The 56,709-nt window shown below is 40.5% G+C and carries 65 protein-coding genes and 1 riboswitch (2 of these 66 only partly in view); of the genes, 23 read left to right on the top strand and 42 right to left on the bottom strand.

Annotated elements, in window-relative coordinates; translation table 11 throughout:
* From AC0VYO_RS17155 to AC0VYO_RS17165, 3 genes are all read right to left on the bottom strand, one after another.
* Positions 1-338: the 5' portion of a YugN-like family protein gene (locus AC0VYO_RS17155; protein WP_475367874.1), read on the bottom strand. The gene continues 73 nt to the left of window position 1, outside the view; the window shows 338 of its 411 coding nt (coding positions 1-338); the start codon lies at positions 336-338; its stop codon lies beyond the left edge, outside the window.
* A gap of 183 nt (positions 339-521) precedes the next feature.
* Positions 522-1,883 carry a glucose-6-phosphate isomerase gene (locus tag AC0VYO_RS17160; protein WP_283153759.1) on the bottom strand — a complete coding sequence of 454 codons (1,362 nt, stop codon included), beginning with the start codon at positions 1,881-1,883 and terminating at the stop codon, positions 522-524.
* 386 nt (positions 1,884-2,269) lie between these two features.
* Positions 2,270-3,433, bottom strand: a complete 1,164-nt coding sequence (locus tag AC0VYO_RS17165) for an iron-containing alcohol dehydrogenase (RefSeq protein WP_404683130.1) — start codon at positions 3,431-3,433, stop codon at positions 2,270-2,272.
* A gap of 309 nt (positions 3,434-3,742) precedes the next feature.
* Between AC0VYO_RS17165 and AC0VYO_RS17170 the strand changes: the two genes are divergently transcribed.
* Complete coding sequence (locus AC0VYO_RS17170; RefSeq protein WP_194219039.1) at positions 3,743-3,973, top strand: DUF378 domain-containing protein; 231 nt, start codon at positions 3,743-3,745, stop codon at positions 3,971-3,973.
* Positions 3,974-4,013: 40 nt separating this feature from the next.
* Here the strand turns inward: AC0VYO_RS17170 and yugI are convergent, their stop codons facing one another.
* The gene (gene yugI, locus AC0VYO_RS17175) at positions 4,014-4,430 is read right to left on the bottom strand and encodes a S1 domain-containing post-transcriptional regulator GSP13 (protein ID WP_098444801.1); all 417 of its coding nucleotides are present in this window, start codon (positions 4,428-4,430) and stop codon (positions 4,014-4,016) included.
* Positions 4,431-4,742: 312 nt separating this feature from the next.
* On the opposite strand from yugI, the gene AC0VYO_RS17180 reads away from it, so the two are divergent.
* Both AC0VYO_RS17180 and AC0VYO_RS17185 read left to right on the top strand, forming a co-directional pair.
* A complete protein-coding gene (locus AC0VYO_RS17180) occupies positions 4,743-6,083 on the top strand; it encodes a sodium-dependent transporter (protein ID WP_475367875.1) in 1,341 nt (446 codons plus the stop codon).
* A gap of 202 nt (positions 6,084-6,285) precedes the next feature.
* On the top strand, positions 6,286-7,113 hold the full coding sequence (locus AC0VYO_RS17185; RefSeq protein WP_475365715.1) for an alpha/beta fold hydrolase: 828 nt from the start codon (positions 6,286-6,288) through the stop codon (positions 7,111-7,113).
* A gap of 24 nt (positions 7,114-7,137) precedes the next feature.
* Here the strand turns inward: AC0VYO_RS17185 and AC0VYO_RS17190 are convergent, their stop codons facing one another.
* The gene (locus AC0VYO_RS17190; protein WP_475367876.1) at positions 7,138-7,494 is read right to left on the bottom strand and encodes a hypothetical protein; all 357 of its coding nucleotides are present in this window, start codon (positions 7,492-7,494) and stop codon (positions 7,138-7,140) included.
* 387 nt (positions 7,495-7,881) lie between these two features.
* On the opposite strand from AC0VYO_RS17190, the gene AC0VYO_RS17195 reads away from it, so the two are divergent.
* From AC0VYO_RS17195 to modB, 6 genes are all read left to right on the top strand, one after another.
* Entirely contained in the window at positions 7,882-8,601 is a 720-nt protein-coding gene (locus AC0VYO_RS17195) for a LiaF domain-containing protein (RefSeq protein WP_475367877.1), read from the top strand.
* A gap of 17 nt (positions 8,602-8,618) precedes the next feature.
* A complete protein-coding gene (locus tag AC0VYO_RS17200; RefSeq protein WP_475367878.1) occupies positions 8,619-9,665 on the top strand; it encodes a HAMP domain-containing sensor histidine kinase in 1,047 nt (348 codons plus the stop codon).
* Positions 9,652-10,290, top strand: a complete 639-nt coding sequence (locus AC0VYO_RS17205; protein WP_430241730.1) for a response regulator — start codon at positions 9,652-9,654, stop codon at positions 10,288-10,290. Before AC0VYO_RS17200 ends, AC0VYO_RS17205 begins: the two co-directional genes overlap by 14 nt.
* A gap of 94 nt (positions 10,291-10,384) precedes the next feature.
* Complete coding sequence (locus AC0VYO_RS17210) at positions 10,385-11,266, top strand: vanadium-dependent haloperoxidase (RefSeq protein WP_475365718.1); 882 nt, start codon at positions 10,385-10,387, stop codon at positions 11,264-11,266.
* 139 nt (positions 11,267-11,405) lie between these two features.
* A complete protein-coding gene (modA, locus tag AC0VYO_RS17215; protein ID WP_475367879.1) occupies positions 11,406-12,164 on the top strand; it encodes a molybdate ABC transporter substrate-binding protein in 759 nt (252 codons plus the stop codon).
* On the top strand, positions 12,157-12,816 hold the full coding sequence (modB, locus tag AC0VYO_RS17220; RefSeq protein WP_475367880.1) for a molybdate ABC transporter permease subunit: 660 nt from the start codon (positions 12,157-12,159) through the stop codon (positions 12,814-12,816). Before modA ends, modB begins: the two co-directional genes overlap by 8 nt.
* Before the next feature lie 22 nt (positions 12,817-12,838).
* Here the strand turns inward: modB and AC0VYO_RS17225 are convergent, their stop codons facing one another.
* On the bottom strand, positions 12,839-13,558 hold the full coding sequence (locus AC0VYO_RS17225) for a hypothetical protein (protein WP_475367881.1): 720 nt from the start codon (positions 13,556-13,558) through the stop codon (positions 12,839-12,841).
* A 168-nt stretch (positions 13,559-13,726) separates the two neighbouring features.
* Between AC0VYO_RS17225 and AC0VYO_RS17230 the strand changes: the two genes are divergently transcribed.
* Together AC0VYO_RS17230 and AC0VYO_RS17235 are read left to right on the top strand one after the other, a co-directional pair.
* Entirely contained in the window at positions 13,727-14,311 is a 585-nt protein-coding gene (locus AC0VYO_RS17230) for a YiiX/YebB-like N1pC/P60 family cysteine hydrolase (protein ID WP_475367882.1), read from the top strand.
* 154 nt (positions 14,312-14,465) lie between these two features.
* Positions 14,466-15,854 (top strand): N-acetylmuramoyl-L-alanine amidase, encoded by a 1,389-nt coding sequence (locus tag AC0VYO_RS17235; RefSeq protein ID WP_475367883.1) that lies wholly within the window; start codon positions 14,466-14,468, stop codon positions 15,852-15,854.
* Between the two features lie 46 nt (positions 15,855-15,900).
* Here AC0VYO_RS17235 and AC0VYO_RS17240 read toward each other — a convergent pair whose 3' ends face one another.
* The 3 genes from AC0VYO_RS17240 to AC0VYO_RS17250 all read right to left on the bottom strand — a co-directional run bounded on the left by AC0VYO_RS17240 (position 15,901) and on the right by AC0VYO_RS17250 (position 18,926).
* Entirely contained in the window at positions 15,901-16,638 is a 738-nt protein-coding gene (locus AC0VYO_RS17240) for an STAS domain-containing protein (RefSeq protein ID WP_430241742.1), read from the bottom strand.
* Between the two features lie 246 nt (positions 16,639-16,884).
* The gene (locus tag AC0VYO_RS17245) at positions 16,885-17,481 is read right to left on the bottom strand and encodes a sulfite oxidase-like oxidoreductase (RefSeq protein WP_475367884.1); all 597 of its coding nucleotides are present in this window, start codon (positions 17,479-17,481) and stop codon (positions 16,885-16,887) included.
* Between the two features lie 122 nt (positions 17,482-17,603).
* Entirely contained in the window at positions 17,604-18,926 is a 1,323-nt protein-coding gene (locus AC0VYO_RS17250; protein ID WP_475367885.1) for a Na+/H+ antiporter family protein, read from the bottom strand.
* Positions 18,927-19,285: 359 nt separating this feature from the next.
* On the opposite strand from AC0VYO_RS17250, the gene AC0VYO_RS17255 reads away from it, so the two are divergent.
* Together AC0VYO_RS17255 and AC0VYO_RS17260 are read left to right on the top strand one after the other, a co-directional pair.
* Entirely contained in the window at positions 19,286-19,768 is a 483-nt protein-coding gene (locus AC0VYO_RS17255) for a divergent PAP2 family protein (RefSeq protein ID WP_194219610.1), read from the top strand.
* Positions 19,769-19,784: 16 nt separating this feature from the next.
* Positions 19,785-20,594 carry a cobalamin-binding protein gene (locus tag AC0VYO_RS17260; RefSeq protein WP_430241749.1) on the top strand — a complete coding sequence of 270 codons (810 nt, stop codon included), beginning with the start codon at positions 19,785-19,787 and terminating at the stop codon, positions 20,592-20,594.
* Positions 20,595-20,640: 46 nt separating this feature from the next.
* On the opposite strand, the gene AC0VYO_RS17265 is transcribed toward AC0VYO_RS17260, so the two are convergent.
* The 5 genes from AC0VYO_RS17265 to AC0VYO_RS17285 all read right to left on the bottom strand — a co-directional run bounded on the left by AC0VYO_RS17265 (position 20,641) and on the right by AC0VYO_RS17285 (position 24,176).
* Positions 20,641-21,228, bottom strand: coding sequence for a 3D domain-containing protein (locus AC0VYO_RS17265; RefSeq protein WP_475367510.1), 588 nt, complete (start codon positions 21,226-21,228; stop codon positions 20,641-20,643).
* A gap of 123 nt (positions 21,229-21,351) precedes the next feature.
* The gene (locus AC0VYO_RS17270) at positions 21,352-21,669 is read right to left on the bottom strand and encodes a YuiB family protein (protein ID WP_194219021.1); all 318 of its coding nucleotides are present in this window, start codon (positions 21,667-21,669) and stop codon (positions 21,352-21,354) included.
* Between the two features lie 249 nt (positions 21,670-21,918).
* A complete protein-coding gene (locus AC0VYO_RS17275) occupies positions 21,919-22,059 on the bottom strand; it encodes a YuiA family protein (protein ID WP_194219020.1) in 141 nt (46 codons plus the stop codon).
* 217 nt (positions 22,060-22,276) lie between these two features.
* Complete coding sequence (locus AC0VYO_RS17280; RefSeq protein ID WP_475367886.1) at positions 22,277-22,759, bottom strand: NUDIX hydrolase; 483 nt, start codon at positions 22,757-22,759, stop codon at positions 22,277-22,279.
* 214 nt (positions 22,760-22,973) lie between these two features.
* Positions 22,974-24,176 carry an NAD(P)/FAD-dependent oxidoreductase gene (locus AC0VYO_RS17285; RefSeq protein ID WP_475367887.1) on the bottom strand — a complete coding sequence of 401 codons (1,203 nt, stop codon included), beginning with the start codon at positions 24,174-24,176 and terminating at the stop codon, positions 22,974-22,976.
* A 371-nt stretch (positions 24,177-24,547) separates the two neighbouring features.
* Here AC0VYO_RS17285 and AC0VYO_RS17290 point away from each other — a divergent pair, with 371 nt between their 5' ends.
* Both AC0VYO_RS17290 and AC0VYO_RS17295 read left to right on the top strand, forming a co-directional pair.
* Entirely contained in the window at positions 24,548-25,555 is a 1,008-nt protein-coding gene (locus tag AC0VYO_RS17290) for an NAD(P)/FAD-dependent oxidoreductase (RefSeq protein ID WP_430241753.1), read from the top strand.
* A 24-nt stretch (positions 25,556-25,579) separates the two neighbouring features.
* On the top strand, positions 25,580-25,708 hold the full coding sequence (locus AC0VYO_RS17295; RefSeq protein WP_475367888.1) for a hypothetical protein: 129 nt from the start codon (positions 25,580-25,582) through the stop codon (positions 25,706-25,708).
* A 49-nt stretch (positions 25,709-25,757) separates the two neighbouring features.
* Here the strand turns inward: AC0VYO_RS17295 and AC0VYO_RS17300 are convergent, their stop codons facing one another.
* Positions 25,758-25,949 carry a hypothetical protein gene (locus AC0VYO_RS17300; protein WP_475367889.1) on the bottom strand — a complete coding sequence of 64 codons (192 nt, stop codon included), beginning with the start codon at positions 25,947-25,949 and terminating at the stop codon, positions 25,758-25,760.
* A gap of 190 nt (positions 25,950-26,139) precedes the next feature.
* Here AC0VYO_RS17300 and AC0VYO_RS17305 point away from each other — a divergent pair, with 190 nt between their 5' ends.
* Positions 26,140-26,961 carry an SDR family oxidoreductase gene (locus AC0VYO_RS17305; RefSeq protein ID WP_475367890.1) on the top strand — a complete coding sequence of 274 codons (822 nt, stop codon included), beginning with the start codon at positions 26,140-26,142 and terminating at the stop codon, positions 26,959-26,961.
* A 55-nt stretch (positions 26,962-27,016) separates the two neighbouring features.
* Here AC0VYO_RS17305 and AC0VYO_RS17310 read toward each other — a convergent pair whose 3' ends face one another.
* The 14 genes from AC0VYO_RS17310 to AC0VYO_RS17375 form a co-directional block, all read right to left on the bottom strand.
* The gene (locus tag AC0VYO_RS17310) at positions 27,017-27,985 is read right to left on the bottom strand and encodes a sugar phosphate isomerase/epimerase family protein (protein ID WP_475367891.1); all 969 of its coding nucleotides are present in this window, start codon (positions 27,983-27,985) and stop codon (positions 27,017-27,019) included.
* Positions 27,986-28,006: 21 nt separating this feature from the next.
* Complete coding sequence (locus AC0VYO_RS17315) at positions 28,007-29,047, bottom strand: Gfo/Idh/MocA family protein (RefSeq protein WP_475367892.1); 1,041 nt, start codon at positions 29,045-29,047, stop codon at positions 28,007-28,009.
* A gap of 4 nt (positions 29,048-29,051) precedes the next feature.
* Entirely contained in the window at positions 29,052-30,080 is a 1,029-nt protein-coding gene (locus AC0VYO_RS17320; RefSeq protein WP_475367893.1) for a Gfo/Idh/MocA family protein, read from the bottom strand.
* A gap of 24 nt (positions 30,081-30,104) precedes the next feature.
* Positions 30,105-30,824, bottom strand: coding sequence for a ThuA domain-containing protein (locus AC0VYO_RS17325; RefSeq protein WP_430241764.1), 720 nt, complete (start codon positions 30,822-30,824; stop codon positions 30,105-30,107).
* Between the two features lie 22 nt (positions 30,825-30,846).
* On the bottom strand, positions 30,847-31,674 hold the full coding sequence (locus AC0VYO_RS17330) for a carbohydrate ABC transporter permease (RefSeq protein WP_098444829.1): 828 nt from the start codon (positions 31,672-31,674) through the stop codon (positions 30,847-30,849).
* A gap of 36 nt (positions 31,675-31,710) precedes the next feature.
* Positions 31,711-33,057, bottom strand: coding sequence for a carbohydrate ABC transporter permease (locus AC0VYO_RS17335; protein WP_430241766.1), 1,347 nt, complete (start codon positions 33,055-33,057; stop codon positions 31,711-31,713).
* A 150-nt stretch (positions 33,058-33,207) separates the two neighbouring features.
* Positions 33,208-34,521, bottom strand: a complete 1,314-nt coding sequence (locus tag AC0VYO_RS17340) for an ABC transporter substrate-binding protein (protein WP_226615069.1) — start codon at positions 34,519-34,521, stop codon at positions 33,208-33,210.
* Between the two features lie 90 nt (positions 34,522-34,611).
* Positions 34,612-35,601 carry a LacI family DNA-binding transcriptional regulator gene (locus tag AC0VYO_RS17345; RefSeq protein WP_430241768.1) on the bottom strand — a complete coding sequence of 330 codons (990 nt, stop codon included), beginning with the start codon at positions 35,599-35,601 and terminating at the stop codon, positions 34,612-34,614.
* 104 nt (positions 35,602-35,705) lie between these two features.
* Entirely contained in the window at positions 35,706-36,482 is a 777-nt protein-coding gene (locus tag AC0VYO_RS17350; RefSeq protein ID WP_475367894.1) for a sugar phosphate isomerase/epimerase family protein, read from the bottom strand.
* A 367-nt stretch (positions 36,483-36,849) separates the two neighbouring features.
* Complete coding sequence (locus AC0VYO_RS17355) at positions 36,850-37,206, bottom strand: HesB/IscA family protein (protein WP_283153732.1); 357 nt, start codon at positions 37,204-37,206, stop codon at positions 36,850-36,852.
* Positions 37,207-37,533: 327 nt separating this feature from the next.
* Entirely contained in the window at positions 37,534-38,394 is an 861-nt protein-coding gene (gene dapF / locus AC0VYO_RS17360) for a diaminopimelate epimerase (RefSeq protein ID WP_430241772.1), read from the bottom strand.
* 21 nt (positions 38,395-38,415) lie between these two features.
* Complete coding sequence (locus tag AC0VYO_RS17365) at positions 38,416-38,655, bottom strand: hypothetical protein (protein WP_226615075.1); 240 nt, start codon at positions 38,653-38,655, stop codon at positions 38,416-38,418.
* Between the two features lie 136 nt (positions 38,656-38,791).
* On the bottom strand, positions 38,792-40,015 hold the full coding sequence (locus AC0VYO_RS17370) for a NupC/NupG family nucleoside CNT transporter (protein ID WP_404683161.1): 1,224 nt from the start codon (positions 40,013-40,015) through the stop codon (positions 38,792-38,794).
* Between the two features lie 236 nt (positions 40,016-40,251).
* Positions 40,252-40,476: a DUF1450 domain-containing protein gene (locus AC0VYO_RS17375; protein ID WP_475365729.1), complete on the bottom strand. Its 225-nt coding sequence runs from the start codon at positions 40,474-40,476 to the stop codon at positions 40,252-40,254.
* A 217-nt stretch (positions 40,477-40,693) separates the two neighbouring features.
* Here AC0VYO_RS17375 and AC0VYO_RS17380 point away from each other — a divergent pair, with 217 nt between their 5' ends.
* A complete protein-coding gene (locus AC0VYO_RS17380; RefSeq protein ID WP_283153730.1) occupies positions 40,694-41,758 on the top strand; it encodes an NAD(P)/FAD-dependent oxidoreductase in 1,065 nt (354 codons plus the stop codon).
* Positions 41,759-41,839: 81 nt separating this feature from the next.
* Here AC0VYO_RS17380 and AC0VYO_RS17385 read toward each other — a convergent pair whose 3' ends face one another.
* A complete protein-coding gene (locus tag AC0VYO_RS17385; protein WP_194218999.1) occupies positions 41,840-42,148 on the bottom strand; it encodes a DUF1462 family protein in 309 nt (102 codons plus the stop codon).
* Positions 42,149-42,359: 211 nt separating this feature from the next.
* Here AC0VYO_RS17385 and AC0VYO_RS17390 point away from each other — a divergent pair, with 211 nt between their 5' ends.
* Entirely contained in the window at positions 42,360-42,584 is a 225-nt protein-coding gene (locus AC0VYO_RS17390; RefSeq protein WP_194218998.1) for a NifU family protein, read from the top strand.
* 44 nt (positions 42,585-42,628) lie between these two features.
* Here the strand turns inward: AC0VYO_RS17390 and AC0VYO_RS17395 are convergent, their stop codons facing one another.
* Positions 42,629-43,630: a protein kinase family protein gene (locus AC0VYO_RS17395; RefSeq protein WP_430241778.1), complete on the bottom strand. Its 1,002-nt coding sequence runs from the start codon at positions 43,628-43,630 to the stop codon at positions 42,629-42,631.
* 167 nt (positions 43,631-43,797) lie between these two features.
* On the opposite strand from AC0VYO_RS17395, the gene AC0VYO_RS17400 reads away from it, so the two are divergent.
* Positions 43,798-44,295 carry a phosphatidylglycerophosphatase A family protein gene (locus AC0VYO_RS17400; RefSeq protein WP_194218996.1) on the top strand — a complete coding sequence of 166 codons (498 nt, stop codon included), beginning with the start codon at positions 43,798-43,800 and terminating at the stop codon, positions 44,293-44,295.
* A 31-nt stretch (positions 44,296-44,326) separates the two neighbouring features.
* On the opposite strand, the gene AC0VYO_RS17405 is transcribed toward AC0VYO_RS17400, so the two are convergent.
* Both AC0VYO_RS17405 and AC0VYO_RS17410 read right to left on the bottom strand, forming a co-directional pair.
* Positions 44,327-45,091 (bottom strand): TIGR01457 family HAD-type hydrolase, encoded by a 765-nt coding sequence (locus AC0VYO_RS17405; protein ID WP_475367895.1) that lies wholly within the window; start codon positions 45,089-45,091, stop codon positions 44,327-44,329.
* Positions 45,092-45,257: 166 nt separating this feature from the next.
* The gene (locus AC0VYO_RS17410) at positions 45,258-45,704 is read right to left on the bottom strand and encodes a DUF86 domain-containing protein (protein WP_194219608.1); all 447 of its coding nucleotides are present in this window, start codon (positions 45,702-45,704) and stop codon (positions 45,258-45,260) included.
* Between the two features lie 180 nt (positions 45,705-45,884).
* Between AC0VYO_RS17410 and AC0VYO_RS17415 the strand changes: the two genes are divergently transcribed.
* Positions 45,885-46,157 carry a DUF3055 domain-containing protein gene (locus AC0VYO_RS17415; protein WP_098444844.1) on the top strand — a complete coding sequence of 91 codons (273 nt, stop codon included), beginning with the start codon at positions 45,885-45,887 and terminating at the stop codon, positions 46,155-46,157.
* A 49-nt stretch (positions 46,158-46,206) separates the two neighbouring features.
* Entirely contained in the window at positions 46,207-46,476 is a 270-nt protein-coding gene (locus AC0VYO_RS17420) for a hypothetical protein (RefSeq protein ID WP_226615082.1), read from the top strand.
* Positions 46,477-46,487: 11 nt separating this feature from the next.
* Here the strand turns inward: AC0VYO_RS17420 and AC0VYO_RS17425 are convergent, their stop codons facing one another.
* Positions 46,488-46,793 (bottom strand): YutD family protein, encoded by a 306-nt coding sequence (locus tag AC0VYO_RS17425; protein WP_194218993.1) that lies wholly within the window; start codon positions 46,791-46,793, stop codon positions 46,488-46,490.
* Positions 46,794-46,919: 126 nt separating this feature from the next.
* Here AC0VYO_RS17425 and AC0VYO_RS17430 point away from each other — a divergent pair, with 126 nt between their 5' ends.
* Positions 46,920-47,579: a YhcN/YlaJ family sporulation lipoprotein gene (locus AC0VYO_RS17430; RefSeq protein WP_430241783.1), complete on the top strand. Its 660-nt coding sequence runs from the start codon at positions 46,920-46,922 to the stop codon at positions 47,577-47,579.
* A gap of 51 nt (positions 47,580-47,630) precedes the next feature.
* On the opposite strand, the gene lipA is transcribed toward AC0VYO_RS17430, so the two are convergent.
* The gene (gene lipA / locus AC0VYO_RS17435; RefSeq protein ID WP_194218991.1) at positions 47,631-48,518 is read right to left on the bottom strand and encodes a lipoyl synthase; all 888 of its coding nucleotides are present in this window, start codon (positions 48,516-48,518) and stop codon (positions 47,631-47,633) included.
* A gap of 183 nt (positions 48,519-48,701) precedes the next feature.
* On the opposite strand from lipA, the gene AC0VYO_RS17440 reads away from it, so the two are divergent.
* Positions 48,702-49,688 (top strand): M23 family metallopeptidase, encoded by a 987-nt coding sequence (locus AC0VYO_RS17440; RefSeq protein ID WP_430241785.1) that lies wholly within the window; start codon positions 48,702-48,704, stop codon positions 49,686-49,688.
* Between the two features lie 42 nt (positions 49,689-49,730).
* Here the strand turns inward: AC0VYO_RS17440 and AC0VYO_RS17445 are convergent, their stop codons facing one another.
* From AC0VYO_RS17445 to AC0VYO_RS17475, 7 genes are all read right to left on the bottom strand, one after another.
* Positions 49,731-49,835, bottom strand: coding sequence for a methionine/alanine import family NSS transporter small subunit (locus AC0VYO_RS17445; RefSeq protein ID WP_194218990.1), 105 nt, complete (start codon positions 49,833-49,835; stop codon positions 49,731-49,733).
* A gap of 1 nt (position 49,836) precedes the next feature.
* Positions 49,837-51,363 (bottom strand): sodium-dependent transporter, encoded by a 1,527-nt coding sequence (locus tag AC0VYO_RS17450; protein ID WP_194218989.1) that lies wholly within the window; start codon positions 51,361-51,363, stop codon positions 49,837-49,839.
* Between the two features lie 233 nt (positions 51,364-51,596).
* A complete protein-coding gene (locus AC0VYO_RS17455; protein ID WP_475367896.1) occupies positions 51,597-53,174 on the bottom strand; it encodes a Na+/H+ antiporter NhaC family protein in 1,578 nt (525 codons plus the stop codon).
* A 150-nt stretch (positions 53,175-53,324) separates the two neighbouring features.
* Positions 53,325-53,505: riboswitch (Lysine riboswitch) on the bottom strand.
* 157 nt (positions 53,506-53,662) lie between these two features.
* Entirely contained in the window at positions 53,663-54,433 is a 771-nt protein-coding gene (gene yunB / locus AC0VYO_RS17460) for a sporulation protein YunB (protein WP_194218987.1), read from the bottom strand.
* 137 nt (positions 54,434-54,570) lie between these two features.
* Positions 54,571-54,864 carry a YunC family protein gene (locus AC0VYO_RS17465; RefSeq protein WP_430246990.1) on the bottom strand — a complete coding sequence of 98 codons (294 nt, stop codon included), beginning with the start codon at positions 54,862-54,864 and terminating at the stop codon, positions 54,571-54,573.
* 93 nt (positions 54,865-54,957) lie between these two features.
* Entirely contained in the window at positions 54,958-56,346 is a 1,389-nt protein-coding gene (locus AC0VYO_RS17470) for a bifunctional metallophosphatase/5'-nucleotidase (RefSeq protein WP_475367897.1), read from the bottom strand.
* A gap of 15 nt (positions 56,347-56,361) precedes the next feature.
* Positions 56,362-56,709, bottom strand: partial view of a sulfite exporter TauE/SafE family protein gene (locus AC0VYO_RS17475; protein ID WP_430246987.1) — the 3' end only. The gene runs 474 nt beyond the window's last position; the window shows 348 of its 822 coding nt (coding positions 475-822); the start codon falls outside the window, past its right edge; it ends in the stop codon at positions 56,362-56,364.

Raw genomic sequence — 56,709 nt, forward strand, 5'->3', positions numbered from 1 at the left:
ATTTCAGCATCTTTATTTGTGGGCTCTTGGAACTGATTAAACGACGCTGAGATATTCCCGATATTGCCTTCAGGATCAACACCTGCCTGATACATATGAGAGAGCATGAAAGGCTGTCCAATTTCAACAATTGCCCCATCCGCATCAAGCTCTTTTTTCACAGCTTTGATTGGTACTCTTAGAAAAAGATATCCGTCTTCATCATCGATTTTATAGTCGAAATAGCCGTGATCGTATTCCCAGCCGCCTCCATAGCTATAGCCTAATTGGCGGAGCTTGTCTTCCATAATACTAAGTTCGATCGTTTTCCCTTCAAGCACGGAATTCATTGTAATCATGTGCGCTTCCTCCCTGTTTACGTAGTCTACGCTTATCGTGTCCAATGAGGGAGATTTCATGAATAAAAAAGCGCAAGCGCTCGATTAGTTCCGACAAGTGCTGGAGCTAGACTTCACTGAATTTTATTCTTACTTATCTTTGAATAAAAAAAGAGAGCGCCGAGGCACTCTCTCTTGTTCGTTCTATTCGTTTGTCTTAAGGCGATCCTCAAGCTCAGCTTTTTCTTTTTCGAATCCTGGTTTACCAAGAAGCGCAAACATGTTTGTTTTGTATGCTTCTACTCCTGGCTGATCGAATGGATTCACGCCAAGTAGGTAACCGGAAACGGCACATGCTTTTTCAAAGAAATAAGCAAGGTAACCGAAGTGGTAAGGCGTCATTTCAGGGATGTTCACGATCAAGTTCGGAACGTCACCATCTGTATGAGCAAGCATTGTACCTTCGAATGCTTTCTGGTTAACAAAGTCCATTGTTTCACCAGCAAGGTAGTTCAGCTTGTCTAGGTTCTTGTCATCTTCTTCGATTGTGATCTCATGACGCGCTTTCCCAACGTTCAATACTGTTTCAAACAGGCTACGACGGCCGTCTTGAACGTATTGTCCCATAGAGTGAAGATCTGTTGAGAAATCAACGGATGCTGGATAAAGACCTTTGTTGTCTTTACCTTCACTTTCTCCAAAGAGCTGTTTCCACCACTCAGAGAAATAGTGTAGAGATGGCTCATAGTTCACTAGAAGCTCGATGTTCTTGCCTTTGTTGTAAAGGGCGTTACGAACCGCTGCATACTGATAAGCCTGGTTAGATTCAATGTCAGATGTGTTCAAGTCATCTTGTGCATCTTGAGCACCTTTCATCATCTCTTCAATGGATATTCCGCTTGCTGCGATTGGAAGAAGTCCAACAGCTGTAAGAACAGAATAACGTCCACCAACATCATCAGGAATCACGAAGCTTTCGTATCCTTCTTCGTCAGCTAGTGTCTTAAGAGCACCTTTTGACTTGTCAGTAGTCGCATAGATGCGACGACGAGCTTCTTCTACGCCGTATTTTTCTTCAAGGAATTTACGGAAAATACGGAACGCAATTGCAGGCTCTGTCGTTGTACCAGATTTTGAAATGACGTTCACGGAAACGTCTTTGCCTTCAAGTACGCTGAAGAGGTCCTGTACATAAGTTGAGCTAATGTTGTTACCTACGAAGAAAACTTGTGGTGTTTTGCGCTCTTCTTTTGTTAGAACGTTATAGAAAGAATGGTTCAGCATTTCGATTGCTGCACGAGCACCTAAATAAGAACCACCGATACCAACAACAAGAAGCACGTCAGAATCTGATTTGATTTTCTCAGCAGATTTCTGAATGCGTGAGAATTCTTCTTTATCATAATCATGTGGAAGCGTTAGCCAGCCAAGAAAATCGTTGCCAGCCCCTGTTCCATTATGTAGCGCATCGTGTGCAGCCTTCACTGCATCCGCCATGTATGTTACTTCATGTTCGCCAACAAACGACAATGCTTTTGAATAATCAAAACTTACTTTTGAAGTCATAATTAGCCTCCAATTATCATTTTTTGTTCTTCACTCACGTTTTACTTTAGCCCAAGACCCATTCGAAATCAAGAACACCGACCCATGTAAGCGATTACCTAAGAAGATTTCTTTTTAAAGTTACTTGAGCTCTTTAGAACTTGAACTATATTTCTCTTGGAGCAACAATGTGAGATGCTCGATTTTTAGCTCATTCGATTGAAACCAGAGTTGCAATCGCCTTTAAGCGGAGCTTAAAGGTCGCAATGTGTGAGGGAGGCGGTGGACAAATTCATTTGTACTAACCGCCTCCCTCACACATTGCGAAAATGAGCTAAAAATCATCCCCAGCTAAACAACACAACAAAAAGAACCGCTCCAAAACGGAACGGTCCTATCATTTCACCTTATAGAGAAGCCTTCAAAATCGCCATCACGTCGTCGCGCTCAAGGGATTTGAAATTACCAAACGCCCCATTAGCCATCGCACGGTCAGCGATAAGATCAAGCTGGCTATCGTCAATGTCGTAATCAGCAAGACGGTTTGGTGCACCAAGGCTGCTCCAGAACGCACTTAGCTTGTCGATACCTTCAAGCGCAACATCGCGATCTGATTTACCTTCTTCGCTTACGCCAAGAACTTTGACAGCAAGACGCTTGAACTTATCAACGTTCACGTCAAGGTTGTGTTTCATTAAGTTCGGGAAGAGAATTGCAAGGCCACCAGCGTGTGGAATATCATAAACAGCTGATACCGCGTGTTCAATGTTGTGAGAAGCCCAGTCGCCGCGAACACCCATCTGTAGAGATTGGTTGAGCGCTACTGTACCACTCAACATGATTGTTGCACGGTGGTCGTAGTTTTGCATATCTTCAAGAAGTTTTGGAGCTGTGTTCATCACTGTTTCAAGAACAGAGAACTGCATATTTTCTTGTAGCTCTGTATTTGATTCAGGGTGAAGGTACTGTTCAAGTACGTGAGACATCATGTCCACCATGCCGTAAACTGTATGGTTTTTTGGCACTGTGTACGTATTCTCAGGATCTAGAATAGAAAATTTCGGGTGTACAAGTGGATGTCCCCAACCGTATTTCTCTTGTGTATCCCAGTTTGTGATAACAGAACCTGGGTTCATTTCTGAACCAGTTGCTGCTAGCGTTAGAACTGTACCGAATGGAAGAGCTGCTTCAGGGAATGCTTTTTTCGTTACGAAGTCCCAAGCGTCTCCATCATATTTAGCACCTGCAGAAATAGCTTTTGTGCAGTCAATAACACTACCGCCACCTACTGCTAGGATGAAATCAATGTTGTTTTCTTTACAAATATCGACACCTTTATGAACAGTTGTTAGGCGTGGGTTTGGTTCAACGCCGCTAAGTTCAAATACTTCAGCACCGATTTCGTTTAATGTGTTCATTACGCTATCGTAAACACCATTTTTCTTGATGCTTCCTCCGCCATAAACAACGAGGACTCTTTTTCCGTATTGTGGCACTTCAGTTTTGAGCGCTTCTAGCTGCCCTTTACCGAAGATCAATTTTGTTGGATTTTGGAAAGTAAAATTATTCAATGTTATGTCCTCCTTTAATTCAAATCACGTTTAACTTCGCTTTTAGGCGCAATAAAAACTCACCCTTTATCTTTAGTAATGCAAGAAATTTAGGTGAGAGTAAATGACCACCAAAAGGATTGATTCGTGCAACTAACCATCAGAAATAAATAGCTTTGATGGAAGTTCCATTTTATTATGCCTCAATCAATTATTAAAATAAAGCAATCTGCTTATAGGAATTAAGTGGAGCCGCTATGTATAATTTGGTGAAGTTTTAATCATCTTATAGAAGAATCATTATGTTTCCTAATAAAAGGAGGTATTCTTATGAGCACATTACAACGATTTGCTCTTGCGTTAGTGATCATCGGAGCGGTCAACTGGGGCCTCATTGGATTTTTCCAATTTGACCTTGTCGCGGCAATTTTCGGTGGACAAAATGCTGCACTTGCTCGAATTGTCTATGGCCTAGTTGGGCTAAGTGGGCTATATTGCCTAACATTACTTTTCAAACCTACAGAAGAGCTTTCACATGATCCCGATCGCGCAACAACATAAAAAAAAGAAGGCAGCCGCGGCTGCCTTCTTTCGTCATTACTTACTTCTTCAGACGCTTGTTCAATTGAGCTTGACGGTCGTTAGATTCTTTCAACCAGTCTTTAAGCTTATCTTCAAGCGTGTTGAAGCCTTGTGGAGAAGAAGTTTGTTGTGGTTTCTTGTTTCCGCCGCTCGGTGCTGCCGGGCGAGGCTTTCTTTCCGGACGCTCAGGTTTAGGCTGAGTAGCACGGATTGAAAGAGAGATTTTACCGGAACCTTCTTCAATGTTAAGGATTTTAACCTTAACTTCGTCTCCTACAGTAAGTTGATCTTCGATATTTTTTACGTACCCGTGAGAGATTTCAGAAATGTGAACTAGTCCTTGCTTTTGGTCGTCAATTGCAACGAAAGCACCAAAAGGCTTAATACCAGTTACCTTCCCTTCAACGATATCACCGACGTTATATTGCTCTGCCATGAAAACACTCCTAACAAATTTTTTCAACTTTACTAGTATAACATAGATTTCTAATCTAGACAAAACATCATACTAGCCTTTTCTAAGAATCATACCTTTCTATTGAAGGAATAGCAAGACAAGAATGTATTATAAAGCATTTACTTTCAAATTAAAATAAACAGAGGGAATGGCTGGTACTTCAGTAATATCAAGGTTTATAGCGTGTGGTAAATAAATACATGAATATTTGATATTGACTGAATTCTTTCCGCTCGCTATAGTGATAAAATGCCATTCAATTGGACTTACTATATTGTATGAGGTGACAAGATGAAATCAAATGATCAATGGTCGTCAAGATTCGGATTTATTTTGGCTTCAGCTGGATCAGCTATCGGGCTTGGTGCACTGTGGAAATTTCCATATATGGCGGGTACAAATGGTGGAGCAGCATTTTTCCTTATTTTTCTTCTTTTCACTGTTTTAGTCGGTGCGCCAATGCTTCTTGCGGAATTTGTTGTTGGGAGACACTCACAGCAAAATGCCGTTTCTTCTTATGAATCAATTTCCGGGAAAGCAAGCTGGAAATGGCTTGGTTATCTAGGCGTTATCGCCTCCTTCATTATTCTTTCCTTCTATAGTGTCATTGGAGGATGGGTGATTACGTACTTAACAAGAAGCTTCTCGGGGTCACTTACAGGACTTCAAAATAGCCGTTACGAAGAGTTGTTTGGGGAAGTCATTGGAAGTCCTTCAACCGCTCTTCTCACACAGGCTCTTTTCCTAGCGATAACAGTAGCCATTGTGCAATTCGGTATTCAAAAAGGGATCGAAACAGCAAGCCGTTATATGATGCCAGCTCTCTTTATTCTTTTTCTTGTGCTTGTTGCGCGTTCGCTTTCTCTTGATGGCGCAATGGAAGGGGTCTCCTTCTTTTTAAAGCCTGATTTCTCTATGTTATCAGCAGAAGGTGTTCTTGATGCCCTTGGCCAATCGTTCTTTGCGCTCAGCGTCGGGATCTCCTTAATGGTTACGTACAGCTCTTACCTTGATAGAAAAGCTGATTTAACTGGATCTGTAGTATCAGTCGTTAGCCTGAACGTGTTAATCTCATTTCTAGCTGGACTTGCCATCTTCCCTGCTGTTTTTGCATTTGGATTTGAACCGACAGAAGGACCTGGACTTATTTTCACTGTTCTTCCTGCTGTTTTTAATCAAATGGCATTTGGCGGTTTGTTTTTCACAGTTTTTCTAGCGCTTTTGCTATTTGCAACGTTAACATCAGCTTTTTCCTTGATGGAAATCATTGTTTCTACAGTAACGCGCGGTAAAGGAAATCGTAAGAAAGTTTCCTGGATCGCAGGATTCTGCGTATTCTTACTAGGGATCCCTTCCGCTTTGTCATTTGGTGTCCTTGGAGACATATCCATATTTGGCAGAACAATTTTTGATACGATGGACTTTCTGGCAAGTAACTTATTAATGCCTATCGGTGCCCTTCTTATCTCTATTTTCGTTTCTCGGAAGATGAAGAAAGAAATATTAGCGGACGAAGTGATGATGTCTTCTAAAATAGGGCGGGTCATTTTCCCACTCTGGTATGGTTTAATTCGTTACTTTGTCCCAGCTGCCATCACAATTGTCCTCGTTACATCTTTACTTTCATATTAATTTCATTTATATGTATATTCTTTTTCTAAAGTGGGAATAACAGGAGTAGTAAGCTATCTATATTCCCCCTTTTGAAGACGAGGCCAACGCCTCGTCTCTTTTTTTGTCTTCTCATTCGGCCCTTCAACTTTATAAGAGTAGGATAAAGTATGACTAAGTAAGCCAAACTTTAAATAGCGAATGGAGGAGAGGTGATGAAACCATGTCTATCCCAAGTAAGGAACGGATACAAATCGACAACGTGACGTTGGCATATGAGTATTACAAACATACTAACCCTCATGTCCATACACTTGTCTTCATTCATGGCTTCCTTTCTTCTTCCTTTAGTTTTCGTAAGCTTCTTCCCCTTCTTAAAAAGAACTATCACTTATTGTGCTTTGATTTACCAGGCTTCGGCGAGAGCGAAAAGAACTGTGATATCCATTATTCGCTTCATGAGTATGCTGCTCTTACAAACCGACTTCTTGAACGGATGCAAATTTCAAAAGCTATCTTGATTGGACATTCAATGGGAGGACAAATTGCCCTTCGCGCGTGTATTCAACACCCAGAACGGATTGAAAAGCTCATTCTCCTATGTAGCTCAAGCTATATTAAATCTTCTTCATTAGGTATTCGATTATGCTCTTATCTCCCTTTTTTTCCGTTTTGTCTTAGCTTCTCAATGAGTGCCATCAATTTAAGAAAGAATTTCGAACATCTCGTTTATGACCATAAGCTTCTCACGCAGGAAGTCATCGATGGCTACACATCGAGTTTTAATGAAAAAGGTTTCTTTCTTGCACTTTCTCGCCTCATACGAGATCGAGAAGAGGATTTATCTACGAGCACATTAAATAAAATTAATTTCCCTATCCTCTTAATTTGGGGAACCGACGACCGTCTTGTGCCTATACGCGTAGGTGAACGCATGAAAAAAGACCTGCCAGATGCAGATCTTCTTATCCTCTCTCATACCGGACACCTTATCCCAGAAGAAAGGCCTGTGGAAGTGTCACAAGCCATTCACCAATTCCTACAAACATAACAAAAACCGCACCTTGGAGAGCGGTTATTTGTTTGCGACTAATTGTGGTTCTTCTTTTAATAAAATACTTAAAAATCCTGATGTTACGAGAAAAGCTGCTGGGATAATATAAAAAACCGATAGAAAAATAATTCCTCCTGCTGCTGAAACGAGGAGACTAAACCCTCCTACAATAGGTCTTGTTTTCACAAAATAACAACCTAGTACAGCAAACGCTGGAAAAATAAAAGCAGTTAAAAACGAAATATCTTTGACTTGAATTAGAGGTATCACATTAAACCTTGAGAGCACTGCTGCGATAATGCCTAGAACACATCCAGCAACGGCCAGTTTAAACATGCGCTTTTGTTTCATTTTATTCCCTCTCTCATTTTGAACCATACTCTTCTTACATCTATTCGAGTTCGAAACGCTTCATCCTTCTCTTCTTTCATACTTTCCACTAAACGATTCCATTTTAACATGAAAATTCAGCCTTAAGACTGAGAAAAGTTCAATCGTAAGAAACTCCAATTCCCTCACATATTCCTATACACTCTAGATAGAGACGAATTGATAACAATTATTAATATTTCACTATTGTAACCGCGATCGTATTTGGAAACTAGTATCAAAACAAACCATTACACCACACTATTTCCCTAAAAGGAAATATATTCTTCCAGATTCAAGTTACTTCAAGTGACGATCCAGTGTTATTGCAGGAAACAAGCTATCAACTGTCAAATATGTTCATGTATAGGAGACAGAATGAATTGAGGAGATTAGATGAAACGTATACAAACTGGACGATTCCTCGCCGCGATTTTTTTCGTTGCTCTCGGAATCTTTCTTCTTCTTATAAATATCGGCATTATTTCCATGGAAATGACGGAGGCAATTGTCTTTTTTTATCCCTTCTTGTTGTTTCTGCTCGGTGGAAAGTACCTTTTTGATGCCCTCTTACCTTCAACGAGAAGGAAGAAATGGACAACCGGTGTGCTACTACTCACCTTTGGACTACTTCTGATCCTTGATCGTTTGGAGGTAATTGACTTTAGTTTCTGGAGTATTTGGAAACTATGGCCGCTTATATTCGTAATGATTGGTTTTAAGTTCCTGGGGAAATTTCGAAAAGGCCAGGGATTCAGTCTCGTGAAAGACCATTCCTATAATAAGCCAAATTGGCAGGTGCATACGATGAATGATTGGAGTTTTGTGTGCGATTATAACTTCGATTTTTCAACAACTCTTATCCCAGAGGAAGAAACCGTCATTACGCTATCAGGATTTGTTGGTGATATTAATATTATTTTCCCAGATGATATCCCATTTAAGATTGACGGCACAGCCCATGTACTTTCGGCTACAATTGATCAGCATAATCAGGACAACGTCGGAAAAGGTCACGGCTTAACTTACAAAACAGACGATTTCGATGACGCTCTCCAACGAATCGTATTCTATCTTGACTTCTCCGTACTTGATTTACGAGTTGATCGGATTTAGAGAAAGGTGCCATAGATGTGAATAAATCAACGCTCAGATGGAAATTACTCAAGTCGCTTCTTTATACTGCTTTATTTACCGGGGTTCTTTATTTCCTAGTTATCCAAATTGCACTGTTTTTCCAGCCTAATGCCGTATCTGTGCTATTCAGTTTACTATCACCGCTTTTAGTCATGCTTCTTGTGGTTCTGTTAGGAAGCTATTTCAGCTATAAAGATACACTCTCCATCAGAAATCGACTTGAAGATATCTCCACCCAAATCATCATTCTTTCGAGAGGCAAGTTCACTGAAAAAATGGAAATGACAGACAAAGATGAAATTGGTCGGATTAGTAATGAATTAAACGAACTGGCTGATAAGCTTCAGAAGCAAGTAACCTCTCTACAGAATTTAGTTAACCAAAAAGCGGATTTAGCTGAGAAAGCAAGAGGAGCAGCCATTATCGAGGAACGTCAACGACTTGCAAGAGACCTTCATGATGCTGTCAGTCAACAGCTTTTCGCGCTAAATATGATGTCTTCTGCTTCCATAAAGATGATGGATCGAGATATTGAAACCGCTAAATCACAAATGTTGGATGTCGCAGATCTCGCAAGTAAAGCACAAGTTGAAATGAGAGCACTTCTACTCCACCTCCGTCCGATTCACCTATCTGAAGATTCATTATGCGAAGGGGTGAGAAAGCTTGTCGATGAGTTAGAAAAAAAATCCGGGGTTACCTTTCACTTCACACTAAATGATCTTCCCGACCTTTCTAACGGAATTGAAGAGAATTTATTCCGAATCGTTCAAGAAAGCCTCGGGAATGCACTCCGGCATGCTGAAGCATCTGTAATTCGAATTACTGTTAAGCTTAAGAAAAACCAGTTTTTATTACATATAAAAGATAATGGAAAAGGGTTTGAAATGAATGAAAACAAAAAAGGAGCATACGGACTAGGTTCTATGCAAGAGCGATGCGATGAAATCGGCGGACAGTTCCGCATCTCTTCTCGCGCTGGTGAAGGAACCCTGGTTGAAGTACGTGTGCCGTTGGAGGGTTTGAACGATGCCAGAGATTAAGATGATGATTGTTGATGACCACGATATGGTCCGAAAAGGATTGAAAGCTTACCTTCTGACAGAACCAGATTTTCAAATCGTAGGCGAAGCTTCTAATGGTAAGGAAGCTGTCACTCTAGTGAATGAAATGGATCCTGATGTGATCTTAATGGATCTTATTATGCCAGAGATGACGGGCATTGAGGCAACAAAAGAAATCATGACCCTGAGGCCAAATGCAAAGATCATTATCATAACAAGTTTCTATGATGATGAGCAGGTGTTTCCTGCGATTGAAGCAGGTGCCTTTAGCTACCTTCTAAAAACAGCTTCTGCTGATGAAATTATCTCGACCATTCGTAAGGCTGTTCAGGATGAAAGCGTAATCGAACAGAAGGTCGCTCAAAAAATGATGAACCAATTACGCTCAAATCAAAAGAAGTCTTTGCATGATGATCTAACAAAACGCGAAAAAGAAGTTCTGCTATTAATAGGCGAAGGAAAAACAAATAATCAAATTGCCGAAGAACTATACATTGGATTAAAAACAGTGAAAACACATGTAAGTAATATTTTGGGGAAACTCGGTGTTAATGATCGAACTCAGGCTGCAGTTTATGCGATAAGAAACGGCATGGTTCGTTAACACGTAACCTTCTAGAATATGCCTTTTAGTTTAGCACCCCTCTTAACTGCCTCGCATTTACTATAGGGAGTAGTGATTGAAGGAGGAACTAGCTATGGCAGAGAATTATAAAAAATGGTCAGAGCTTCCGTATGCAGGTGAAAACGAGCCGCCTCATAATCCAGAAGAACCTTACGCTGGATCATGGCCGGATTATTATATCCGTAATAAACCACCAGGGCGTTTTACCACATTAAGCGGAAGACCCTTTCGACTGGACATCAAGCCACCAGCATCGATCGATTGGGACAGTGAGTTAAAAAAGGTCAAACATGCACAGAAAGACCTTAATCCGAAGCAAGCCACTTTAGCTGAATATTGGGGGACTGGTGTAGCCAGTAAACAATGGACTCCGATTATTGATAAGTTAATTGATACGTACAACGTAACAGCACCTCGAGCAGCAAGAATTCTTGCAGGCGTAGCAACCGGCATGAATGATGCTTTTACAACGGCCTGGTATTTAAAATACCGTTGGAATGTTGCAAGACCAAATCAACTGGATCACGATTTCAAATCCCTGCTCTGTACCCCAAGACATCCCACCTATCCATCAGGACATGCAACGGTAGGAGCAGCTACAGCAGAAATTCTTTCTTATTTCTTTCCTGCAGAGCAAGAACGATTAAGAGAACTCGCGAAAGAGTGCGCTGACTCACGACTCTATGCTGGAGTGCACTTCCCAGTTGATAATGAAGAAGGACTTCGCCTCGGAAAACAAATAGGTTCTATCGTCGCCGCTGAGTTAGAAAGTCAAGATAATGTTCGTGGGCAAACAATTGATGTGCCATACCGAGAAAGTCATCACGCTAAATTAGCACCTCCGCCATACAAGCAGGCAATTGAGTATCCATTCGATTCGAAATGTGATTCTTCAACTAAAAATCCTTTTGTGCGAAGTAATACAAAACAACCTAAACCAAAACTCTTTTTCTAACGATTCTATCCCACATTTGAATTGGATCACTTTGCGATAAATCATAAAGTGATTCAATTTTTCTATGTCTTCTTACCGTACAAATAGAGGAAGTTTCGTTATAATAGATGGAAGATTAGCAGATGAAAGGATCTTACATATGAAGCATTTACTACTTCTTATCCTTATGGTGTTCTCCATTGCAGGATGTCAATCAAGCAAAGAAGAAACAGCCAATATAACGGTTGCCGCGGCGGCTAGTTTAAGTGATGCGATGAAAGAGTTAAATTCTCTTTACGAACAAGAACACCCTGATACAGAAATCACTCTAAATCTTGCATCATCCGGTGTTCTAGCCAATCAGATCAAGCAAGGCGCACCTATAGATGTCTACTTCTCTGCATCAGAGTCTTATTTCGATGATATTAAAAAGGAAGACCTGCTTGAAATCGAAACAAATTTACTGCGAAATAAACTCGTTCTAATTAAAAGCCAATCTTCTAAATTGAGTAGCTTTGACCAATTAGATGAAAGTCATGAAGGTCGTTTTGCTATCGGAACGCCTGAAACGGTCCCAGCTGGAGCCTATGCAAAAGAAGCGCTGCAATACGCAAACAAGTGGGATAAGCTAGAAGATCAGCTAATCTTCAGTAAAGATGTGCGACAGGTTCTGACTTACGTTGAAACAGGTAATGCCGATGCAGGTATTGTTTATGAAACCGACTATCGCTCTTCTAGCAAAGTAATATTGGTAGAAGATGTACCTACCCAATCGTATTCACCGATCATTTATCCTGCTGGGATCGTCAAAGGAGCTAACGAAGAGGCCAGGGACTATTTCACATTCTTACAAAGCGATGAAGCATTAGCGATTTTTGAATCCTATGGTTTCCAAAGTGACGTGACCGCAAATGACTGAATTCCTTGATCCCATATTAATTTCAATTAAGATCTCTCTCGTCGCAAGTATCATCGTGACTCTCCTCGGTATTATCATTAGTCACCTAATGGCAGGAAAGAATTTTCGCGGAAAAAGTTTGATCGATACCGTTATTATGCTCCCGCTTGTGCTTCCTCCTTCGGTTGTTGGCTTTATTCTACTCGTCCTCTTTGGCGCATCAAGTCCAATTGGTCAGTGGATTGAGACAATCTTCGAGCACTCACTCGTTTTCACGTGGCAAGCAGGTGTTGTCGCGGCAAGTGTCGTTGCATTCCCGCTCATGTATCAATCAGCTAAAGTCGGTTTTGAATCAATAGATCGTGATATTGAGGATGCGGCACGGGTAGATGGAGCAGGAAAATGGACGGTTCTAAGAGTCATCTCAATTCCACTTGCTTCAAACGCTCTTATCTCTGGGATTATCTTAAGCTTTGCTCGTGCACTTGGGGAATTTGGAGCGACTTTAATGTTCGCCGGAAACCTACCTGGAAAAACACAGACCATGCCCACGGCTATTTATGTTGCCATTGACTCTGGTCAAATGACACTTGCTTGGTCCTGGGTAATCGTAACTATTACCATCTCAACGATCATGCTTTTTTTATCTTACCGAGTAGCGGTTAAAATATAAAAAACTCGCTTACGCGAGTTTTTTACTCTTCTGTATTCCTTTCTTCTTCCTCAGGCTCTAACGATGCTGGATAAAATTCTTTCCGCAAATGAATTTTCTCAATGGAAGGGGCTTCACTCTTACCTTCCGTTCCATAAATCGTCACATCAGTAAAACCTTCTATAAGATAGATCGTTACAGGCTTCTCAAATGGATTCGACCCTATTCTAACCTCTTCCACTTCAAAACCTAAACTCGCGAGGAGAAGGCGATTATCCTCAAGGTAACGCAACCCTTCTGGAAAATAATTCATCTCAACGGCAACATTATCTTTGAAAATAACTTCACCATTTTCAAATGTCATTTTCATTGGATCCTTGCGATCTGGCTCAACGCTCTTAGGGAAGTTCGATAAAAATTCCTCACGTGATAAACCTAGTAACTCCGGAGCATTTACAATCAATTCAATCGATGAAGGTTCAAAATCAATCTCTTCTTCAATCTGAGCTTCTTCTTCCTTCACATCATTCGGGACTTCATCCTCATTTTGCTGACTGTTTCCTGATGATTCATTTCCATTCCCGATCGCTTCATCAGTTGGCACACCGCCAAAGGTCGGAACGCCCCAGACGACTATGTATAGCAATAGCCAAAAGCCGGCAAACATTGCTGCTCTTTTTCTAGAAGATGTTACAAAGGGTTTAATGATATTAGCCGTCATCAGAAGAAATGCGATAACCACCACTGCTTTTAAGAAATCCATCCTCATTCACCTCACAATTAACTATAGGATTATTTGTTCAGCAAATACAACCATTTTCTTCACTATTATCTCGAAACTGTTTTGGTCCTACCGTTCCAATGGTAAAAAGAAGGAGAAATGGTTTATGTATCTAACTACAAGAGTAAGCTCATTTATAGGAGGTTCATCATGTCAGCAAACCGCTACGTTAACTTAACCGTCAAAAACTACCGATCTGCTCGAAATGACATTCAAACAGGCGACCTTCTCCTTTGTAGTGGCTCGTACCCAGTTAGTAAAATCATTCAGAACGTATCCAAATCCCAATTCAGTCACGTTGCCCTTCTATTTCGGTGGATGGATCGCATTATGATGCTAGAAAGCGTGGAAAGTTACGGTGTACGCATCGTACCGCTATCTCATTATTTCCAAGACTATCGCAATTCAGGTCATCCATACAAAGGAAAACTTTATCTTGCAAGGCATTCTCTCACAAAGAACTTAGACGAAAGTAAGCGTAATGCAATGCTAAGAAGAGGCGCTGATCTAACAGGTAAGCTTTATGACATAGAAGAAATCCTTAAAATCCTGGCAAGCGTCGTGATTGGCGACCTTGAATCGATACCAAATGACAAATACATCTGTTCAGAGTTTATTCAGGAGTGTTTCCAAAAAGCAGGCATCTCTTTCTCAGACGATGGCCGAGGCTTCATTTATCCAGAACATATTGCAAGTGATCCAGCTGTTCAACCACTATATAAACTCACTCCGTAACATGAACCACTATGCTTTTTTATTGAACAGTTACACTATTTACTGTGGTAAAAAGCCTATTTTCAAGAAACTCCTCCTAATTGTACGGTTTGTCCAGACAGATTGAATTGGTATAAATATACTAATAGTATCCGACAATGATGGAGGGAGTCACTTGACGTTAATCATAATTGATCCAGGGCACGGTGGTACAGACCCTGGTGCAACGTATAAAAATTATCAAGAGAAAAATTTCAACCTTGCTATTGCTCGTATGGTAAGAGATCGTTTATTTTCAAAATACGAAGTAGAAGTGGCATTAACACGCGAATCCGATAAAACCATTGACTTAAAACCTAGAACAAATTTTGCAAATGCGATCAAAGCTGATTTCTACCTTAGCATTCACCATAATGCTGCAGGTGGGAGCGGGTTTGAAACATATATCTTTAATGGCACTGTTCCAAATGAAACCGTCCAACTACAATCGACTATCCACAACAAAATTTCAACCGACATATTAAAGAAATACAACATCTTGGATCGCGGAAAAAAACGCGCCAACTTTCATGTCTTACGCGAAACGAAAATGAATGCATTGCTTATTGAAGTGTTATTTGTTGATAGTGAAAAAGACCTTAAACTCCTCACCAACCCTGCATTTATGACAGACATATCGACTGTCATTGCTGATGCAACTGCAAGCGCCATGAAACTTCCGTTAAAACCTAAGCCGGTCGATGGCACTTTATATAAAGTGATTGCGGGAGCTTTTAGCAAGCGAGAAAATGCAGAAACCTATCTGAACATGTTAATTCAAAAAGGCTTTGGGGGTTTTATAGCCACCACTGTCGTCAACAAGGAAACAATCTACCGCATTCAAGTAGGCGCATTTAAGGAAAAAGAAAATGCAGAAGTCTTAGCAGAAAAATTAAACAAAGCAGGTATAGAAACATTTATACTAGTTGAAAAAGGAAACCCTCCCGTGGTGGAACCGGACCCGGTGCCGGTTCCAGACAAAGGTTATAAAATACAGGGCAATGCGGTCTTATCAGCTGAGCAAATGGATGCTTATACAAGAACCATTAATCCTGGAGCACCAGATCTTGCTGCCCTATATTTGGCCCATAGTAAGAAATATTCCATTCGCGGTGATATTGCTTATGCTCAAGCACTTCACGAAACAAATTTCTTTCGTTTTACTGGCGATGTGAAACCAGAGCAAAATAATTTCGCGGGAATTGGAGCGACCGGAGGCGGAGCAGCAGGTGCCACCTTTCCAAATGCTTCGACTGGCGTTCTTGCTCATATCCAACACCTCTATGCATATGCTTCCACATCTCCTCTTCCGGCATGGGACGAAAAAGTTGATCCAAGATTCGATCTTGTGACACGTGGCTCTGCCACAACATGGCAGGCATTGAATGGAAAGTGGGCTGTTCCTGGTTCCAATTACGGTGAGCTCATTCTCTCTTTGTACAAAAAAATGCTCGAATCGGCATTAGTCAAACTTGAAAAAGAACAGGCAACATTGCAAACAACACTCAAAAACCTTGAAATTTAACATTTAGATGAAAGAGCGTTCCCCGCTTTAGGAGAACGCTCTTTTTCTATAACCGGCTATTCTTATACTTTGAAATAGCAGCCTGTACGTGTGGATGATAGGTTGTTTTTATGTAATCCGTTCCTGATGAAATCCACTTTATCGCCGTTTCTGCACGTACCCCAGTAATCATGATATCCACCCCAAGGAGGTTCAATGAGCCGCATAACTTTAACATCATTTCAGAAAACTCTTGATTGAGAGAGGTAACAGACGATAAATCGATAATAAGTGTATTCACTTTCATATCAGCTACTTTTTGAAGTCCTATATCAAGAAGGAATTGAAAACCTACTTCTTCCACAACAGGTTGAAGAGGTAATAATCCCAGTTGATCCATAAGAGGGATTACGTTCACTGCCATGTTCTCCATGCGATCAATCAGTTCTTCTTGTTTTTCATACAAATGAGTCATATCCCGGAATTCTACCATTGCTCCATACATTTTATCAGATTCTCGTAAAACCCTTGTTTGAATGGTTAAATACAGGTTATAAACTCCCCAGCTATACGGCATAGCTTCAATGAAAAACTCTTCTCCCGTTTCAATCGTCCGCTCCACATGGCGCACTTCTTCTGGCGCTAACGGGAAAACTTCGTATACATTTTCCCCTAACACATCTTCACGCTTAACTTTTAGAATCTTTTCCGCTACTTCGTTAATGTGTATGATGCGAAAATCTAAGTCGATCGCTAAAATACCACATGATATATGATTCAATATATGATCCTGTACTATACTCACTATATCACTCCTATTAGATCAGACTCATAAAACAAAAGGAGAAGATCGGCTACTCAATTCGTCCATTACATCTCTGTCAGTCTATTATGGGGCTCCAAGCTTTCCCATTCCTATTTATTATAACTATCTAAATTCTACATCCATCTTTATTTCCCTGTTTTTGTAAACGAATCGTTTTGTCTACTACAAAACTCTCACCATATCTAGTTACTTTCTGAACAAAAAAAACTGCCAAAAAGGCAGTTTTCAATCCCAAGCAAATCGCTGTTCTTTCCACGGGTTACCATACATATGATAACCATTCCGTTCCCAAAAGCCCTGCTGATTTTCTGACCGAAATTTAATTGCGCGAATCCATTTCGCACTTTTCCAGAAATACAGATGGGGCACTACCATTCTGATCGGATAGCCGTGTTCTGGGGTTAACAATTTCCCGTTATGTTTGTAAGCAAGAAGGCTCGATTCTGCAAGAAAATCTTCAAGCGGAAGATTCGTAGTCCATCCTTCTTCTGCCTCTAACATAACAAACCTAGCTTCCTTTCGAATGCCCACATGATCTGCTATCGTCCGTGTTGCAATGCCTTCCCATTCATTATCAAACTTTGACCAGCCTGTCACACAGTGAATATCATTTGTTTGTGACGTCTCAGGTAGAGCCATTAGCTGTTCAAAGGTTAGAACCGTAGGGCGCTCAACAAGGCCTCCTATTCTTAAATCCCAATTTGAAAGATGTTTTTCATAATATGGCACGTCACCAACGTGTAGAACTGGCCATCCCTTCGTTACGCGTTGATTAGGAGGAACACGATCGCTGTTTTGCTCCTTTACTTTACCAAAGTACATACGCCACCTCATTTCATAGCTGTTTTATTTAGTGTAACAGAATACACCGAACCTTCTTTTATAGAATGCTCTATAATAAGCAAAAAGAAAAACACGGAGAGCACTCTCCGTGTTTTTCTTAGTTAAAAGATCATAGCTGCAATCCAGCCAAATAAGATAAGCGGAATATTATAGTGTAAGAACGTTGGAACAACCGTATCCCAAATGTGATTATGCTGACCATCTGCATTTAGTCCTGATGTAGGGCCTAATGTACTATCTGATGCAGGGGAACCCGCATCTCCGAGGGCGGCGGCAGTTCCGACAAGCGCAATTGTTGCCATTGGGCTAAATCCTAATTCCATAGCAAGTGGAACATAAATCGCTGCAATAATTGGAATGGTTGAGAATGATGATCCGATTCCCATCGTAATAAACAATCCGACGATTAACATCAAAAGAGCCGCTAGCGCTTTATTATCGCCTATTAATCCGGATGCTTGTGTTACAAGCGATTGAACTTCACCCGTTTGTCTTAGAACTTCAGCGAACCCATTCGCTGCAAGCATCACAAAACCAATGAATGCCATCATTTTCATACCGTCTGTTAAAATCGCTTCAGATTCAGCCAATCGAATGCTCCCCGTAATATAAAGGACGATAATACCTGAAAGTGCGCCTAGAATCATTGATTCAGTTGGAATCTGAACAGCAAGGGTAACGACAACAGATAAAATGGCAAATAGGATGGAGCGATTTGAATAACTATATGTCTCAGATGTATCTTCCTGAGCAATAGATAGCTGTTTATATGTCCTTGGCTTGCGGTATGAAAAGAAGACCGCAATAAGGAGACCAACCACGAGACCTGCTGTTGGCAATAGCATAGCTGTCGGTATAGAGGAAAGTTCAATTTCCATGCCACTATCAGCCATATTCGACTGAAGAATTTCGTGAAATATTTTACCGAAACCAGCCGGTAACAGAATGTATGGTGCGGTTAGTCCAAAAGTAAGAACAGCTACTACCGCTCTACGATCCATTCCAAGTTCATTTAACACCTGAAGAATAGGTGGGATAAGAATAGGAATGAACGCAATGTGAACAGGGACTAGGTTCTGAGAGAAACATGAGATGAGAAGAATGACAAAGAGAATAAGAACTTTAGCAAGTCCCTTCTTCCGATCTCCTCCACGACGATTAACCATCTTTAGAGCACGCTCAACAATTAATTCAGGAAGTCCAGTGCGAGTAAGACCTACAGCAAAGCTACCAAGCAACGCATAGCTCAATGCAACAGTCGCTCCTCCTCCAAGCCCTGAACTAAACGCTTCGATTGTATCATTAAGAGAAAGTCCTCCTAATAAACCACCGGCGATCGCTCCAATAACAAGTGCAATGACAACATGTATACGAAAAAGGCTTAGCCCTAGCATGATGAGAACTGCAAGAATAACGGCATTCATAACGTAACAACCTTTCAATTGATCCTTTAGTTTGGTAAATCACTAATAAGTTAACACGAAAGAGAAATCGTGTCAATGGAAGACGCTGGTGCTTCCCCATCTTACCATGTGTCAAATCACAACTTCACAGGGATATGGTATAATAGACTGACAATTTCATGTATTATATTCCTTGTTTTAAATGGAAGTTAGGTAAGGATTTCATCCCCTAAGATTGAATTGAACCACCAAATGAGCAAAGACTTGAAAGTTTATCCTCAACCGATCTCCATTACTTCAATCATTCACTCGATTGAAAGTAAATTTCTTCGGGTACACCATTCAGTAGGAACAGTTTAGAAAGGAAGATGTTGTCACTCATGGATATTTTGCTAAATTTCCCCCTTTGGGCAGCGCTATTTGGCGTTGTATTTGCCCAGTTTCTGAAAGTACCGATTTATTTTATTGCAACGAAACAAATTAATTGGTCCCTCTTCAACGCAACAGGCGGCATGCCAAGCTCTCATTCCGCCGCTACGACAGCTTTAGCGACTGGAGTTGCACTTGAGACTGGCCTTGATTCTCCTATATTTGCCGTAGCAGCGATGTTCAGCATTATTGTGATGTTTGATTCAACCGGTGTTCGCAGACAAACAGGAGAGCAAGCCATTGTACTAAACCAGCTTGTTCTTAATTTCAATAGATTCGTTTCTGAAGCGAAAAATTGGCAGCAAAAGCAAGAACGAGAGAAAATTGAAGAATTAAAAGAGCTATTAGGGCATAAGCCAATCGAAGTTCTCGTTGGTGGCTTGCTTGGAATTATTTCAACTTTAATTTTATACTATGCTTTTCAAATCGCTTAAATATAGGAGGACTTAAATGCGAATTGTTTCATTGTGTCCTAGTAATACTGAGCTATGCGCCTACCTTGGTTTAACAGATCAGCTTGTCGGTGTTGATGACTTTTCCGACTGGCCAGAACAAATCAGGAGTCTTCCACGTCTTGGTCCCGATCTTTCAATTGATTTGAAGCAAGTTGAAGCGTTGAAACCAGACCTTATTCTCGCATCACTGAGCGTTCCAGGAATGGAGAAAAATATTGAAGGCATGGACGAACTTGGTCTATCTTATACAGTATTAAATCCCAATTCCCTTGAGGATATTTGTAACGATCTCGTTACTCTTGGAGAGCTTACAAATAAAAAGCAGGAAGCCCTCTCCCTTTCCAATCGTTTCAGAAAATTGATTCAGGAGTACAAGAAAATCAGTGATCAAATCCCAGAGAAGCCGGATATCTATTGGGAATGGTGGCCAAAGCCCATTTTCACACCTGGTAAAACAAACTGGCTGACTGAAATTAGTGAACTGGCAGGAGCGAGAAATTCTTTTCGTGATGTGGAACTCGCTTCTGTTCAAACAGATTGGGCAGATGTCGTAAAGCGAAGACCAGACCATATTTGTCTTGCCTGGGTTGGCGTTCGACAGAATAAAGTAAATCCAAAAATCGTTCAAAAACGTCAGGACTGGGACAAGCTTCAAGAAAGTCCCATTCATGTACTTGAAGAATGGCTTTATTGTCGCCCTTCACCACGTCTAATGACCGGCCTCGTCAAACTTGCAGCCATTCTTCATCCTGATCGCTATCCCTCTTTTGAAGGGGAAGATGCTTTCTTAGAAAATGAGAGGTAAACGCAAAACGTCGGAGAGTATACTCTCCGACGTTTTGTAGCTTCTGTTATTCTTTCTCACTCATAAACTCTTGTCTGAAAACTTGCATCGACTCTTCTTCATTCAAAGTTAACAACATTTCTTCCGTTAAGGTTCCATCACCTTTTTCGATCAGATATACGTCGAGTGTCTTTTTCCCCCACTCATTATAAACATCATTAACTGTGTCGTAATAGAGATCAATTCTCTTCCCAGTTATCGCACTTCCTGTATCTGCTACAACACCAAAGCCATACTCAGGAATAAAGAGTACACTACCAATTGGAAAGACGGACGTATCGGCAGCGATCGTAGAGTAGAGATCCCGCTTTACCTTTACGCCAGAATAGGTGATGCCATATGCAGGATGCTCAGGTGTTTTCCCTGTTGATTCCTCACCTGCCGTATAACCTGTAGCCGTTACGGTATGCGTTGGATACTGTGACCAATCCTGAGAGGTCGCTAGGCTTGTCCTATCCTCTTCACTGAGTACAGTCTGCTGAGGAAAAATCCACTTCGTTACATCTTGCATTGATAAACCCGATAATAATAAATAAGTTGATAGCAACGCTGCTGCAAAAAGACCTGTAAAGATCATCCCTTTTGCGATCAGCATGATAAATCGCACATTTTCCACTCCTCTCATGATCTATTCATTTCCAGAGAAGTGAAAACCTATTCATCAAGATAACGTGCTTTTACACATATAAAAAGCTTCTGCCAACAATTGGCGAAGCTTTTAAAACATCTGATATCCTCTTACACGAAGCATTCTGATCGCAACACCAGCGAACACAGCTCCAACAAGTCCAGCAGTTAAAATAATCGCATCGGCACTTCCTAGTGAAAGAAGATCAGTACCTAACGCTTTAAATGAAGAACCTGGTGAGGAAAAATATTGAAAAAACGTAACGTTATCAATAATCATGATAACGATTACAGGATAGACAACTGCCATAATCCATGTCGAGCGTAGAAGCATGTTAAGCAGGAATCCAATTCCAAAGAAAAGCACAATAAACAGCAGCATCGAAATAATCAGCTGTGGAATCGCCATCGTTTCACCCCCGAGTAATCATTGTTAGTTTACTGGATTGTCCCATTTTAGTCAATGAACAGAGGGTGAACAAAAGAAAAGCGCAAGCGCCCGGTAGGTCCGACAAGCGCTGGAAGCCTTTCAATTGAACACGGTCTTTGTGTTCAACTGAAAGGCTGAAGCGACTCGAGGACCTGGGCGCTGGAGCTAGACCTCAATCCACACATTATTATTTTTGAACCAAAAGAAAAACTAAGCGCTCTCAAACGCTTAGTTAGTTGGATTTTGTTTTGCTCCACTTCCTCCACAGTTATCACATGTTTCCGATCCACCAAGAAGTAGTTGAAAGTACCCCTTTCCCTGGCAATAAGGGCAATCGGTTGCTTTCGCCTTATTTTGTTGTCTTCTCACATCAACCACTCCTTTGTTGTAATTTTCTGATAATATACCAAGAATCGTTGAAAAAGAAAAACACCAAATTTTACACTGACAGCCCGTGTAAGCGAATACATCGTTAGTTATCAGATTATTTCGTCATTTATCAAATCATTTCAACCATTAGGAGGTGATGTGAGCGAATCGGACTTTTCCATCTATAACCGAAGTGTCTCCATTCGCCTTAAAGTTTTTACTTTTTATTGAGGCTCGAGTATAACAATTTGTAAGACGTGTACTGAAATTGATTTCCAGGATTCATCTCCGTTATAAACTGATCCATTTCATTCAGAAAAGAAGGAATCATAGACGACGTACGTGGATCAGTAAGCAGTTCCTCCTTTGTTAAAAATCGGGACTCTCCAATTTCATTCGTTTCGGACGTTAGCGTGCCTCCGGTTCTTCTCATATAAAAAACCACTAAGTTATCACTTACATCTTTGTTAATGACACCTGAACGAATTCCTGCTATTCCAGTCGTTTCTGCAACAATACCCGTTTCTTCAAAAATTTCTCGGACAGCTGCTTCATCAACCGTTTCACCCGGATCCACAAATCCGGCAGGAAAAGACCATTTCCCTTTTAAACCACCATACTTCTTCATCACGACGAGATACTTCCCCTCAAATTCCACAATGCCTGCTGCTGCCAACCATACTTTTCCTCTTTCGGTCAAATCGAAATCCTCCCCTGGAATAAATAAAGTAGTACGTTCATAGACTTTACTATAGCCCCTATTCTATTGAATAGATTAGAAAAACTTGGCTGATCGTCATCTCCTTTATGACGATCGCCTTCGTTTTTCTTATTGCGCTGATCACAAATGAATCATTTCATAAGAGCAAAAAAAGGCAAAGACATGACGTCTTTGCCCTCTTTATCGAATGATCTTAAAATAGCTTAAGCTTACCTTTTTTCCAGACAAGCCCTGGCCCACCAAGCATGAAGAGATAGCGATTATCAATCACTTTTTTCATAGCAGACGCTGTGCTACCATAGAGCTTTTTATTCCCAACCTTACCAATCGCTTCGCCTTTACCAAGTGAAGCAACCGTACCTTTGATGTCAGGAGTAAAGCTCTCAAGCTCTTTCCCACGCACAAGGCTCAATAAGTTCTTAGATACAGCTCCAGCAGCTTGAATCGCAACCTGAGCCGTTGGAGGGAATGGACGATTGATTTCTTCGTTAATAAGAAGAGCACAATCTCCAACAACGAAAACATTATCGTAATCCGGTGTACGCTGATCTTTACGAACAGGAACACGGCCGCGGTTTGTTTCGAAGCCAGAATTTGCAACGATGGAGTTGCCTTGCACGCCACCAGTCCAAACAACTGTCGCTGCCTTCACTTCTTCATCCTCACCCAAGATAACGCCGTCTTCTGTTACTTCTTTGATCATTGTGCTCGTACGGAATTCCACACCTTTACGCTCAAGTAGATTCATTCCGTATTCTACAAGCTCCTCATCAAAACCAGGAAGAACAGTTGGGGACGCTTCCACATTAATGATTTTAACGCGATCACGAGGGATATCGAACTCTTTGCACAGTTCAGGAACACGTTCAGCAAGTTCACCAACAAATTCAATTCCAGTGAATCCTGCGCCACCCACAATGATGGTTAGAAGATCATCGCGACGCTTAGACTCATTATTGTAGCTTGCGAACTGGTATTCAATGTGTTCACGAATTTTACGAACGGAGTTTACGCTACGAATACTGAAGGCATTTTCTTTAAGACCCTTAATACCAAACGTAGCTGGTTCAAAACCAAGTGCTAGCACAAGGTAATCGTATTCAAGTTCACTGTTAGAAAGAATGACGCGCTTTTCATCCGGCTTTACTTCTACGACTGTGTCTTTAATAAATTTGATTTTGTTCATATCAATGACATCTTTGATCATAATTCTTGTTTTGTCATGGTGCATTGTTCCTGCAGCTGGTTCATGAAGCCATGTTGTTTGGTAATGATAGTCATGCTTATTCACAAGCGTAACTTCCACTTCATTTGTTCCCATCTCTTTTTGAAGACGAGCTGCTGTCATAATACCGCCGTACCCTGCACCTAAAATTGCGATTTTTGGCCTACTCACTTGAATCACATCCACCTTTTATCGGTATTTTTTTAGGACATATTGTAGATTTCCCTGCATTGTCCCATCGTGAAACGTCAATAAACGCTAAATATAAAAAATCTCTTTCTCAAAAATGAACAATATTGAATAGGATCAAGAGACATTGTTAAGTATTTCACGTTCTAGACCGAAAAAAATGGTGATCTAGCCCGCACTTTGTCATAAAATTTTCAAATCTGACGCTCCATTCTAATCATATTCTTTTTTTTTTCTTTTTCAACCTTTATAATGAAAGTTCTAGAGGTGTTTTCACCTTAGGGGTTTAGTTCCGTTTTTATTATGATTATAATAATGAAAGCACATTGAATAAATTATAGGGGGACTGACTTATGACTGACCAACATGAACTTTATGATATAACGATTATTGGTGGAGGTCCTGTTGGCTTATTTACCGCATTCTACGGTGGTATGCGCCAACTTAAAGTAAAGATTATTGAAAGTATGCCACAGCTTGGAGGGCAGCTCTCTGCACTCTATCCTGAAAAATACATTTATGACGTCGCTGGCTTTCCTAAAGTTCTCGCACAAGATCTTGTCGATAATCTTGTCGAACAGGCGAATCAATTTCAACCAGAGGTTGCTTTGGAGCAGTCTGTGGAAGAAGTAACAAAACAAGAAGACGGCACTCTTTACCTCCGTTCAAACACAGGAGAAGAGCATTATACGCGAGCGGTTATTATTACTGCTGGTGTTGGGGCCTTCCAACCTCGTCGCTTGAAAGTAGAAAGTGCTGATCTTTATGAAGGAAAGAACCTTCACTATTTCGTAAATGATCTCACAGCATTTGCAGGACAAAAAGTTCTTATTGCTGGTGGAGGAGATTCCGCAGTAGATTGGGCTAATATGCTTGAGCCAATTGCTGAGGAAGTAACACTTATTCACCGTCGCGATAAGTTCAGAGCTCACGAACACAGCGTTGAACAGCTTATGAACTCTTCTGTAAACATTCAAACGCCGTATAACATTACTGAATTCATTGGTGACGGAGAACGCATTAACCAGGTTGTTCTCGAGCAAGTTAAAGGTGAAGAGAAAATAACGAAAGACGTGGATGCAGTTATTGTGAACTACGGCTTCATTTCTTCTCTTGGACCAATTAAAGAATGGGGCCTTGATATTGAAAAGAACTCCATTGTTGTTAATACCAAAATGGAAACAAACATTCCTGGTATTTATGCAGCTGGTGATGTTGCTACATATGACGGCAAAGTAAAGCTTATCGCCTCTGGATTTGGTGAAGCACCAACAGCTGTTAATAATGCCAAATCCTATATGGATCCTGATGCAAAGGTACAGCCGCTTCACAGCACTAGTCTTTTCGATAAAAAAAAGTAAGTTCAAGGAAAGTGAGGCGTAAACATGGATGAGATTCTCTTTATCATCGTGATGGTAGCAGGTCTTGGCTTCTCTCTTTATAAAAGTCTTAAAGATACGCCAAAACCGAACTGGAAAACCGTTAAACAAAACCTTTTCCATTCTTCTCACTAAGACGTTAAAAACCCCGTACACTTGTACGGGGTTTTTAATATGTATGTTTTCACCAACCAAGACCTACTTTGGTTGCTAGAATTTCTTCACCTGAACCATTCAACGTAATTTCATAACGCCCTGAACGATTCGAGTATGTGAGCGTTTTTTCTTTAAATGCGACATTAGCTTGATAGCGCACTTCAAAATTCTCCACCTCTAAATCTTCAGATCCCTCTTCATGTATCTTTACAGTAAACAACAGAATCCCCTCCTTATACAGTCATTTTATCACCGACAGAATTCATGAGATATGACAAATAGTTTACACTAGCACCTTATTTTTCCATGAAAAATATTTTCTTAACAGAACATTCCTTGTGATTATTTTCTTCTTGAAGCGGGTAAACCCAAAATAGACTTAAATAATCTGTTTACAGGAGGACTTACCAATGAGTAGATTACAAAATAAAACAGCGGTAATTACTGGTGCTGCAACTGGTATTGGACAAGCCACTGTTGAGCTTTTCGCAAAAGAAGGAGCTACGGTTTTATGTGCTGATGTTAATACAGAAGAGATGAGTAAAACAGCCGAGAAGCTGAATAACAATGGAGGGAATGTAAAAACATTCCACGTTGATGTATCAAGTGAGGAAAGCGTAACGAGTTTTGCTAACAAAGTAAAAGAGGAATATGGCACGATTGATGTTCTCTTTAATAACGCAGGGGTTGACCAGGAAGGTGGAAAAGTCCACGAATACCCAGTCGAATTGTTCGATCGCATTATTTCAGTTGACTTGCGCGGTACTTTCTTAACAAGCAAATACTTACTTCCCCTTATGATGGATAACGGCGGATCAATTATTAATACGTCTTCGATGTCAGGTCGAGCAGCTGATCTTGATCGTTCAGGCTACAACGCAGCAAAAGGCGGTATTACTAACTTTACGAAAGCTATGGCAATCGACTATGCAAGACAGGGAATACGAGTAAACTCTCTCTCTCCTGGTACGATTGAAACGCCACTTATTGATGAGCTTGCCGGTTCAAAAGAAGAAGAAATGGGTCAGAAATTTAGAGATGCGAATAAGTGGGTTACACCACTTGGTAGACTTGGTCGCCCAGATGAAATGGCGAAGGTCGCTCTTTTCTTAGCATCTGATGATAGCTCTTATGTGACAGGTGAAGATATTACAGCTGATGGTGGGATTATGGCGTATACATGGCCTGGTAAGATGTTAATCGATGAACAATGGAAAAAGGAAACAGAGTAAGATAAAAAAGCAAAACCCCGATGCAACTGGCATCGGGGTTTCTTTATAAATAAACTTAAGCCCACCACATTTCAGTCGGCTGGTCAACAATTAAAACAGATTGAAGGTTCTTAACAGCCGTTTGGAAGCCTTCATTAATAGACATAAGTGGATCTTCGTGTTCAATGCTTACAACATGGTCATACCCATATGTACGAAGTGCGCTCATCATGTGAGACCATTCTTGATTACTATGTCCACAACCAACAGAACGGAACGTCCATGCTCGTGTCTTCACTTCTCCATAGGGCTGCATGTCTGTTAATCCATGCATGTTCACATTATCCTGATCGATATACGTGTCCTTCGCATGGAAATGATGAATCGCATGATCTTTTCCAAGAATTTTAATGGCTGCGACAGGGTCAATTCCTTGCCACCACATGTGACTTGGATCGAGGTTTGCACCGATTGCGTCACAAGTTAGCTCACGAAGCTTAAGCATCGTGTAAGGTGTATGGACAAGAAAACCGCCATGAAGCTCAAGACCTATTTTCACATTATGATCCTTAGCAAATTGCCCCCACTCTTTCCAATAAGGAACTAGCTTCTCTTCCCATTGCCACTTCAAAATATCTGAGTACTCCGCCGGCCATGGCGTTACTGGCCAATTTGGGTTTTTCGCGTCTTCGCTATCACCGGGCGTTCCTGAGAATGTATTCACTACCGGAACATTCATTGCCGATGCTAATTTCACAGTCTTAACGAAAGTGTCGTGGCACTCCTCAGCAAATTTCTTATCAGGAGAAATCGGATTTCCGTGACAACTAAAAGCACTAATTTCGAGTCCTCTTGAATGAACTTTATCAAGATATTCCAAGCGCTTCTCTTCACTTTCGAGCAATTCATCCAGATTGCAATGAGCATTACCTGGATAACCTCCCGTTCCGATTTCCACCGCTTTAAGTCCAGATGCTTTCGCATGATCGAGCATCTCTTCGAATGACTTATCTGAGAATAGTACAGTAAATACACCTAGTTTCATAGGACCACTCCTCTTATGTTTTTAATCAAGTCGAATGCTTCTCCCAGTTGTACAGCTTTCATAAATTGCTTCAATTACTTGTGACACACGTCTCGCCTCTTCCGATTTTACGATCGGTTCCTCTAGTCCAAGACAGCTGTTCACAAAATTCGCAGCTTGAGGCAATCCTGGGTCCTCATCTCCTGGTACCCATTGACTGCTCGTATTTAAAAGCATGCCGTGCTGAGCTTTATTTAATTGAAATGGAAAAACATCGAGACCCCCATCACTACCGGAGATACTAACAGACTCTTTGTCCTCTGCAATATTGGCTGACCAGGATGTTTCAAAGAGCATAGAAATATTATTATCAAAACGGATATATGCCGTGACATGATCATCCACATTAAACGTCTCGTGATCAAATTCTCCCCACTGGTTCACTTGTTCAGGCGTTTTGCTTAAACGATTGTATGTTGTTCCTGACACTTCAACAGGCTTCGCGTTGCCCATTAGCCACATACTTAAATCAAGAAAGTGGCATCCATAATCTATTAAGCTACCGCCGCCTTGAAGCTGTTTATTCGTAAACACGCCCCAGCCCGGAACCTTTCGGCGACGAAGGGCTTGAACTCTTGCAACCATTGGATCACCGATTTCATTCTCTTGAATAAGTTGACGTGCCACACGCGGTTCCTTCATGAAGCGATAATGATAAGCGATGGATAAGATTTTGCCAGACTTTTTCTCTGCTGCAATCATCCGATCACATTCGGCAACTGTCATCGCCATTGGCTTTTCACAGAGAACATGAACACCTGCGAGTAGAGCTTGCTCAGCTAGATCCGCATGAAATTTATTCGGTGTGCAAATCGTAACGGCATCTACTTCATTTAGCATATCCTGTACATGCTCGTACACATTAGGAATATGACAATAAATCCCTACCTGCTGCGCTTTTTCATAATCGACATCATAAACACCAAACAACTCTACTTGTTCAGAGAGCTGCTGGTATGCTGGGATATGCCGGGACTGGGCGATGCCGCCAGACCCGATAATCCCCATACGTAATTTATTCACTTGATCACCTCAGGTTAACGATTTTCTTCGTTTCATTTGATTCTAGTGCTGCGAGAACCACTTGAAGAGAATTCATCCCTTCCATACCGCTTACAGGAACGTCTTTATCCGACACAATGCTATCTACGAACTTGTCGATAACCTGTGAACTCGATTGGCCGGCGCTATCATTTGTTTGAATACCACCAAGCTCATATTTCACCACTTCACCTGTCTGATACTGAACAACAAGCGAATTCACTGGATCGTCTTCAAGTCTAAGAATCGCTTTTTCGCCATAGATAATCGTTGAATTATCTTCACTCGCTGTATAAGCCCAGCTTGCAGCTAGCGTTCCAATAATACCGCTTTCAGATTTTAAAATACACACTGCATTATCATCAACTGTAGCAAACTCCTTCGCACTTGTTTCAACAAACGAGCCTACCTCTACGATCTCTTCATTTAATAAATAGCGGATAAGATCGGTCTTATGCACACCAAGATCTCCCATTGCTCCAATAAATGCTTTCTCTTTCTCGAAGAACCAGCTATCTTTCCCATCCACACTCCAACCTTCAGGTCCAGGATGTCCAAAAGCTGTTCTAAAGCTATATACTTTGCCAATTTCACCGCTTGCTAGAATGTCTCTCGCCTTTGCGTGGGAAGGAACGAAGCGTTGATTGTGAGCAATCATTAATTTCTTCCCAATTGTGCGAGCCGCTTCAATCATTTCTTCTGCATCTGCACGTGACGTTGCCATTGGCTTTTCGCAAAGAACATGCTTTCCTGCTTTTAATGCAGCAATAGAAATCGGGGCATGAAGGTAGTTTGGCGTACAAACACTTACAGCATCAATCTCACTATTTTGCAGTAGCTCCTCATAGCTTTCATAGGACTTTGCTCCGTAAAGAACCGCTGTTTCATCTGCTCTTGTTTTCACAATATCGCACACAGCAGCAATTTTTATTTGTGTGTTTGCCGCGTATTCTGGTAAATGACGGTGTTTCGCAATACTCCCACATCCGATAACACCAATTTTTAATTCATTCATGGTTTCTCCTCCTCATTCAATCTCTTATTTAGACGCAATGGTTTCTAGCGGTTTTGCATTTCCATAGACTGGCTTTGGTATCGTCGTAGGTTTAGCCCAGGCTACAGCATTTTTCATAACCTGCTGGATCTCTTTATTGTAATAAGTTGGATATGTCTCATGACCAGGTCTGAAATAGAAAACCTTTCCTTGTCCTCTCTTATATGTACAACCGCTTCTGAAGACTTCTCCGCCTTCAAACCAGCTTACAAACACAAGTTCATCTGGTGCTGGGATATCAAAATGCTCACCATACATTTCTTCTCTCTCAAGCTCAATTTTCTCACCAAGTCCCTCCGCAATCGGATGGGTTGGATCGACAATCCACATTCTCTCTTTCTCATCCGCTTCACGCCATTTCAAATCACAGCCTGTCCCCATTAGCTTCTTGAAAATTTTAGAGAAGTGACCAGAATGAAGGACGATAAGCCCCATTCCATCAAGAACTCGTTGATGAACGCGATTCACAATTTCATCAGATACTTCTTCATGCGCGATATGTCCCCACCAGAGAAGAACGTCCGTGTTGTTCAGCACCTCTTCAGATAAGCCATGTTCAGGCTCGTCCAAAGTGGCCGTTTTCACTTCAAAATCCTCTTTTAGAAATTCAGCAATGGCACCGTGAATTCCGTTTGGATACACGCTTCTTACTTCTTCACTACTCTGTTCATGACGATTTTCATTCCATACGGTTACGTTTAGCATTAAAATCCACTCCTATTTTTATCTATTCTTTAACTGAACCTGATGTTAATCCTGACACGATTCTTCTTTGGAAAATCAAAACCATAATGACAAGAGGAACGGTTACAACAACGGTCGCTGCTGAAATTTCTCCCCAAGGGATCGTATACTGACCCTGAAACAGGGCAATTCCGACCGGGACCGTTTTAAACTTATCAGCCGTGTTAATCGTAAGGGCAAACAAGAATTCATTCCAGGCTGCAATAAATACGAGAATGGCTGTTGTAAAAATACCTGGTACAGCAAGTGGCATAATCACTTTCCAATACGTTTGCCATAGTGATGCTCCATCGATTTTCGCTGCTTCTTCAAGATCGAACGGAATTTTACGGAAGAACGTAACGAGAAGCCAGATCGATAATGGCAGCGTGATCGTTGTGTACGGGATGATTAAGCCAAGATAGCTATTTGTAAGACCTAAGTTTTTTAGAAAAATATAGATTGGTGAAATCGTCGCTACTTGTGGGAACATGGATACAGATAAGACAATCCCCAATATAATCGGTTTTCCTTTAAAATTCAGACGCGCGATGGAATAAGCAGCGAATGAAGCGACCAGTACGGTGTACACAGTCGTAATTGTCGCTACAACGGTACTGTTCCAAAGATAGCGAGGGAAAGGATAATCTACGAAAACGGATACATAGTTTTGTAGAGTTGGGTTATTCGTAAAAGGATTGAACGCTTTTTCACCAAAGAGCTCTGTTAGTGGTTTAATCGAACTTGCAAGCATCCATAAGAACGGAAACATGACAACAAAAACAAACACAACTAGGAAAACGTAAAACATCGGTCCCGCTTTCTTATTCATCTGGCTGTCCCTCCTTCTTCATGATAAAATACATTCTCATTTCTTTCCAGTTCCGTCGTTTATTAGTTCTGCACCGAGTAATTTAATAAAGATTCCAGAAATTATGGCAACACAGATGAATACAACTACTGAAATAGCTGAACCTTCACCAAAGTTTGTCTGAGTAAACATCAATGTATAAGCGAGCATCGAGATCGTTTCGGTTGAATTCGCTGGACCTCCGCCAGTTAATACATAAATTAAGTCAAACACTCGGAATGCATCTAGAGTACGGAATAAGAGAGCAACGAGAAGACTTGTTTTCAAAAGTGGTAATGTAATCGTTACAAACTGCTTCCACTTATTCGCTCCATCAATTGATGCGGCTTCATAGAGGGAAGATGGGATCGTTTGCAGTCCTGCTAGAAGAAGTAAAGCCATATATGGTGTCGTTTTCCACACATCAGCGAAGATAACAGAGAACATTGCACCTGTATCCGTAGTGAGAAGCATCGACATTCGATCGATCAATCCAACATCTTCAAAGAGCTTCGCTACAATACCGTTTTGACCATCATAAAGGAACTTCCACATGAGGGCTGCTACCGCTGTTGGAATCGCCCACGGAATTAGGATACTTGCACGAATTAATCCTCGCCCTAAGAAAGCTTTGTTAATAAGGAGAGCAATCGCTAGACCAAGTATGAGCTCAGCTAGAACAGAAATAAATGTAAATACACTCGTGTTCCAAAGAGACTTCCACATCCGCTGATCAGTTAAATTTTCTTTGTAATGCTCAAGTCCAATGAAGTTCGGTTCAACAACAATTTCAGTTAGTGCGGATGATAAACCAACAATCTTATCGCCTTTTTCCAAACTTCCATTTTCATTGATCGACATTAAATCATTATTGATTGTTTTAACGGAAGACGTAAAATCCTCTGCTACGCTTTCATCAATTTCAACGTACTTCATATCGTCAGGAATATTTTCAAACTTGTCTAGCTTTTCATTAATCACGTCATAATTTTCTGCTGCTTGCGGGTTTTCTTTAATACTGGCATCGAGATTTTCTAATGTTGTTTTCATCTCGGTCAGCTCTTCACTTGAATTTCCATTATCAATTTCAGAATTAATTGCCCCGACTAGGAAGGGATAGTTTTGCAAATAGCGGTCCAGGTCAATTTGATAATCGAGATGGACTTCTGATTTAGTTGGTTCATTGAGACGAAGGTCGAAAAGACTAAAATAAAATGACTGGAAAACTGGCCAAATAGAAATTGCTAGAATTAGAATCAGTGCTGGGGCAAGAAGTAAATAACCGACAACCGCATCGTTTTTTTTCTTCTTTTTGGGCTGTTTCTCCACTTTAATAGGCTCTTTTGGATCGATATCTGTCTGCATACCAACGCTCCTCTCTTTAGGAAAAAGTGTCTTGTTGCTCACTCAGTTAAGATCGCAACTAAACACCGCTTTTTGATACTATGAAATTTCTTTCAAAGAATATGTAGGAAAGACATTAGCCTTCGTATTGAAGGCTAATGACCTTCTCTATTATTTTTCTAGCTTTTCATTCATTTCTTTTTCCATTGCAGCCGCTGCTTCTTCAGGAGTTTCTTCTCCTGCGATCGCTTTAGAAATGTGAATTTGAATGATTTCAGAGATTTCAGGGTAGTTTGGTGCTACCGGACGTGAAACCGCTGCTTCAAGAGCTGTTTGGAATCCTTCTTCTCCAAAGAATGGGTTCGCTTCGATAATTTCTTCATCTTCGAACAGAGCAGGAATTGTTGGAGCGTGTGAACCTTTAATTGCATCAATTTTTTGTCCTTCTTTACCAGTCATAAACTTCAAGAACTCCCATGCTTCTTGAGGATGTTCAGAGAAATTATTGATGGCTGCCATCCAACCGCCAAGGGCTGAAGCAGAACCAGCGTCACCTTCAGGAAGTGGAGCTACTTCTACGTTTCCAACAATCTTAGACTGTTCTTCATCATTCGCAAGTGCGAATTGATATGGCCAGTTACGGATAAATGGAGATTGACCTTCAATAAATGCAGTATGAGATTCTACTTCAGTAAACGTATTGATGTTACCTGGAACGAAATCAGAGTTTGCGATTTCAACCATTTTTGAAATACCTTTGATCGCTTCAGGGCTATTGATAACAACTTCTCCATTCTCATCAATAAACGCACCGCCGTAAGAACCGACAAATTCAACTGCGTTTGTTACAAGACCTTCATATTGCTTCGCTTGCATGAGGTAACCAAACTTCGTACCGTCTTCACCTTTTAGCTCAGAAGCTTGAGTCATCAAGTCATCCCACGTTTTTGGAGCTTCAGATACTAAGTCAGAGCGATAGAAAAGCATACCAGTATCAATAAATTTAGGCATCGCCCACTGCTTTCCGTTAAATGTTGCTGCCGTAACTGGTCCCTGGTTGTAATCGTCCATGTTAATACCGTCTTTTTCAATAAAACGGTCTAATGGAAGCACATATCCTGCTTGAGCGAATTCAGCTGGCCAGATTACATCGATATCGAATACATCAATTTCTGATGATTCAGCGTTCAACATTGTGACATAAGCATCGTGCTGTGCTCCTGTGTCGGTCGGCATCTCGCGGAATTCGATTTCGATATTCGGGTTTTGCTTCATAAATTCCTCAACCATTACATCGGTTGCACCTGTTGCATCTTTACCACGCGCATAAACGAGTGTTACTTTCTCTTCGTCACCTGAACTTGCATTTTCATCACCAGAACTGTTGTTATTACTTGAAGAATTGTTTGAAGAACTACATGCCGATAGAACTAGGATAAGAGCCAAAACGATAAAAAGTAGTTTACTATTCTTCATAATTCGCATAATACTAAATCCCCCTTAGATTTGGTTGAAATCGATTTCAAAATTGTAATCGATTTCAATAAACAAGTTAACGCTTACATTTATCGCAAGTTATGTAGAGTTACGAATAACAAGCGATAGTGGTAATTCTTTAACACTTTGAGTTGTACGCTCACACTGCCCTTTTAAACAATCAATAAAAATAGACATAGCTTGTCCGCCAATTTCTGCACCGGGTTGATAAATGGTTGTTAGCTCTGGTTCAATTAAGCTGGCAATTGGCTGATCGTCAAATCCGAGTATCGCTATATCTTTCGGAACATCTAATCCATTTCGCTTTGCTTCCTTCACCATTGCAGCTGCCACTTCATCTCCTCCGGTAAAGATAGCCGTTGGTCGTTCAGTTAATTCAAGAATTTTGTTAAACGTTCTTACGCCGTCTTCCATTGTGTATGTATCTTGGAAGATCCATTCTGGCTTTATTTCTAGGCCAGCTTCTTCAATCGCTTGAAAGACTCCTTTACGGCGATCATTAGACAACCCGCTTGTTGAGCCCATACAATAAGCAATCCGCTTATGTCCTCGCTCAATTAAATGCTTTGTTCCTAAATAACTCCCCTGAACTTGATTCAATCGAACCATTGGTACCGTCGCATCGTGATGATATTCATTACAAAGTATAATCGGTCCATGTGCCGTGTAGGACTGAATTTCTTCCCAATTATTTTCAATCGAAGTGAAAATAACACCATCAACTTGCTTCGTCTGTAACAAATTCAAGTATTCGAGTTCCTTCTTTTTACTAGATTTCGTCTGACAAATGATCAATTGAAATCCATTCGCTTCAGCCACGCTTTCAATTCCATTAAGAACCAGTGTAAAAAACGGATTCGTTAATCTTGGAATTAACACAGCTACTAGATTTGTTCTTCGATTTCGCAAGTTTCTAGCTGATGTATTAGGAAAGTAACCTAGTTCCCTCATTGCCTTATGAACTAATTCACGCTTGTCTTTAGTTACGTGTGGATAATCATTGATGACACGTGACACAGTCGCTCGTGATAGACCTGTATAGTGTGCGACATCAGCAATTGTTGCCATGTTTCATCCTCCTCAGAAAGTACAAAAGAACCTCCCTTCGTTTGTAACCGATTTCATGAAATCGATTACAAACAGCATAACGTAAGTTCACAGAATCTTCAACATTATTTTTTGAATATTTTAACCATTTTATTTTTTAGCTGTATTTCTCTTAAATATTTATAACTCTGAGTCACACTTTCAATCGGATCAACATCACATTCATCCTGCTCAACAACCCACCATTTTACGCCGCATGCCTGCCCCTGCTCCACTACTTCCTGAATCGCAATGTTACCAGTGCCAAGAATAGCCGTTGCTTCTCTCTCATCATCCAAGCGGTCCTTTAAATGAATGATTGGTGTTCTACCTGAGAACTTTTGCATCCACTCAACTGGATCATGACCAACCTGGTTAAGCCAATAAATATCAAATTCAGCCTGAATGGAAGAATGCGCCTCTAAAATTCCGAACAGCTCACTACCTTCAATACTTCGACCAAGTTCAAAATCATGATGGTGATATCCTAATTCCATTTGATGCTCAGTACAAATTTCCGCTGCATTCTTCATGATCTTAGCTACCTTTAAAAAGTCCTCATGACTTCTTCTTTCAGGTGGAAGCCACGGGCAAATAATTCGGCTGTTTCCAAGTACTTTTTGTTCCTCTATAACAGTTTCCAAATCGTTTTCAATCCGCTCAATCGGGATATGATGTCCAATGACGCTTAACCCAAGTTCATCTAATTTGTTTTTTACTTCTGATGGTTCATATCCATGCAATCCTGCAAGTTCAACACCTTCGTAGCCTATGGCCTCTACTCTTATTAACGTTTCGAAGAAATCCTTGTCACATTCGTTTCTCAACGTGTAAAGTTGTAACCCAACTCCAATTTCAATCATGTGTGACACTCCTTTTCATAATTAGAATAGACATTCCATTCTTCCTGGCAAAGTCGATCAATTTGTAAATTTACAAATTGATCGTTTGAATGTTAACTCTCATAGAAGATAAATTTTCTTCACCATCACTGTGTTCGATGGAACGACTAAAATCCCTTTTTTTAGACATAAAAAAAGAAATTTTTCATTATTGAATCTGGATTAAGGTTACATTTAAAAAGCTCATAAATTGTTCAGAGAGCTTAAGGCAAAACCTATAATGGAAAGAGAGTAATAAAAAAACTCCCCCACACGTTCAATAAACAATTGAACGTTGGAGAAGCTTTAAGATACGGGTCATGACTCACCCTATCCGATATTTAATTTCTTAACAATTCTCCGGCGTACCAGCGTTGGTCGCTGTTTTAAACGAAGAACCACAGCCGCATGATGCGATCGCGTTCGGATTATCGATGGTGAATCCGCCGCCCATCATGTTTTGTTTATAATCAATATTCACACCGTTTAAAACGGGTGCGCTTTCGTTATCCATAATAATCGTTACGCCATGCTGAGCGTCGAGAGCTTGATCATCTTCCTTCATTTCTGTATCAAAGCCCATGCCGTAGCTTAAACCAGTACAGCCGCCACCTTTAACACCTACGCGTAAATAAAGATTGTCGCCTTCTTCTTGCTTCATCATTTCTTTTACCTGTGCTGCTGCAGCTTCAGATAAATGGATCATTTAAATCCCTCCAATCACCGTAATGCTACTATTAGTATATCGTGCTATAGAACTAAGCTCAACAATTGAACACTATCAAACAGAAATACTCACTTCGCTAGCCTGATGATTGTATTTCAACTGTAATATCAGATTATGCTTCTTATCAAGTTTTTGACCATATGCCAATAGTTCCGGGTAATTCAAGCCAAGTACTATATCGGCTTGAGTCATTTTTGCGCATAGAATTTCACGCCGTATCTTTTCACAGTCGGAGTCTTGAATGATCCTTCTATTCATAACCACTTATTATTCTAAATCAATATCCTATCATTTACAAATATCCAGTTATTTCCCTGTATAATAAACTCCAGTTGATATCGTCACTGCTGGACCTGTCATCCAGATGTGATCATCTTCATCCCACGTAATTTCCAGATCGCCGCCTGCGAGATGAACTGTCACCTCTGTACCCTTTAATGTTTTGTTATTTAATACGCCTGCTACTACTGCTGCACATGCGCCTGTTCCACAAGCTTGAGTAATACCAGAGCCTCTCTCCCATACTCGAAAATGGTATTCACTGCTAGAGACTACTTCAACAAATTCAACATTAATACTTTCTGGGAATAGCTGATGATCTGTAAAATAAGGTCCTGCTGTTGTGAGAGGAGCCTTTTCTATATTATCGACAAACATCACCATGTGAGGATTCCCCATCGATACTCCCGTCATTTGAAGCGGTTCTTCTTCAAAAAACACCGTTTCATCAATAACTTCGTCTTCTGAATTTCCGATCATTGGAAGACTTCCTCTTGTCCACTCCGGTCTCCCCATATCAATCGTAACAGTCTCCACACGATCACCCGCTAAATGAACTTCTGCCTGTACAAGTCCTGCTAGCGTTTCAATGGCAAATTTCGTTGAAGAAACCAGCTGGTTTTCATATGCATACTTAGCTACGCAGCGGAGGCCATTGCCACAGTTTTTCCCTTCAGAACCATCTTTATTAAAAATTCTCATCTTCACTTCTGCTTGATCGGATGGGCAAATCAAGATCATTCCATCCGATCCTATACCCGTGTAAACATCCGATACTTCTCTTGCGTATTGAGGAAGGTTCTTTTCTTCTAACTTTTGCTCAAATAAGTTGATGTAAATGTAATTGTTACCAAGACCATGCATTTTTGTATATGTTATCTCTTGCAATGCTTTCACTCTTTCTATATTTTAATGGCTCTTTCGAACAGCTTCTGTCGTCCAGAAATAATCACTATCAATTTTCTCAATCATGAGCTTGCCGTTACAGCAAGGCATCACGAGTCTTGTTTTGATTTCTTCACAACCTTGTTGGTAATCTCGTTCTGTCATAGGCGTTAAAACATTCTCACTATGACAAAATGGACAATGCGGAACATAGACGTCCCCCATCATACGATCATATGGCAATGTATGTTCAAAGCTACTCACGAGTGATCCCCCCTGTCTATTATTTAGACAAGTATACCGTAAAACAGGCAAAAAACAACACCGCTTCGCCTTCCGTTTTCAATACAACCAATCAAAACGATATAAAAAAAAGCCTCTATAAAAGAGGCTTTCAAAATTAGAAAATTAGCATACCTGCGATTGCAGCATTTAAAAGGTTTGCAAGCGTACCTGCAAGGATTGCGCGCATTCCAAGCTTTGCAATTTCAGGACGACGTTTAGGCGCTAGACCTCCAAGGCCTCCAAGTAGAATAGCAAGAGAAGAGAAGTTCGCAAATCCACAAAGAGCAAAACTGATAATCGCAACTGATTTGTCAGTTAGGTTCCCAGCACTAATTTCTGGACCGAAAGAAGAGAAAGCTACAAATTCATTAAGAATTAACTTCTGTCCAATGTAGTTACCTGCTTGAACAGCATCTTGCCACGGAACACCAATAACAAAGGCAAGTGGTGAGAAGATATACCCAAGAATTTGCTGAATCGTTATGCTTCCTGCGCCAAACCATCCACCTACTGCTCCAAGTAAACCGTTTAGCAGGGCAATCAATGCGATAAACGCAAGAAGCATCGCTCCAACGTTTAAAGCAAGTTTCAGACCGTCTGATGCACCATGTGCAGCAGCGTCAATCACGTTTACGTGATCTTCGTTTCTTTCCATCTTAATTTCTTTCGCTGTTTCTGGTGTTTCAGTCTCTGGCATGATGAGCTTAGCCATTAACAATCCACCTGGTGCTGCCATGAAACTTGCCGCTAGTAAATACTCAAGCGGTACACCTAATAAAGAATAACCAATTAGGACCGAACCAGCTACCGAAGCAAGTCCTCCTGTCATAACTGCAAAAAGTTCTGATTTCGTCATTTTATCTAAATAAGGTTTGATGACAAGTGGCGCTTCTGTTTGACCAACAAAGATATTTGCAGTAGCTGAGAGTGACTCCGCTTTACTTGTTCCAAGCGCCCATGAAATTGCTCCACCAAGAATACGGATAACCCACTGCATAATTCCAAGGTAATAGAGCACAGAAATAAGAGAAGAGAAGAAAATAATGATCGTTAGTACTTGAAATGCAAAGATCATTCCAATGTCTTCATTTCCAATTAAGCCACCGAAAAGGAAGCCAATTCCTTCATTTGCATATCCAATAATATCCTGAACGAATAGTGATAGTTGTTTTAAAGCAGCTTTACCCGCTTCCCATTTTAATACTACAAATGCAAATGCAACCTGAATGGCAAGTGCACCCAGTACCGTACGTAGGTTAATCGCTTTGCGATTTGTAGAAAAGATTAGTGCGATGGCAAATAACACAGCCATACCACCGAATCCCCATAAAATTTGCATATTTTACACCCCTTGTTAATTATTGAACCCGTTTATAAGCATAGCCTACCCCATTACCAGATTTTAAATAGAAATATTATAGCAATTAGCTAAATACAGCGCTTACAAACAGTGTTTTGTTATCTGAATATTCGACATTTTTCGCGTGTACGCGGAAAATAAAAAGTCCGTTCTCTCTCTATTAGACTTCAATGGACCTTTGTCATTATAACACAGAAACTGAGCAATGAAAGCCCTTAATTTTCATCGATTAATTTTCGCATTATTTTCTCTATTAAAGCTTCAGATGTATCCGCATTTACTAAACGTCCATCTACGATAGCAAAAGACTCAGAGTAGCAGTTCCCACAATAACCAAGACAGCCGTAGTCAATTAATTCAATATCGTGGATCTTCTCCAGGGCCTCCCATACGAGCTTATTCTCTCTCAAGTTTCCCGCACAAAATTCGATTGTCTTCAAAGTAAAGCCACTCCTCAGTTAAGCATTTAAGAAATGTTATTGTACATAAGTCACAGTTTCGCTATACTTTTAACTGTCATAACATAATGAATCGTATAACTATATTATAGCGCGTGTCGCTTCCTTTTTTCTTCCTAATTCATCATTTCTTCTTCATCTTTTCTACTTATTATAGGGAGACAGCGTTATGCAATTTTATTAAAGGGGACCTCTTATCATGAAAAGGCTAGTGCTATTAGGCGGCGGATACGGTGGTATGCGTATCCTACAGAAATTATTTGCATCTGATCTACCAGAAGACCTCACAATTACGCTTGTTGACCGCAACCCTTATCACAGTATGAAAACCGAATATTATGCCCTTGCCGCTGGAACAGCAAGTGATCATCACATACGTGTTCAATTCCCAGTTCATAAGAAGCTAGAAATCAAATACGGCGAAATCACTAGTATAAATCTAGATTCAAATGTCATTCACCTAAATGACGATGATGACCTTGCATATGACACGCTCGTCATTGGACTAGGATGCGAAGATAAGTATCATAACGTACCAGGTGCAGATGTTCATACTCTAAGCATTCAAACGATTGATTCATCTCGAAGAACGTATGAAGTATTGAACAACCTCGGCGCTAAATCTGTCGTTGGTATTGTTGGTGCAGGACTTAGTGGAGTGGAGCTAGCAAGTGAACTTCATGAAAGTAGGCCAGATCTTCAAATTAAGCTATTTGATCGAGGACACACTATTCTTTCTGCCTTCCCAGAACGACTTGGAAAATACGTTCAATCCTGGTTTGAGGAGCGTAATGTAGAAGTTGTTAGTGAATCAAATATTACAAAGGTCGAACCCAATACGCTCTTTAATCATGGAGAGCCTGTCCACTGTGATTCAATTGTATGGACAGCTGGCATCCAGCCTAACAAAATCGTAAGAGATCTTGACGTTGAAAAAGATGCCCAGAAGCGTATTGTATTAAATGACTATCATTCTGTTCCAAGTCATGAGAATGTTTTTGTTGTAGGAGACTGTGCAAGCTTGCCACATGCACCAAGTGCTCAGCTTGCTGAGGAACAAGCAGAACAAATTGCTCTCGTATTGCAGAAGCAATGGAAAAAAGAAACGCCACCTGCGCTTCCACCAATTAAAATCAAAGGAACGCTTGGCTCACTCGGAAGCAAGCATGGCTTTGGTGTCATGGCGAATCGTCCACTTACTGGCCGAGTTCCTCGTCTACTCAAGTCAGGTATATTATGGATGTATAAGAATCATAACGGTTAATAAGGTTGACCTTTATAAGAAGTAAATATACTTTTTCGTAAGATAAAACCCGTGAACAAATTTGTTCACGGGTTTTATCATTTAAGCCGTTGCAGAACGGTCTTCTAGAACAGCATATAAGTCTTTTAATTTAGGGTTACCTTCTGACACAATTTCATTTCGGACGACAACAACTGGATAGAACAGATCTTCATCAATCACTTTTGAAGCAAAAGCCGCCTCATAACCGGAGAGTTTACTATGAATGTCAATATATCGAACGACTATTTGGCGATCAGGATACTTGCGGTCGAGGGCCGCTTTAAGCCATTCAGCCGTTTCTTCTGAAGAAGGCAAGTTTACACAGCTTGCACAGCGCTCACCTGCTCCATAGACGAGTACTTCTTCCATGGTGAAAACGTCCTTTCTATTCAATCAATTTACCTTCATTGTACCCTATTCCTATCATGTAGAAAAGAAGCATTCGCCTTTTTCATGTTCCAATCTTGAATATGGATTCATACCATGATAAAGTTAGGATGAGAATTATAATCATTCTACATTAGCACATAGATTTTTAACTTAATCATTAGTATAATGGAAGTATGAAGGGAGTCGATGAATGATGCAAGAGCAAGTACAAGATGTATTGAATAAACTACGTCCATTCCTTCTGCGTGACGGTGGAGACGTAGAGCTTGTAGACATCGAAGAAGGCGTAGTTAAAGTACGTTTAATGGGAGCATGCGGCAGTTGCCCTAGTTCCACTATCACACTTAAAGCAGGTATTGAACGCGCACTTCTTGAAGAAGTTCCTGGCGTAACTGAACTCGAGCAAGTATTTTAAACCAAACACATCCACCCCCTCTGTCATGGAGGGGGTTTTTATTTTTAACTTAACCAATCTACTCTTCTCATTTGCTTGCCATATTCACCCATCAATTCCTGAAACAACAAACGGTACATTTCCTCCCTTTCTCCTTCTCTTCTCACAAGTTGCTTTAAATTCACAAAACTTTTTTCTTTCTCCTTTAAATTGCCATCACTATAGTAATGCTCCACTGTCTCTACATATGGAAGAGGGAATAACAAACGAGCATACAGTAGATTCCAGTCCATTTGAGTTAACGTACGCCTCTCATGATAATTCCACATAAATTGCCTGATGCCTTCAAAATTCCCCTCGCCCTCAACTAGCTCATATCTAATCCACTCAGCAAGATCTCTCGCTGGATGGTCAAGGATGAGATCATTCGGAAATAGCCCTTCAGATGTACGGTGATAATTGGCTGTATACCGATTAAACGCAAGAGTTCTAATCTGAAATGGATTCATTCCCATGTCAATACCACAGTCCACAATGTACTGAATCGCATTCTCTGATAAGCCAGAATAATAGGGGAATGTTTCTATAAACCATTCATCAAATTCTCTGAGAGGCTGAGTCTGATTCTTCAATTCCTCACGAAAAGATTCAAGTTGGTCTATCCTGTACTGCCACCGCATCTGCCAAGGTTGAATTTCTGGTAATTCACTATAAGCTGCTAGGAGATTACCTGCTTTCCTATGAAATAGCGCTAGCCGACTCCCATCATTGTGATGAATGCGAATATTTCGATCATACGGTTTTTGATAAAGAACATACGCCTCATTCTGAATTGTCTCTATATACTTCCCTCTTCTTGAAGAAATCGGTAACATTGTAGGTTCATTCTGTTGATTAAGAAAGTTTGCTACCATTACATACCAGGGAAATTCACTCTCTTGTTCACTTAGTGCACGCCTTAAAATAAATTCAGATTGATCAGATGTACGAAGCAAATATCCACTATTTTTAACATTATGTTGATCTATAACGATGCCATATTGATGAAAAACCTCTCGTTCAAGCATATTAACCCTCCGGCAATTCGTCTTAATACCGTACTATATGCCCCGCGCGCCCAATCGGTGTAAAGTAGTCACAGAAGTTTAGTGTCATATTTCTTCCTGACTTACCATATACTAATATAATCAATAACATCCAATACCAATTTACTATAAAGTTAGGTGGGACAAGAATGGGCCAAGAACCTATGGACCTTGTAGAACAAGCAGCGAGAAGTAAATTAAAAGAACGTGGTGTCGAGATCAAAGATATCGCAGACCTTGTTTTCTATCTCCAAGAAAAATATCACCCTAACCTTGAAATGGAAACTTGCATACAAAATGTAGAACGTGTACTTTCAAAAAGAGAAGTGCAAAATGCAGTGCTCACGGGAATTCAGCTTGACGAACTTACGGAAAGAAAACTGCTTGATCAGCCTCTACAAGATATATTAATGAAAGATGAAGGTCTATATGGCGTAGACGAAATCATCGCTCTTTCAATTGTAAATGTATACGGATCGATTGGCCTTACGAACTATGGTTTTATCGATAAACAAAAGCCTGGTATTCTCGAAAAGTTAAATGATAAATCCAGTGGTGCATGCCATACCTACCTTGACGATATTGTGGGAGCTATTGCGGCAGCTGCATCTAGTCGACTTGCCCATAGAGCCCAAAAAACAGAATAACGGCAAATATAAAAACGCCCAATGGGCGTTTTTATATTTGCCATTCATCTAGCGTAAGAGCCGTAAACTCGGGTTGCTTTTCGACTGATAACAAGTGCTCTTTCGTTGTTACGCCTGTATGAACAAGCAATGTATCCAAACCGGCATTGATACCTGCAAGAATATCGGTGCGATAATTGTCCCCAACCATCAACGTCTCTTCTTTCGGTGTACCAAGTTGAGCAAGAGCTTGTTCCATAATAATAGGTTCAGGCTTCCCAATAAAAATAGGGTCTACTTCCGTTGAAACAGTCACGACTGCCGTCAATGAACCATTACCGGGTAACAATCCTCGTTCAGTTGGAATCGCAATATCTCCATTTGTCGATATAAAAGTAGCTCCGTTTCGAACGGCAATGCACGCCTTCGCAAATTTTTCGTATGTGATTGAACGGTCAATCCCAACGACAACATAGTCTGGATTGTCGTCTTGAATCATTAAACCTTCATCCGTTAAGGCATCGCGAATGCCTTCTTCTCCAATCACATAAACCGAAGCATCTTGCTTCTTATTAGAGATATAACTTGCTGTTGCCATGCTTGTTGTAAACACGTGATCTGGCGTACATGGTACACCAAACGCCTCAAGCTTATCAGAAACTTGTTCTTTCCGTTTTGATGAATTGTTCGTCACAAATAAATAGGGAATATTTGCTTCCTTTAAACGCTTCACGAACTCGACTGCTTCGTGAATTCTTTCAGTGCCCCGATACATCGTACCATCTAGATCAATTAAATAGCCTTTATAGTTTTTCATGTACTTATTATCCTCCTTCTACTTATCCAATCCATAAGAAAACCGCTTTCATTAATGAAAGCGGTTCATATATTCGGGTTTTTGAATAAAAAATGTCAGCTGATCGTTTCTTACTCTTTTCATCAAAAACACCTTACTTTCTTTACAATGTGTGTTTACCTTAACATCAATCTTCATTATCTGGAAGAAAAGCTGAAACAGCCCCTAATTCTTGATTTAAGTATGTTCTTATATCAGTAGGAAACTGCTCTAGTGCACTGAGGTTTTTCCGAAGATTTTGCTCCAATGCTTCATGATCAAGCATAACATATTGCTGCATTAGTGGTTTTCTCATGCCCACGACTTCTTTTAACATAATAGTATTTTCAGTTGATATTACTTTTTCATCAGCTAGGATTTCAATAATATCTTCATAGCTCCCGGGATCTCGCATAATGAATCCATCAATGATGCTGTTCCCTACGTCAATCATGCTCTCAATGACAACGTGATGAATTCGCTCTAATCCGAGAAAATGAAGTTCTGTTTGAAAAGAACTTTCCTTCATGAGAACAATCATTTTATCGAAATAAACCAGCTGTTCTTCTATTTTCTTACGATCCACAAAATACATACTCATGCACCTGCCTCTAACACTTATGATTCAATCACCATTTTCTGAAACGGTATTAAATACTTCTCTACATTTTATCATATCTTAAAATGCAACGGCTTACATTTTCTAATGAAAGCTTGTATGAGAACGCCTCATAAGATGGTATGATAGCGTTAACTAGAAAAGGAGGGTGCTATGATGGAAGATGAACGACTCATCTACGACGAACAGGAGGCCACTGAAGCCAGGTTCGTCTGCTTTATGGGAAGCAATCATCGGTTTGACCTTTGTATTGTAAAATCAGATCGCTTTTATGGAAAATCGTTAGTCCTCGATATTCAAGGAGGCAAATTTGCAATTATCGGCCACGATGATCTAAATGAGCCTGGAAATCTCGAGCATGCCTACTCTCTCAATGAAGAAGATGCTGAAGAACTTCGCAACTTCTTGAGAGAAGTCTTAAGTCACTAATATTTTATCAGACAATGAATACACTACCTCCTAAAGGTGGTGTTTATTCATGTTTGATGAAGAAGATTATCAAGACTTCGCTAACGTAGAGAAAGGGCGAAATTACGTCCTCCCTGAAGATACGCCAGAAGGTCCATACGGTTCACCGGTGAATAAAAAGCTCGGTAAAACCTCACCTTGGCGAGAAGGGCAGCGTTCCTATAGTGCATTTAATTACGAAAATAAAAATCTTCACCAACATTTACCTCGTCAGGACCCTGGCTCACATCCACCACACGATGATCCAGAAAAAGACTCCGAAAAACCATACAAAGCATAAGCCCATAGGGCTTATGCTTCTTGTTGTTGTTTCTTCGGTTTTTCCTTCTTCTGCTTCTTTAATACAAAATAAGGGCAGCCGAAGTTGCAGTATTCATATAAATAATCAAGCACCGTGCTGAATTTTGTATCGAAAGTTGCTTTTTGGTTACGGTCCTCAAAGAATCCTTTTAATCTAAGCTGACCATAGCCCCAATCCCCAACAATGTAATCATATTTATCCAAAATCTCACTATATCGAGCAAGAAAAGCTTCTTCGTTCCAACCTTCTCTTTCATCCTTCATCAACTCAAACGTATGTTGATTTACTTTTATCATTCTTTATCCCTCATTTCAAAATGGGCTCATTAGTCTTATGATACCTTTTTTATTCGATTTGTCCAAGTAATACCAGTAAAAAAGGAACAGAGTTCGGTCATGATAACAGTATGGAGGTGAATGTTATTGAAAAAACAAATTCTGCTCATACTGCCACTCGTATTAGGACTTGGGGCATGCCAGGGAGAAAATGCGACAGATTCCTTTGACCACGCAGATTTAACACCTGTTAAAACGGATCCCGATGAATACGGTATGAACACCGCTAATTCTCAGGAAAAGTCCAAAAAGGGTGGCTTTGGATATGTGCGTCATACACGAAATACTAACAACATGAATTCTCAAAAACAACCCGAGAACATAGCCTACCTTGATCGTGATCGTATGTCGGATATGATCGGTTCAATGGCAATTGTTTTACCTTATGTCAGTGATGTCGCAACGCTAGTAACAGATGAAGAAGTTCTCATTGGCTATAAAACAACAACAAAAGATCGTGATGCCACTGCAGATCAAGTAAAGAAAACGGCTCTTTCTGTCATTCCAAGATATTATCATGTCTATGTTTCTGACGAAGAAGGAATGATTGCTGAGGTCGAGCGATATCAAAATGCCTCCACTGCAAATGGAGAACTCGAGAAGAGCATAGAAGAAACGATTGCCAAAATGAAGAAAGCGCCACAAGGGAAAAAGGTAAGTGATGGAGAGAACGAGAACGGTGAGATGAAGGGCGAAATGAATGAAGACTTAAATGATACAGATGGAAAAGAAATGATGTCGAAGTAAAAAAATCGGCCCGATAAAGGCCGATTTTTTATCTTTATTATTACTTATCCATTACTTCGAAGCTTGCTTGGCTGCATTGACTTGCTCATCAGCATGATAAGACGAACGAACCATTGGACCAGATTCACAGTGTTTAAAGCCTTTTTCTAACGCAATATCTTTGAGCTCAAGAAACTCTTGAGGCGTCCAGTATTTTTCTACTTTTAAATGCTTTTTCGATGGTTGTAAATATTGCCCAAGTGTAACAATATCAACATCATGTGCACGAAGATCATCAAGTGTTTGAATGATTTCCTCTTTTGTTTCACCTAATCCTAGCATGATGCTGGATTTAGTCGGAATCTCAGGATTCATTTCTTTTGCACGCTGAAGAAACTCTAGTGTACGACGATATTTCGCGCGTGCTCTCACTCTTGGCGTTAGGCGCTCCACTGTTTCAATATTGTGGTTCATAATATCCGGTTTCGCATCCATGAGTGTTTCAAGCGCTTCATATTGGCCACCCATGTCTGATGGAAGAACTTCGATCGAACAGAACGGATTTTTACGACGAATAGCACGTACGGTTTCAGCAAAAACAGCCGCGCCACCATCTTTTAAATCATCTCGCGCTACAGCGGTAATGACCACGTGTTTTAGTCCCATCTGTTCAACGGAATCCGCAACGCGTTCAGGCTCTGCCCAATCAAGCTCAGTTGGAAGACCAGTTTTTACTGCACAGAAACGGCATGCACGAGTACAAACATCACCAAGAATCATAAAGGTTGCCGTCTTACGAACAGCCCAACATTCATGAATATTCGGACAACGCGCTTCCTCACAGACCGTATGTAACTTTTTCTCGCGCATCATCTTTTTTAAGCCTTTATAATTTTCGTTTGTATTTAGTTTTATTTTCAACCACTCTGGTTTTCTTAAATATTCTTCTTTCTTACTCACTACACTCACCTCACCTATTACTTTTCTGTAATAAAGAATACCATAGGTAACTCATTCATTTCTATAAAAAGTGTGAATCTATTGAGGATTAAGACTTTAGACCTTCCATTATTTAGTTCTAATGATTTACGCACGGAAAACCAAACTAAGGGTAATGACAAATTACGAAAGGAGAAGAAACACTTGAGAAAATATAGTTTTCTTATCCTTATTCTTTTCTTCCTCATCCCTATAAACGTTCGAGCTGCTGATATAGACGAAGATAAACTAAGAAGCGAACGGAAGATGTTATTTCATAAGATGGAAGCCGTCACACAAGTCCCCTGGTACATCTATGCTGGTATTGATCAATATGAACGAAGCATTAGGCGCTCACAAAAAGATATTCCTCGTGAAAAAGGTGCAATAGCTATCTATATTACGCCTGAGAAATGGTCTGGGAGTACGAATCCAAATAAAGAAGATCACGACCCTATCTCGATATCGTTCTTTAATGGAATTGGCCTCGATGGCAATGGAGATGGCAAAGCCGAGCGTACTAATGACGAAGATCTACTTTATACAATTGGGTCTTTCATACAACAGTATGGAAGTTCTTTAGAAGATATTCAAATTGGTCTTTGGGACTATTATCATCGTGACCAGGCAGTAAGGACGATTACAAGTAATAGTGCTGTTTATCATACATTCAAAACGCTTAAACTCGATAAGCATGCTTTTCCCGTACCACTTCACGCAAACTATAGTTACCGAAGCACTTGGGGCGATCGACGTGGCTGGGGCGGACTTCGAATTCACGAAGGAACGGATATTTTCGCTTCTTATGGTGTTGGAGTGAAAGCGACAAGTTACGGAACTGTCGAAACGAAGGGATGGAATGAATACGGTGGATGGCGGATCGGGATTCGGGATATCGATGGCAATTACCACTACTATGCTCACCTAAATGGGTTTGAAAAAGGCATTGAGAAAGGTCATGTTGTACAGCCAGGTGAAATCATTGGGTATGTTGGTAGCTCTGGATATGGACCAAAAGGAACGGCTGGAAAGTTCCCGCCACATCTTCACTATGGCATCTATAAAGACAACGGAAGAACAGAATGGTCGTATGATCCCTATCCTTCGTTGAGGCTCTGGGAACGACAGGAACGAATACGCAACAAAAAGTAAGCAAAAAAGAAGAACTAGCTCGCTAGTTCTTCTTTTTATGTTCTATTGTTTTTTTGATACTCTTACAGCATTCAAAATGCTAGCCGCAAGACCACCCCATATAATAACCATTCCAACTACCATCATGAAAATCGCGCTACCACCCATATTAGCTTACCTCCTTATACTTTTGCTGTTCAGCTTTCGCATCCCATTTCTTTAGGCTGAATAGAATTCCAACCAGAAGGGCGAATCCTGCGACAGCCCAGCCACTATAAAGAATAAAGCCGTTTGAGTAGCCTTCATAGTTCCCAGTCGGTGTATCAAACTGACGAAGAAGATTTGTCTTAAAGAGATCGAACATCATATAACCAAGTACGAGAGGAGTAATGACTCCAAGACAAGCTTTCCACCAGTACTTCAGTGAAATGTCTGAAATGCCGTTTGCATGTGACTCAAGCGTATTAAGCTCACGAAGTACCCATGCTACAACAACCACCTCCACTAGTCCTACAAAGGCAATTCCGAACTGGTTAATAAAGTAATCAGCTGCGTCAAGGAAGAACAATCCGCCTTGCGTTGCAAACAGAATCGAGATAATAGAGGAAATCCCTCCACCAATTAGAACAGCTTTCGTACGAGAAATTCCGAACTTCTCAGAAACACCTGCAACATATGTTTCGGAAATAGAAATCAGTGAAGACAAACCTGCAAGTACAAGTGAAGCAAAGAATAAGAATCCGAACAACCCGTTCAAAGCTGGAAACTCATTGATTATTTGCGGGAAGACAACGAAGGCTAGTCCTACGCCACCGCTCACTACTTCGCCAACGCTAAGCCCCTGCTGCTGAGCCATAAATCCAAGCGCTGAGAATACCCCGATACCTGCTAGAAGCTCAAACGCCGAGTTACCAAAACCAGTAATAAACGCGTTATTCGTAATATCTGATTTCTTAGGTAAGTAACTAGAATAAGTAATCATAATAGCAAAAGCAATGGATAAACTGAAGAAAATTTGTCCGTATGCAGCAACCCAAACACTTCCTGAAGTAATACTGTCAAAATTCGGTGTAAAGAATGCATTTAGACCTTCAGCAGCACCAGGCAGTGTCACTGCTCGAATCACAATGATTAAGAAAAGAACAATTAATGTAGGAATGAAAATTTTATTAGCACGCTCAATTCCCTTTTTAACACCTGCAAGAAGTACGCCAAGTGTAATGATCCATACTGCAATTAATGGGAGAAATACGCCTGGTACGATACTACCTGTTTGTCCAGGATCAACCGTTAATTTCAGATAATCATTGAAGAGGAATGCTTCTGTATCAGAACCCCAACTTTGATTAAATGCAAAATAGCTATAAGAGATGGCCCACGCAATAATTACCGCGTAGTATGTGGAGATGACGAATGCAACGATAACGCCCCACCACCCAAGCCATTCCATCTTCTTATTCATTCGAAAGAACGAAAGTGGTGCGGATCCACGGAATTTATGACCCAATGTAAATTCAAGAATAAGAATTGGGATTCCGGCTGTTAATAATGCAAATAAATAAGGAATAAAAAATGCTCCACCACCGTTGTCATAGGCTACGGCCGGAAATCTCCAAATGTTCCCTAGACCTATTGCTGAACCAACTGCGGCTAATATAAAACCAGCCCTTGTCCCCCATTGCGCACGATTTTCCAAATAAATTACCCCCTTAGACAAATGTTAACCTTTTTCACCATAAGCCCCCTTCCAGAAAAAGGTTAAGACTTTTAAGTAAATTCAGATTATTTTGTTTATAGTATATCTAGTACGTATGTCCTTGTCAAAACAATCTTTTTACATTTTTCGTATGAATCGTTCAATTTTCTATATAAATCTCTCTATTTTTGTGAAAATACATAAAAAAACAGGAGGAATATCCTCCTGTTTGATTAATGATTTGCCATTTCAACTGGTCTGTTGGCATATTTTCCTTTTAGCATGAAAATTAATAATCCGAATAGAATCGCTGTTGCCACAAGACCAAGAATGGAACTACCAGTAAAGCCAAGAACCAGATATCCTAGTAACGAAATACCTGCAACGAGCAATGCATAAGGCAACTGTGTCATCACATGATCGATATGGTGACTACCCGCGCCTGTTGAAGAAAGAATTGTTGTATCCGAAATTGGTGAGCAGTGATCTCCAAATACAGCTCCTGCAAGAACAGCGGCAAGTACAGGAAGCATGTAGGTAGGATCCGTAGCAGCAGCAATCTCTCCTGCGATCGGAAGCATAATGCCAAATGTTCCCCACGAAGTTCCCGTTGCAAACGCCATAACACCTGCAAGTAGGAACAAAATAGCTGGTAAGAAGCCAATCACAATGTGGTCATTAACAAGTCCTGCAAGATACTTACCAGTCCCTAGTGAGCCGATAATTTCAATCAATGTCCATGCAAAGAAAAGAATGTATACGGCTGGAAGCATTGATTTAATGCCTTCCCAAATTCCTTTTCCAAGAACCGCTCCACCCATTCGTTTTGGAAAGAAGAAGAGGAGAGAAGTTATAAGTCCAATGATTCCACCATAAAGGAGAGAAGCAGCAACGTCTGTATTTTCAAAGACAGACAAAGCTGTCACGGCTGTATCCGTTCCGCTAACAGCCTGAATTCCTGTGATGACCATAAACGTCACAGTACCAGCAATTAGCATAATAATAGGCCATGCAAGATCAGCTACTTTCCCCTTCTCACTTTCAGGTAGTCCTGATGTTTGACCAGGTACGGCACCTTGATTCGGATCAAGCACTTCTCCTGTTTTCTGTGCACGGTCTTCATGTACTCTCATTGCCTTAAGATTAATGTCAAAATAACTAACAAAGAACACCATCGCAAGTGCAAAGAGAGCATACAAATTCATTGGAATCATTCTTATAAAAGCTTCTAACGCGCCAACACCTGTAATGCTATGCGTTGCTAATACACCACCAATTAACGCGATGATATAAGCGCCCCAGCTTGAAATAGGTGAAATAATACACATTGGTGCTGCAGTTGAATCAATGATATAGGCAAGCTTTGCCCTTGAAACATTGTGCCTGTCCGTAATCGGTCTACTTACGTTCCCAACTGCGAGCGAATTAAAGTAATCATCAATAAAAATAATAATACCAAATACCGCTGTGACAATCTGTGCGCCTACTCTTGTTTTCACGCGTTTCATGGCCCACTCGCCAAATGCGCGACTTCCACCTGATATCGAAATAAAGGCCGTCATCATCCCTAATAAAAGCAGGAAGAAAATAATGTACATGTTCCAAGTATTTAAACCACCGCTCTCGGAATCAATGAAGATCCCTTTTACGATTGTATAAATTTCTTCTAATGAATTTGGTACACTCCAATTGTTGATCATTAGCGCACCAAGAATAATGCCTACTCCTAAAGAAGGAAGCACTTTTCTAGTCACCACTACCATTAGCAAAGCTACGAGTGGTGGAATAATGGATAGAACTGAATTCTCCATGAATATCCTCCTAATAAATGATTGGTCATCATAACCGGAATGGACGCCTATCCCTCAGCCTTCTCGTCGTGTTTGAACGCAAAAAAGCGAGCAATGATAGGATTGGTCCTATCATTGCTCGCTTCACCGAGTCAATGTTAAGTGTCCACCCCGATCAGTAGTTCTCCATTACAAGTTAGACTCATAATGACAGTTCGACACTTCTTCAATGTCGCCCCAACACAAATAATGTGACCGTTATTTATGCTTCGGCAGATCTCCCTTTCGATGCTGATCATTGGTGTCATTCTCCCAACACGTACTCATGAGGATCTGCTCCTCTACCTCATCGTATAAGATAAGGAACAATATTAAGTTCAGTTTTAAAGTATACCTTACTTTCGTTGTTTGTGCAATTGTAGATTATTCCAGAGATATTTCTATTAGAAGGGAACCATTTTTTTAGCTATCGACATTGAACATTGAAGCTGGTTAATGGCCTCCTTTTCTTAATCTGGCTTCGGCAAAACGATCGATGGATTTCCACCATTTCCATTATCACCATTATAATAATAAGGAACGTCTCCCTGAATAAATAAATCTCCAATTTTTACAGAGTTCGAAACTTCAGTATTCTTTGTAGAGAAAGGAATAATTACGTTCATCTCAACTTTAATATTGATATACACTTCAAGATACGTGTTGTTAATTCCCGTTTCTTTCACCTTTGTATCAATATTAGAGACCACATCTCCAATCATTTCAAACCGTACTGGAATCCTCGGCCCAAAATTTGAAAGAAGAACATTATTTGTAGCCATCCCTAAAGGTATGGAGTATACGATTCCTTGTTGATTTTCGGTACCTTCGTAATCGATATCTATATCATTCTTAAAGGTTTCCAGCTTATCTAAATCACCAGCTTCAACATAATCTAAGTAAGTTTGAACTCGTTCTGTGGCCTCTGAGATCAATCGATTATAAACTTGCGAGTTAAAGCTATAACTTGGTACTTTTTCGGAATCATTACCATGAACGATAATTAAATTCTCAACGTCAATACCGTCTGCGATCTTCTTTGAAATGGCATCATTTATTGCTTGCGCAGCAACTTGACGTGTTTTTGTTTCAGCAATACTGATTAAGCTTGGTTCAATTCCTTTATTAACAATCCATAATCCTTGAACAGTAGTAAAGATAAAAATAATAAAGGAGATGACAAAAACATATCGAAAGGGAAGCGGTCCCTTTCTAAAGAATTTTCTACGAGTTCGAAACAACATGAACCCTCCCTTCTCTTCTTCATGTATATGCCATGGAGAAGAGAAGTATGGACAATTTCCTAGAAAGAGCCAAAATCAAGCTATTAAATGTTTCATAATCGAAAAGAAAGCCGTAGCAAGTGCTACGGCTTTCTTCACATCATCTTAAGCATCGCGTCTCTACCCTTAGTTCCAATCGTAATGCCTCGCGCTTCTGCTTCAAGCGTAACAGATTCGAGCGGTGCATCAAGCAGTTGTTCAATAGACCGTACACCAACAGCTCTTCCTGCGATAATCTTTCGGTCACTTAACTTTTCATTAAGTAAGGCTACATCGAGTGCGCCGCACATGATATACCCATTGTCATTCATGACCGCTAGAAAATTCGTTTTCGGAAGCTGCATACTGACAGCTGTAAAAGGATGACCGTCAATCATGATTGGTGACATAGTGATCACGTCATTCCCGCCTCCTGACCTGAATGAATATCACTATATCTATATGAGACAAAGAGCATGTTTGACAATCAAACACTGAAAGTTTTAATGTCTATTTTCTAAACGCCATGCAAGGAGATCTCGAAGCATTTCAGGTAAAAAGTATTTCTTTTTAGCATGCTTCATTTGAGGATAGAATTTCCCAAATGTGAACATATCAGCCGTGGCAACGGCATATTCTTCATCAGAAACAAGCTTATTTCCGTTGTGAAAAACATCTGTTACATGATAGAGGCCGTCGTCCATTTTGACAGAGGTAACCTCAAGCCCATCGAATGCCATGATCCCCATTACCTCTCCTCGGAAACCGAGACCTTTAAAACTTAAATTCACTATTTCATCTGACATAGAATAAGAAATGATTTCTCGTAACTCGCTTCCTTTTAGCACCACTTTGCAAGGATTAACAGGATGAGGGCAAATGCGATGAAGGTCTTCTCTTGATACATTTCCTTCTGGTAACCCATCAAGCAACATACCAGCGTTAATCATGCCAATATCCGCTCCACACCACTCTCTAAGAGCGGCAGCTAACTCATCAGCTAGAACCGAGCGTTGAAACCATTCAGATTCAAGAGGCTGTTCAAGACGACAGACGACCTCTTCAAGCATCTTATGTGCATCAATACTTAGTTGTTGAATCATGGCCTTCGCTTCCTCGTCTTCTTTACGATTCCGGACGGTTATCGCATATGCTTCCTTCTCATTCACTTTCTTTGTTTCCATATCAAAACAAATCGAAACTTCTCCAACGTAATTCCCGTTTTTACCAGACTGAGTAATAAGCGTATCCTCTACAAGCATGCCATGCTTCAGCACATGATGCGTATGGGCTCCAATAATAACATCAAGCCCATTCATTTCCCTTGCTAGCTGTTCATCATTACCTAAGCCCATATGTGACATCAATACGACAACATCTGATTGACTGCGTACTTCATCAATGAGGGACTGTAAGAAATGGAATGGAGAATCAATCTGCCATCCAAGTAGTGAGTAGAATTGTTCATAAGGGATGGTAACACCTATAATTCCTACTTTAATGCCATTTAACTCATGGATCTTGTAAGGTACAGCCCAGGAAGGCCTTGTACCATCTTGATGATAGAGGTTGGCGACAATCACCTCGAACTTAGCGTCTGAATAAAGCTCTTCTAGTTCTTTTTTTGAAAACGTAATACCCTCATTGTTCCCGATAGTGGCATAATCATATTCCAGCTCATTTAGTAACTGAACGTTACCTTTGCCGACAGTTCCTTCTGTCATTGGATGCACCTTATCAGAGTGATCTCCTAAATCAAGAAGGAGATAAGGTGTCCCTTGAAGCTCATGCATTCGCTTCTTCTCTTTCAAATATGAAGAGACTTTTGACCAATTTGCGAAATGACTGTGAAGATCGTTTGTATAATAAAATTGTAATGTTCTAGAAGTCAAGACACTCTTCCTTTCTTATCCCATCGTTCCCTGCCAGATTAATCGGACACCTACAATAATTAACATCCATCGTAAAATAACAACCACTGATTTGTCCGAAAGTTTCTGATTAATAAATGAACCGCATTTTGCTCCAATCCATGCACCTGGAATGAGACCGATTAGTAAAAACCACTGAATGTTACCAAGTGCTAAATGCGTCAGGGTACCCGTTATACTTGAAAGAAAAATCATAAACATGGAGGTTGCAACAGCAACCGATGTTGGAAAACCAAATAGTAGAATCATGGCAGGAACCATAAGTGAGCCGCCACCAATTCCGAATAGACCTGAAATGACCCCAACGATAAATGAAACAATAAC

The organism is Anaerobacillus sp. 63XJN7_4_ISO-PGPR-S23-413, from assembly GCF_056173725.1.

What these genes read in the sequence shown, in the direction of transcription:
- AC0VYO_RS17160 (WP_283153759.1), bottom strand. Translation starts at nt 1,883, where the DNA reads ATGACTTCAAAAGTAAGTTTTGATTATTCAAAAGCATTGTCGTTTGTT.
- AC0VYO_RS17170 (WP_194219039.1), top strand. Translation starts at nt 3,743, where the DNA reads ATGAGCACATTACAACGATTTGCTCTTGCGTTAGTGATCATCGGAGCG.
- yugI (WP_098444801.1), bottom strand. Translation starts at nt 4,430, where the DNA reads ATGGCAGAGCAATATAACGTCGGTGATATCGTTGAAGGGAAGGTAACT.
- AC0VYO_RS17180 (WP_475367875.1), top strand. Translation starts at nt 4,743, where the DNA reads ATGAAATCAAATGATCAATGGTCGTCAAGATTCGGATTTATTTTGGCT.
- AC0VYO_RS17185 (WP_475365715.1), top strand. Translation starts at nt 6,286, where the DNA reads ATGTCTATCCCAAGTAAGGAACGGATACAAATCGACAACGTGACGTTG.
- AC0VYO_RS17190 (WP_475367876.1), bottom strand. Translation starts at nt 7,494, where the DNA reads ATGGTTCAAAATGAGAGAGGGAATAAAATGAAACAAAAGCGCATGTTT.
- AC0VYO_RS17195 (WP_475367877.1), top strand. Translation starts at nt 7,882, where the DNA reads ATGAAACGTATACAAACTGGACGATTCCTCGCCGCGATTTTTTTCGTT.
- AC0VYO_RS17205 (WP_430241730.1), top strand. Translation starts at nt 9,652, where the DNA reads ATGCCAGAGATTAAGATGATGATTGTTGATGACCACGATATGGTCCGA.
- AC0VYO_RS17210 (WP_475365718.1), top strand. Translation starts at nt 10,385, where the DNA reads ATGGCAGAGAATTATAAAAAATGGTCAGAGCTTCCGTATGCAGGTGAA.
- modA (WP_475367879.1), top strand. Translation starts at nt 11,406, where the DNA reads ATGAAGCATTTACTACTTCTTATCCTTATGGTGTTCTCCATTGCAGGA.
- modB (WP_475367880.1), top strand. Translation starts at nt 12,157, where the DNA reads ATGACTGAATTCCTTGATCCCATATTAATTTCAATTAAGATCTCTCTC.
- AC0VYO_RS17225 (WP_475367881.1), bottom strand. Translation starts at nt 13,558, where the DNA reads ATGGATTTCTTAAAAGCAGTGGTGGTTATCGCATTTCTTCTGATGACG.
- AC0VYO_RS17230 (WP_475367882.1), top strand. Translation starts at nt 13,727, where the DNA reads ATGTCAGCAAACCGCTACGTTAACTTAACCGTCAAAAACTACCGATCT.
- AC0VYO_RS17245 (WP_475367884.1), bottom strand. Translation starts at nt 17,481, where the DNA reads ATGTACTTTGGTAAAGTAAAGGAGCAAAACAGCGATCGTGTTCCTCCT.
- AC0VYO_RS17250 (WP_475367885.1), bottom strand. Translation starts at nt 18,926, where the DNA reads ATGAATGCCGTTATTCTTGCAGTTCTCATCATGCTAGGGCTAAGCCTT.
- AC0VYO_RS17255 (WP_194219610.1), top strand. Translation starts at nt 19,286, where the DNA reads ATGGATATTTTGCTAAATTTCCCCCTTTGGGCAGCGCTATTTGGCGTT.
- AC0VYO_RS17260 (WP_430241749.1), top strand. Translation starts at nt 19,785, where the DNA reads ATGCGAATTGTTTCATTGTGTCCTAGTAATACTGAGCTATGCGCCTAC.
- AC0VYO_RS17265 (WP_475367510.1), bottom strand. Translation starts at nt 21,228, where the DNA reads ATGCTGATCGCAAAAGGGATGATCTTTACAGGTCTTTTTGCAGCAGCG.
- AC0VYO_RS17270 (WP_194219021.1), bottom strand. Translation starts at nt 21,669, where the DNA reads ATGGCGATTCCACAGCTGATTATTTCGATGCTGCTGTTTATTGTGCTT.
- AC0VYO_RS17290 (WP_430241753.1), top strand. Translation starts at nt 24,548, where the DNA reads ATGACTGACCAACATGAACTTTATGATATAACGATTATTGGTGGAGGT.
- AC0VYO_RS17295 (WP_475367888.1), top strand. Translation starts at nt 25,580, where the DNA reads ATGGATGAGATTCTCTTTATCATCGTGATGGTAGCAGGTCTTGGCTTC.
- AC0VYO_RS17305 (WP_475367890.1), top strand. Translation starts at nt 26,140, where the DNA reads ATGAGTAGATTACAAAATAAAACAGCGGTAATTACTGGTGCTGCAACT.
- AC0VYO_RS17310 (WP_475367891.1), bottom strand. Translation starts at nt 27,985, where the DNA reads ATGAAACTAGGTGTATTTACTGTACTATTCTCAGATAAGTCATTCGAA.
- AC0VYO_RS17320 (WP_475367893.1), bottom strand. Translation starts at nt 30,080, where the DNA reads ATGAATGAATTAAAAATTGGTGTTATCGGATGTGGGAGTATTGCGAAA.
- AC0VYO_RS17325 (WP_430241764.1), bottom strand. Translation starts at nt 30,824, where the DNA reads ATGCTAAACGTAACCGTATGGAATGAAAATCGTCATGAACAGAGTAGT.
- AC0VYO_RS17330 (WP_098444829.1), bottom strand. Translation starts at nt 31,674, where the DNA reads ATGAATAAGAAAGCGGGACCGATGTTTTACGTTTTCCTAGTTGTGTTT.
- AC0VYO_RS17335 (WP_430241766.1), bottom strand. Translation starts at nt 33,057, where the DNA reads ATGCAGACAGATATCGATCCAAAAGAGCCTATTAAAGTGGAGAAACAG.
- AC0VYO_RS17340 (WP_226615069.1), bottom strand. Translation starts at nt 34,521, where the DNA reads ATGCGAATTATGAAGAATAGTAAACTACTTTTTATCGTTTTGGCTCTT.
- AC0VYO_RS17345 (WP_430241768.1), bottom strand. Translation starts at nt 35,601, where the DNA reads ATGGCAACAATTGCTGATGTCGCACACTATACAGGTCTATCACGAGCG.
- AC0VYO_RS17350 (WP_475367894.1), bottom strand. Translation starts at nt 36,482, where the DNA reads ATGATTGAAATTGGAGTTGGGTTACAACTTTACACGTTGAGAAACGAA.
- AC0VYO_RS17355 (WP_283153732.1), bottom strand. Translation starts at nt 37,206, where the DNA reads ATGATCCATTTATCTGAAGCTGCAGCAGCACAGGTAAAAGAAATGATG.
- AC0VYO_RS17370 (WP_404683161.1), bottom strand. Translation starts at nt 40,015, where the DNA reads ATGCAAATTTTATGGGGATTCGGTGGTATGGCTGTGTTATTTGCCATC.
- AC0VYO_RS17380 (WP_283153730.1), top strand. Translation starts at nt 40,694, where the DNA reads ATGAAAAGGCTAGTGCTATTAGGCGGCGGATACGGTGGTATGCGTATC.
- AC0VYO_RS17385 (WP_194218999.1), bottom strand. Translation starts at nt 42,148, where the DNA reads ATGGAAGAAGTACTCGTCTATGGAGCAGGTGAGCGCTGTGCAAGCTGT.
- AC0VYO_RS17390 (WP_194218998.1), top strand. Translation starts at nt 42,360, where the DNA reads ATGATGCAAGAGCAAGTACAAGATGTATTGAATAAACTACGTCCATTC.
- AC0VYO_RS17395 (WP_430241778.1), bottom strand. Translation starts at nt 43,630, where the DNA reads ATGCTTGAACGAGAGGTTTTTCATCAATATGGCATCGTTATAGATCAA.
- AC0VYO_RS17400 (WP_194218996.1), top strand. Translation starts at nt 43,798, where the DNA reads ATGGGCCAAGAACCTATGGACCTTGTAGAACAAGCAGCGAGAAGTAAA.
- AC0VYO_RS17405 (WP_475367895.1), bottom strand. Translation starts at nt 45,091, where the DNA reads ATGAAAAACTATAAAGGCTATTTAATTGATCTAGATGGTACGATGTAT.
- AC0VYO_RS17410 (WP_194219608.1), bottom strand. Translation starts at nt 45,704, where the DNA reads ATGTATTTTGTGGATCGTAAGAAAATAGAAGAACAGCTGGTTTATTTC.
- AC0VYO_RS17415 (WP_098444844.1), top strand. Translation starts at nt 45,885, where the DNA reads ATGGAAGATGAACGACTCATCTACGACGAACAGGAGGCCACTGAAGCC.
- AC0VYO_RS17420 (WP_226615082.1), top strand. Translation starts at nt 46,207, where the DNA reads ATGTTTGATGAAGAAGATTATCAAGACTTCGCTAACGTAGAGAAAGGG.
- AC0VYO_RS17425 (WP_194218993.1), bottom strand. Translation starts at nt 46,793, where the DNA reads ATGATAAAAGTAAATCAACATACGTTTGAGTTGATGAAGGATGAAAGA.
- AC0VYO_RS17445 (WP_194218990.1), bottom strand. Translation starts at nt 49,835, where the DNA reads ATGGGTGGTAGCGCGATTTTCATGATGGTAGTTGGAATGGTTATTATA.
- AC0VYO_RS17455 (WP_475367896.1), bottom strand. Translation starts at nt 53,174, where the DNA reads ATGGAGAATTCAGTTCTATCCATTATTCCACCACTCGTAGCTTTGCTA.
- AC0VYO_RS17465 (WP_430246990.1), bottom strand. Translation starts at nt 54,864, where the DNA reads ATGTCACCAATCATGATTGACGGTCATCCTTTTACAGCTGTCAGTATG.